Origin of the sequence: Nostoc spongiaeforme FACHB-130 (assembly GCF_014698475.1) — a bacterium.
Taxonomy (GTDB): Bacteria; Cyanobacteriota; Cyanobacteriia; order Cyanobacteriales; family Nostocaceae; genus Nostoc_B; species Nostoc_B spongiaeforme.
This window is the reverse complement of sequence record NZ_JACJTB010000039.1, coordinates 1-57,671: the sequence shown is the minus strand read 5'-3', so window position 1 is coordinate 57,671 and position 57,671 is coordinate 1. Positions and strand designations below refer to the sequence as shown.

The following is a 57,671-nucleotide window of genomic DNA, read 5'->3' as shown; positions in this document are numbered from 1 at the left end:
CGATTAAACGTCCATCTTTGGTCGCTACTAAGTCAGGTTCGATGAAATCTGCACCTTGAGCGATCGCTAGTCTGTATGCTTCTAAAGTATGTTCTGGTCTTTCACCACTCGCGCCACGATGTCCAATAACTAATGGTGCATCACCACTTAAGGTATTAAAATCTTGCAGGTTGCGGACATCGGGGTTTTGCGGCGATCGGACAAACTGTCCGGTCAACTGGTCACGGACAAAATCACCAGTACGAGGAAAGTCGGTAAAGTAACCATCCACACCCAAGTTAATAAACTGGCGAAACTCCGCTTGGGGATCACCGTTGTAGTCGATTGCAAGATAACGTCCTTCGTTGCGGAATGTATAAGGATGGACTAACAAGCCTGCATTATGGGCATCACTCACTAAAGAGGTTGGTGTAGTTAAGGTTTTATCTGCGTCATTAACTAATCCATCACCGTTGACATCATCCGCTTGACCATCGCCGTTAGCATCCACACCGCGAACTGATACAATCATCCGCTTCCAAGGGCCGATTCCTTCGGCGTAGGTGGCAATTTCTCGCAAACCTTCGGGTGTTCTTAAGTCGCCGTAGGTGCGAGTATCGCCGCTAACCTGGAAGTCAAAAGGTCGATACTCAATCAGCGAACCATCAAGTCTGGTATCAATCGCATCCAATAACTGAATTAGAGGTAAATCAATCCCAGCCGCAGGTAAAATTACATCATTGAGTTGCCTGAGATTACCGACCTCAAAAGATTGAATAAATACGCGAGTGGGGTCAGTAAAGTCATTCTCAACTAAGAGGTCTACTAATTTTTGACTGATATCTTGATTGATTGGTGTACCATCAAGTTTTGTCCCGACAGATGCAAAGTATGTGGGGTGCTTAGTTTCGGGATAAATGCCGATTTTCTTACCTGTATCTGCTTCTACCTGCTTCACTAAATCAATGATTTCTTGCAAGGTAGGAATTTCGTACAAGTCGTTAAAGGCTTGAGTACGGAAACTCGGCTGGATTCTGGCGCGGAGGGTTTTAATTTCTGCGAGGGTAAAGTCTTCAACAAAGAAACCATCCTCAGCGATACCATCTACAATTTTAGTTCTACGGCGATCGGCAAATTCAGGATGATCTAAAACGTTGGTGGTGTTGATAATATTCGGTTCGTGACGGGCAATCAATACACCATCTTTTGTCACCACTAAGTCCGGTTCAATGAAGTCTGCACCCTGTTGAATTGCCAACATATAAGAACCAAGGGTGTGTTCTGGTAGTTCACCGCTTGCGCCTCGGTGTCCAATCACAATTGGTGCTTGACCATCTAAAGTATTGAGATTGGTAATGTTGGGTGTAGGAATCGGTGCATCTAAAAGTTTGCCGGTTGCATCAAAGTGCAGTAAGTAAGGGCCAAACTCATCGCCAATCCAGAAAGTACCATCTTCCGCAATTACAAAAGATTCAATATCAAAATCTGCACCAGTGAGTAAGCGATCGCTAGTACCTTCATTCACAATCTGGAAAGGAACTTTATTATCTGGGTCAGATAGCTGAATAAAGTTCAAAATATTGACGCTACCGTTACCGCCTGGTTCAGCACCCCGGAAACTGGGATCAGCACGATAAATCCGCAATAGGTAGTCTGCGCTGTTATTCTGACTGCCAAAACCGTTGTCAGAGAGGAAATAGAAGGAATTATCATCAGCCCTTTGGACACCACTAAAACCTTGTATTGGTTGGGCGGCGAAGGGGACATTCCGGCCGTTGGTTCCGGTAATTGCACTACCAGACCTTGGCCCTTCAGCAAAGGTATCAGCAGGAAGTGAAGCAAAGCCTTTGAGGGTGACTCTGGGAACAAACTGGGAAGTATCAGGATTGCGGGGATCGTAACCTGTGGTATCGATGGTTAAAGCCTCTGGGAAAGCGTTGGCGATGTTTTGCCAAGGAACAAATTTAAAGTTAGTGCTGATGTTTTCAATTTCCCCGTCATCTTCTACAAGTACGGCGGGATCATTAGAACCATCTTGAGTAATAAACACGCCTGATGGGAAGTTAGCGCCTAAAGGCACATTGATTACATCTGCGCCATCAGACTCTTGCACACTATCAATTGACCCGTTATTCCCGATCGCAAAACTACCTATATACTCGTTATTACCAGCACGGTTGTAAGCCACAAAGGTGTTATCGCCTTGGCTAGAAGCTAACAGATAGCCTTGACCATCACTACCGTAGTAAATTGTTAATCCTTCGACATCATCAGAGAGGTTACTACCACCCAAATCTCGGACGCGATCAATCAGTGTACCTGTACTGCTTCCGTAGGGTTCTGCATCAAATTTCCAGATACCGACATCTTCTTGACCGATGTATAGATAGCCTGTTTCTTGGTCAACTACCATCCCTTCGGTTTGCGGCGATCGCCCTGCTGTAGTCGGAATGGTAAACTGTCTGACTAGTTCTGCACCAATTTGACCATTACCTTTGTCTATTAGTCTCAACTGGGCTACGTCTCCAGTTTCCCGACGGCTAACAAAGGCATAGTAATCATTGCTTTGGGGACTGCGGTATAAGGCTAAACCGTAAGCACTGCGTTCGTCGGATGAATAAGGTGGTTCAAAAGGTGCTGCTTGGAAAATAGTACTGATACTGCTATCGGTAATGTCTTCTAAATATTCACCGGGGGTTGTGGGGTTGGGATTAATTTGGAAGATTGCCAGTTTATCATTTTCGCGATCGCTGGCTACGGCAATATCAATTGTGGTGTCACCCAACTTAAAGCCATATTGCAAATCAATATTGTTGTAGCGAATATCGCCAGGATTGAAGGTTTGCAACAATTCCCCAGATAAGTTGTAAACTCGCAACCCGCCATTTTTCACCGATGTCAATACCAAACTGTTAGCAGAATTAGTGGCGTTGACATAAATCGCTGGATCATCTGCATCAGCATTTTGAATATCATCATCCAACAAAGCAGGGCTGGTTTCGACAGTCGGCGCAACTGTGGGAATTAAATCTGCACTTAAAGTTAGAATCTGGGTAAATTGGGTGGCGCTGAAGTTATTGTCACTCACCAGAACAATTGATTGACGACCATCTGGTAAGGTGGGGCCAAACTCTATCCCTTCGATGTTATCCAAGCCAGTGGGTAAATCCAAATCATTCAAATTCAACACCAATCGTTTTTGGGCTGGTTGAATTGCAGCTAATTCTGCCGCAGTCAAACTACTAAGTGAGTTGATGCTGCTGATATCAGTTGCACCTTGGAGAGAGATTTCGTAGATTTTGATTGTATTGCCTGTACCGGGAACGCCTGTAGAAAAAGAACGTTCTACAGCGAGTATTGTCCCGCGATTATCAATAGCTAGTAAATCTACTAAGCCATTGGTACTAAATGCAGTGTTTGGTACTGCTGTTTCTGCTACTGGGTCAGTGACATACAGATATTCTTTAGTTGGCTGTCCTGTAGCTAAGTCATATTGCAGGATGCGCGAAGGTGTACCCGCAGTTAGAGAAGCCACCGCCCCATCTTGGAATAAGGCGTTTTCGGTGGCGGTGAATAAAGTTGTTTGGTCTGGGGTGATAGTGAGACTTTCAAAGGCTAAGTTATTTCTGACACCAGATGTTTGGCTATTATCTGCTTGAACTACTGGTAAGAATTTAGTCGGGATAGTTAGCGATCGCAATTCCTGACCTGTAGTCAGAGAAAATTCCCTGACAAACGGATTTGTTACCCGACCAGCATTAATATTGACTTCTCCTTCCGAAGAAATGAAAACTGTATTGTTGGTAGTCAAGACAATATCTTCTGGGTCTAAACTCAACGCCGCAAATAAATTACCATTGGTATCTCTCAGGGGAGTGACATTAGTAAAAGTCACATTATTAGTAGCAGGATCACCAGTGAAAGTATAAAAGCGGGCGGGGCCAATTTGGGAGCGATCATCCGAAATGACATAGTAACGATTATTAGCAGCATCGTAAGCAAGACCAGATAAACCACCTACTTGAGTTGGCGTACCATTGACAATTCCTGCTACACCAGAAGGAACAAAACCTGTAGCAAAAATCTGTTGTCCTAAAAATTCTATGTTGGTGATAGTTTTACCAGCTTGCATATTTTTGGGTATCGATAAATCAGGATTCAGAGAAGCGATTTCCGCTTTTACTCACTAAAAACTTGTGAGTTTATATGATGTGCAACTTATTTTTTTAACCCCTCTCCAAACCTCTCCCCGAAGCGGAGAGAGGCTTTGAATATTGCTCCCCTTCCCTACAAGGGAAGGGGTTGGGGGTTAGGTTGGTTTGAGATAAAGTTGCACACGGTGTGAGTTTGTAAACAGGCGATGCCCCTGGCAAGCCGCTTGCGTCTACGCAAATTTGCCATGAAAATATAAACTGCAAAGATGCACTTTACAGCTTGGGCGATCGCACCATGAAATAACTGTGATATTCAGTGCTTCACGCTATCCCAGGTAGGTTAAGAAATGCCTAGCAAAAGGTTAATTAAAGTTCCTTGTCTGAACTTTGGAAAAGTCAGCTTGTTAGTGTAGCGACTGTTTGAAGAGACGAGGGAAATTCCGAATTTCTCACGTATATGTGGGGAGTGTGGGGAGACGAGGGGGACAAGGTAGAAAGATGTTTAATCATGAAAAAACGTAGACGTGAAAGCGGTGAAGCAGTGCGTCTACGTTTTTCCTTAACCTGTGCATAAGTCATATATATAAGTAGTAGATTACCGAAATTAATCGGCGTTCATCCGCGTCCATCTGCGGTTAATTTTCTTCTTTTCAGTCCAGTAGAGTCACGAATCAATTTTCTGATTGCAGCGATCGCACAAACCAAACAAGGTCTGTGTCAGATAATTTTTCTCTTAAAATCGGAATTTGCAGATAAAATTTTACCACAGATTGAGACAAAATCACGAAAGTATGCTTTAAATATAAAGTTAATCTCTCACAACGGTTTTGACCTCGACATTGTACCGTTTTTCAGCGTTCAGGGTCAGACAACGGAGTTTCTTCGGCAAAGATAGCAATTTGCAGCAGAAAAAACAGTTGTCTGGAGTGATTCAGGTAATGATATTGCATTGTTCGCTGTGGGCAATCAACGGGGAATCATGTTTAGTAATGCTCAATGGCATACTAAAAATCCGACTGACTATCGGTACTCAGTACAAAACCCTTGTGTTGAGGGAATTCTAAAAGTTTTGTAATATTGTGGATTCTTATGATTAGCTATCTCAAAGGTCTTGTTGCGGGTGTTCAGACAATTGGCGGTAATCGCGTCATTTTGACGATCGAAGTCAATGGTATTGGTTACGATTTGCAAGTTCCCCAAAGGTTAGCACAGCAGTTACCAGAATCAGGCGGAGTGGCGCAAATTTTCACTCATTACCAAATTCGGGAAGAAGTGCCTTTACTGTATGGCTTTGCTTCACCAGCAGAACGAGATTTATTTCGCCACCTGCTAACGGTTAGCGGTATTGGTGCAGCATTGGCGATCGCCCTCTTAGATACCTTGGAATTACCAGATTTAGTCCAAGCCATCATTGCAGGTAACACCCAAATCTTAATTCAAGCCCCTGGAGTGGGCAAAAAAACCGCAGAACGCATCTGTTTAGAACTGAAAAGCAAATTGATTGAATGGCGCAAATCAGCAGGGTTCTTCGTCGCTACAGGCGGCCCAGCACCAGGGATTTTAGAAGAAGTGCAGATGACTTTGTTCGCTTTGGGTTACACAGCCCACGAAGTTAGCCACGCCTTACACGTTGTGAGTGAAGACATTGGACTACCAAAAGATGCTTATGTGGAAGATTGGATTAAACAAGCGATCGCCCACCTCAGCAGCGAACAAGTACAGTAATATAGGAATCCGGTTTGATTTCCGAATCTACTTGTGTAGACAGGGAGTAGGGAATAGGGAGTCGGGAGTAGGAAAGAAACTGTATCTAAGTGTATTGATTTTTTTCCTAAATCAAATATGAGTTCTGTCTCAATTCATAATGGTGATGCGTCTGCCATATAAAAAAATTAACGCAGCGACAGAGCAGGGTAATAGCTATGACACCAGAAGAAGAATGTCTCAAGATTTATCTAGTTGTAGCTAGAATCACATGGACTGAGGAATGAAGGAATAGCTGCTAAAATCCCTTCAATTTCATGAAGCTGTACATTATTCGCCTTAAAACTTCCTCAGTTACTCGCTCTAGTTTTTTCTCTCCTTGTATGAAACCACCCTGGCTTTTTAACGAGGGTTAGGGGGGATCGAAATGCTACTAGGCAACTTTATCAGACTTGTGTGTACACTGTAGCTTTAATCAAACCAGAACCCTATATACCTTCATCGGCGTTGAGAAATTTTAAATATCCATTACTCAGTTCTTTCACCGCCAAGTCATAAAATTGCTTACCATGTTCTGGTGTGGCTAAGGCGGGATTTGAACCCATACGTCCATCTGGGTAACGGTTGCGAAAGTCGGCGGCGCTATAAATGTTATGTCCCCGCGCCACTTCTGGAGAAAGGGGTGCTTGCTTAATGGCTTCGGGATAAACATATTGAGTCACAGCTACTTCACTGGGGGTAGCATGAGAACCTTCTTGATCAGCGTATAATTCTTTAGCCAACTCAAATACAGATTTACACATAAACCAGTTAGCTACTTGACATTGCACTTGATGAGCATGAGCGATTTGTAAATCTTCTAGGTAAGCATAAGTTTCTGAAAAAGCTGCTTTGAGGGTAGCAATATTACCACCATGACCGTTAATAAAGTAGAACTTTTTAAAACCAACTTTGACTAAACTGGTTACATAGTCTCGCACGACTTGAATTAAAGTGCTAGGACGGAGACTAATTGTACCGGGAAAGGCGGTGTGGTGTAATGCCATACCTACATTGATTGTAGGGCCAACGATCGCTCCAGTCACATCACCCACACCACGGGCGATCGCTTCTGCACAAATCGCATCAGTCCCAATTAACCCCGTCGGCCCATGTTGTTCTGTAGAACCAATGGGGAAAATTATCCCCTGAGATTGCTGTAAATAAGCTTCAACTTCTTGCCAAGTACTTAAATGCAGTAACATTCTTAATCTACGTCCTTGTGATAATTGCTGTAGCTGTCTAATTTCTCGACTTGATAATTAACTCGCCACTAACTCGACTTTAGCCAAATTCAGCAATTTCTACCGCAGTTTTTCATAGATGGATATGGGGGGAGCAATACGGTTCGGTTAAGATATCTCTTCATTCAAGCAGCAGGGGAACGGAGGAGCAGAGGAGCAGGAGAGAGGTTACTGTCAATTCTCCCTTGCTCCCTTGCTCCCTGCTCCCTTCCCCCCTGCTTCTTTTGTCAGTCCTAGATGATTAATTCTTGGCTTGTGATGGTGAACCAGGAATTGTCACATCGATGGGTGTGACTTGTTTGGCTAAACCTGTTAACGGTGGTTTAATTGCGGTTTGATTTCCCACAACTAAAGTTATCAGGTTTTCTGGTTTGAGATATTGCTTGGCTACCCGTTGCACATCGGCGGCGGTAGTGGCGGCGACGGCTTTTTGATAACGGAACAAAAAGTCTGATGGATAGCCGTAATATTCATAGCGCATCAGCCGTGATAAGGTTTGACCGGGGTCTTGAAAATTAAACACAAAAGAATTGAGAGTCGATTCTTTGGCAAAGGCTAGTTCTTGGGCTGTTACTGGTTGTGCTTGAATACGTTTAATTTCGGTTTGTAAGGATTTCACAAACTGGACGGTAGCCTCAGAACGGGTTTGTCCGCCAGCCAAGAAAATACCGGGATAATCAAACCGGGGACTCCAGTAACCATATACAGAGTAAGCTAAACCTTGGCGCGATCGCACTTCATTAAATAAGCGTCCACCAAAACCATTTAACACCCCATTCAAAACATCCAGTGCGGCATAGTCGGGGCTGTCGAATTGTCCGCCTAAATGCCCTAAAAGTACACTACTTTGAGTTAACTGGGGCTGATTAACAAAAAATACTCCGCCTTTGTTAGCTGGGGAAACCTTTGGTAACTGGGGTTTAGTGATTTTGGGGTTACGTCGCCAATTACCTAATTTAGCTTGAATGAGCGATCGCATTTTTTTACTATCAAAATCGCCCACAATCCCCAAAATTATATTATTGGGATGAAAGTATTGCTGGTAAAACTGGACTAAATCTTCCCGGCGAATTTTATCCAATGTGGCATATTCCACAGTCCGAGAATATGGACTTTCCTTGCCATAAACCAATTTTCTAAATTCTCGGCTGGCAATACTATTAGGATCATCATTGCGGCGGGCAATTCCCCCTTTAGTTTGGTTCTTGGCTAAATCCAGTTTATCTTGGGCAAATACTGGTTCCCGCAGTACTTCCGCAAATAAACCAAACACCGTGTCCACATCTTCAGTTAGCGCCTCAAAACTTGCACTCCCGGAACCCTCACCAATACTTGTTTCTACCGATGCAGCCCGTTGTTCTAAGATTTCATTGAGTTCATCTGGCGAATGCTGCTTAGTTCCCCCAGTCCGCATGACTGCACCTGTTAAACCAGCTAACCCAACTTTATCACCTGGTTCCCAACGGCTACCAGTCCGCACCAAAGCCGAACCACTCACTAACGGCAGTTCATGATCTTCTACTAAGTACACAACTAAGCCATTTTGTAAAGCAAAGCGTTCATATTTGGGTAACTTGACCGCAGGTAAAGGTGGTAATTTTAACTCTGTGTAATGTTTGGCTGTTGTTGTCGCTGCTAAAGAAAAGTCAAAAGTCAAAAGTAAAAAGGCAAAGGCAAACATGACAACATAAATCAACCTTTTACCATGCAATAGTTTGAATTTCATCGACCTCTTACCCTTCACCTGATGTTTATATCTGTCCATATTTCTTCGCGCCCTACCCTTCGGGAAGCCACTTCGTGTCTATGCGTTCTTTGTGGTTCGTTTTCATCCTTGCTTCGACAACAACTTACCAATAGTGCGATTTTCGGGTGTAAACGCTGCTTTGGCGACTCGTTGAATATTCGCCGGAGTTACCGCCGCAATTTCATCCAATTGCTTGAACAAGTTTTGCCAATCACCTGTTTTTACTTCATATTCCAACAACAACTGCGCCATCCCTGTATTAGAATCAAGGCTGCGGAGTAAATCGGCTCTGGCTTGAGTTTTCACACGCTGTAATTCGGTGGCTGTGACTGGTTGAGTTTTTAAGTTCTCAATTTCTTGGCGTAAACCCGTGGCTAACTCATCCACAGTGTGACCGGGAGCCGTCAGGGCATAAAATAGCAGCAAATTGGGATATTTGTCGCCAGGAAAACCGCTATAACCTTGGGCTGTCAGGGCGAGTTGTTGTTTTTCCACCAAAGATTTATACAATCTGGAAGTGCGCCCTTCACTCAACAGTCGGCTGATAATTTCATACACAGCGTTATCGGGATGGGTAACTGCCGGACGGTGATAACCTTCTAAATACCAAGGTTGGGAAGGTAATTCTAAAGTGACTTCTTGTGTTTTAGTTTGCTTGGGTTCTACAGGAATTTTCGATTGGGGTTTGGGTTTGCTGGGAAAACGCCCAAAGTAAATTTGTGCGAGTCGTTTGACTTCATTGGGGTTAACATCACCAACAATTGCGATCGCTAAATTATTTGGTGCATAGTAAGTATCAAAAAACTGCTGCACATCTGCTGGTGTGAGGTTACGGATATCTTCGTCATAACCAATCACAGGCCGCCTGTACGGATGAACTTTATACGCTGCATCGATAAATTTCTCAATCATCAACCCAATCGGCGAATTCTCCACCCGTAAGCGCCGTTCTTCTAAAATTACATCTTTTTCTTTATAAAACTCTCGACTGAGTACAGGTTCTAAAAATCGCTCCGACTCCAGCGACATCCAAAGTTCTAATTTATTAGATGGAAAGCTGTAAAAATAACGAGTGGCTTCGGTGGAAGTATTCGCATTTAAGCCTACACCTCCCGCTTGTTCCACAATTTGCCCCATCTCGTTTTGCTTGACTAGCTTGGCGGCTTGGGCTTCTACTTGCTTAAATTCGGCCTGTAACCGCGCCACATCAGCTTTGTTATTCTCTGCTTTAGCTGTTCTAATTTGACTATCTAACTGTTCTAGGCGTTCTAAAAGCGGTTTTTCAGCTTTGTAATCTGTAGTACCAATCCGTTGCGTACCTTTAAAAGCTAAATGTTCTAGAAAGTGTGCTACACCTGTTTTCTTATCCGGCTCATCCACACCACCAACATCAGCATAGGTTAAAAATGAAACAACAGGCGCTTGGTGGCGTTCTAAAACAATGAACTTCATCCCATTGTCCAGTTGAAACTTCGTCAATTGCTTGACTACCCGATCTAAATAAGGCTGAATCGAGCTTTTATCTGGTGCTTTGCTGGGTTGAACTGTGCGTGGTGGCGGTGGTGCAGTTTGAGTTTGCGCCACCGCCATTTCTGGAATCGTTCCCCACGAGAATATCGTTAATGCCAAAAAAGCAATTAACAGACGAGATAATCTGCTCAACACTTGATTTACACCATTTACAACTACTTGTCGGCTACTAATCTGATTCATAAGCAACCATGAATTTTACGAGTAAGATAATCATTTTATTAGTAGCATCCAACATTAGTGTATGGTGAAGAGCCAGTTAGCTGCTTTGCCAATAACTCAGAATTTTTAGATTGCTCAATTTGGAGAATCCAACTTCTTTTGTAAAGTTTCACTACCTGAGAAACAGGTCAATATTTGGGCAGGGCGTTAATCTTGTATTAAGCTTTCCGTGCTTTTTGTAATCGATGTTAGACAATAATGCTACCTATCTCGTCCCGGAAATCACACCGTAACTGTTATGCGAGTTTTTAATTCTCCCCCACCTTCAGAAGCACAAACACGCAACCGCATTTTACAAGCGGCGCGGCGACTATTTGCCTCGCAAGGATTTGATGGTACAACTACCCGCGATTTAGCCCAAGCTGCGGGTGTGGCTGAGGGTACGTTATTTCGGCATTTTCCGAATAAAAAAGCCATTTTGGTGGAAGTGGCGACGGGTGGCTGGGTGGAGATATTAACGGATTTGCTAACAGAATTGAGTGAAATGGGCAGTTATAAGGCTGTAGCCCAGGTGATGCGCCGGAGGATGTGGAATTTCCAGAAAAATGCTGATTTGATGCGGGTGTGTTTTATGGAAGTGCAGTTTCACCCTGATTTACGCGATCGCATTCAAATAGAAGTTATCAATAAAATGACAGATGTCGCTGAAGCCTTTTTTCAAACGGCGATGGATAAAGGCATTTACCGCCAAATCGATGCCAAACTTGTTGCTAAAGTATTTTTAGGGATGTTTGCGATCGCAGGTTTCTCTAATAACACCCTCATGGAACCAGACGCTTCTCCCCAAGAAATGCAGCACATGGCTGAAGGATTGGCGGATATTTTTCTCAATGGAGTATTGGTGAAGGAGTAGGAGGCAGGGAGCAGGGAGACAAGGGAGCAGGGGAGACAAGGGAGACATATTTATTCAGCACTCAGCACTCAGCACTCAACACTCAGCACTCAACACTCAGCACTCAGCACTCAGCACTGTCTTAGCTTGTTGACTCCATTGCTGGACTAACTCAATTGATGGACACAAGTCTCGTCGTTGCAAGGTTGCTACTTGCAAACGCATAATTTGTCTGTGCAATCTATGGCTGGGAGTTTGGACTAATTGGGCGACAGAACCGATTCCTGCATGAAGCAATAAGCCACAATATTGTGTGCCAACACTGGGAATGCGGGATAAATCAGCTAGTGCTACCCATTTATTGACATACTGAAGATGAACTTGTAGTTTACTAGCTAACGCTAATCTAGCTTCTAGAGTTTTGCCTTGATTGAAGAGACTGCGGGTAGTTTTAATGCCGCAAATTTGTAGTTGCGATCGCTCTTCTTGACTCAATCCCGGTAATTGTTCAATCGGCCAGTCACCAGATTGAATCAAACTTCGGCTTTTATCTTGAGGTTTAGCAGACATTTTTGAAAAATCAAATATAGATTTACTCTAAATATTGTGACTTTAAGAGAGGATGCAGAAGTCAGCAGTTAAGAGAATAGTAGGTTGGGTGTAGCGATAGCGTAACCCAACATTCTCAAGTCCTGTTGGATTCCGTTCCTCCACCCAACCTACAACTCGACGTTCTCGCAGGATACGGAAGTTCTACCCTACACCCCTAAGATTTTCACTTCTTGCCTAAATTTCGCTTCATTGCTTCTAATTCGTCTTCTGTTTCCCAACGACGGAATTTTTCTTCTAAATCATCGAAACTTCTCGAAGTACTTGTAGAAGAATTCCACCAACCGTTAGTGTCTATGCGTTGTTGTTGGGCTTGGGTTTGAGCGCGTACTGTTTGGGCTTCTGCGGCTTTGGCTTGTACTTCCTGTCTGCGTACCTGGATTTTTCGCAATAATTCTTGAGATTGATTCAGGCGTTCTTTTAGCCCTTGCATGTGTCCCCATTTTTGATTTCCTTCCCGCAATAGGGCAGCTTCTCGTTCTTGGGCGGCGGCGGCTAAGTCTTGTCTACCCGCATCTTTGGCTTTCTGCACACGGATGTGCCAACGCTGAATTTCTTGGGCGGTGGAGAGAATATCGTCTTGCGATCGCTTTTCTTGGATTTGTAAATCTGCTATTAGCTTTAAAGTATCTTCTTCTTGCTGACGCAGTTGCTCTAACAGCGCCTCTAACTCCAAATGTGGATTATTACGCAAGAATTCTTCTAAACGGTTTTCTAAAAACCGACTGAAATCATCAAATAAGCCCACTGCCAGAACTCCAGGGTTGGGTGCGTGACTATTTTATTGTAGTCAATTATTCCCAATTCACAATTCGTCTTTTGGTCGAAGTGAATTGTTAAGTAACCGTTATATAGCCGAAATATTATGAATACTTTACACAATCTTCTCAATATTTCTTGATATTATCCCCTCTGCTGACTTTTTATTTTCAAGTTAAATATATCTGTGATTATCAATGATGAATTGAGCAATCTAAAAATAACTTTCTAATTCTTACCAAATTGTAGTTAACAATCATCATGGCAAATTATATTATAATTCCAAGAGAGGTGAAGGTTTAGAGTTTGTAATTGAACTACCTATTAGATAAATTCTGGTGCTATAAATGCTGCTGTAATAAACTAATTATGACTTCTGGTAATTCTAAATGAGAGAGGACTCCAGCATCTGTGATCGCATAAAATTTAGAAACAGCATTGGGATTTAAATTCGCCAACCTCCGCCCTAATTTGATACTCGTAAATTGTGCTTCTTCACCCCAAAAAAACACAGTTGGGATAGTTAACTGTTGCAGATATAAACTCAAATCAAAATATAAATCACCCCGCAAAAATGCCAAAGCTGCAAACCTAGCGTTAGGTTGTTGTGCTGAAGTTAAATAAGCGGCGACCATTTCTGACGAAACACGTCCGGGTTTAGCAAACAAAAAACTTTGTAAAAAATTTCGCACTGCTAATTCATTCTCTGCACCCAAAGCATAGATTAAACTATCTACTAGCGGTGTATTGATAACAGAAAGTGGTAGCCTACGTCCAGCACCTTGACCAAAATCATCAAACCCCGAAGGACAAACTAAATATAATGATTGAAATAATTGCAGTTGATTAATAGCCAAACGAATAGTTAAAGCAGCCGTCAGAGATGAGGCGATAACTGTTACAGGTTGGCGACAAGTTTGAGTAATAAATTCAGCCAGCGTCGTCAAATAGTCCTTAATTTGATAATCGCGTACCGGGTGTGCAGAATCTCCCCAACCAATTAAATCAGGCGCTAAAATACGATATTTGTCTGCGAACGCTGGGTACACCTTCGACCATTCATAAGCCGAAGCGCCACCCCCAAAATTATGTAGAAATAATAGTGGAGGTAAATCTTCAATATCAGCATTCAACCAAGGTGCAGATGTCTGAGTATAATACGCCATCGTTCCCAAGGAAGTATGAATCACTTTCTGCCCAAAGCCAGGAGGTTGAAATTGAAGCATAAAAAGTATGAAGTATGAAGTGTGAAGTCAAGATATTCCTAGATACTTTACAAACATCTCTCTCCCTTGTCTTCCTTCCCTCCCTTGTCTCCCTCGTCTTCTAACAAAATAATCAAAAACCTAGCGATTATCCCTCGTAATATGAGTTAATTCATTTAAATTGTCGCCACTAATTTTATAAGCATTACCAAAACCAAGGACAAAACGGCCAGAACTGGGAATTAGTTGAAAAATCCGAAAATCACCCAAGCTTTTTAAGACTTCAATCATTTCACCAAAGCGTTCTTGCAGTTGGTCAACAATTTTATTCCAAGTCTCTGTATCTCGTTCGATTAACGTCGCAGTACAATCAAAACTTAGACGACGACGAGCAAAAATGTTATTACTTTTTGTTTCATCTTCAATAAATAAAATACTCACACGGGGATTAGCATAAATATTTTGGGTGTGGGCTGCCAAGTCGCTGATATAAATATAAATATTTTTGGCTGCATCACTGACGAAAGGTGCATAACTACTATTAGGTATGCCCTCTGGATTAACAGTGCTAATAATGACACTCTGAAACTCTTGCAGAAAATTTGCATATTCAGTTTGAGCGTTTTCTAGTTGGCTCATAAGTAAGTTTTTGTATGATTAACAACATTTAGGTAAGTATTTTAGCGTTTTGGGCGATCGCCAAAACACCAATTTATTGTACCTACTTCCTCATCTTGAAGACTAAATCGGAATTAGCTACAGACATCGCCAAAATCCTATCAGTGATTGGCGAGATCAAGAAAACCATTATTTCTTAGATGTGCCTACACTATATCCATCCTAAACTATAGTACTTAGTGCTATAGTTTAACCAAAGAGACTATAAAATGGAAATTTACAAAAACCGTACTTTTGACCGTTGGGCGCGGAAGGAAGGCTTAAACAATCTTAGTCTCTGTAACGCTGTAAACGAAATGGCAGCAGGGCTTTATGATGCTGACCTGGGAGGTGGATTGTTTAAAAAACGCATAGCAAAACCAGGGAAAGGTAAGAGTGGTGGATTTCGGACACTAGTAGCTACTAATAATGAAGATCGTTGGTTTTTTATTTTTGGATTTTCAAAAAACGAACGCAGTAACATTGACAAAGATGAAGAAGAAGCTCTGAAAATGTTATCCAAGCAATTACTTGCTTATACACATGATGAGCTTGAGCAGGCAAAAAATAGTAATGCGTTAATAGAGGTGATTTGTAATGCGGAAGAAAAAATCAGCAATTCTTGAAGCAGTTCATGAGACAGCAAAAGACCTACACAAAGCTGGGCTAATGAATCAAACTACATTGCGCGACTTTGAACACCTATGTCTACCTCCTATTGAGCCACTAGAACCTAATCAAATTAAAGAAATACGGGAAGCATCTCAAGTCAGTCAAGCTGTTTTTGCACGTATTTTGAATATAAGTCCTTCAACAGTTCAAAAATGGGAAATAGGACAAAAAAAGCCTAGTGGAGCATCTCTTAAGCTACTGCACTTAGTAAAAAACCGTGGATTAAACAGTGTTTTGTATTAAAATTTTTGGCTCGTAAAACTTCCTTACGGGTTATTTCTATAATTTAACTTGTAAACTATTATTCACCTCTAGTCACTCAAAAAAATTTTAATGAGGACGTAATTGTGAATGACAAAAATCGTTATCAATGGGACTTAGGCAGGTTTATCAATACCTTGTCTTACTTCGAGGTTATTCCTTTTCTCAACTGCATACACAAACTTATCCAAGGTCGTTCCCAAGACACACAACATAGACCTAATGGAGAAAAAAGCGTGGGTGTAATACTAGTAGCGGGTGCAACAGGTGGACTTGGTAAGCGAGTCGTCAGACGACTTAGAGAACAAGGTTATCAAGTGCGCGGTTTAGTACGTGATATTGACAAAGCAAGGTCAATTTTAGGTAACGATGTTGACTTAGTAGTTGCAGACATCACCAAACCCGAAACTTTAACCGCATTAGTCATGGCGAATATTCAAGCCGTGATTTGTTGCACAGCAGTACGTGTCCAACCAGTGGAAGGCGACACCGCCAATAGAGACAAATATTATCAAGGCGTGAAATTTTACCAGCCGGAAATTGTCGGTGACACTCCCGAAAACGTCGAATATCAAGGTGTAAAAAACTTAGTCGAAGCAGCAGCCAAATATCTCCCCGCAGCTAATGAAAAACTGATTTTTGATTTTACCCATCCCTCTGCTGAATTAAGAAATATTTGGGGTGCATTAGATGATGTGGTCATGGGTGGAGTGAGTTCTAGTAATATTCAACTCATAGACAATGCTGCTTTGTTTGCTGGTAATGTTTCTACCGCTAACTCCGGTGGTTTTGCATCTGTGAGAACCAAAAACTTTGACCCACCTTTTAATTTATCTGGTTACACAGGTGTAGAACTACGAGTTAAAGGTGATGGACAACGTTATAAACTCTTTCTCCGCCCTGATGCAACGTGGGATGGCTTGGGTTATAGCTATTCTTTTGATACCGTAGCTAATACTTGGACAAATATTCGCATTCCTTTTGCAGAATTAACACCTGTATTTCGGGCAAAAACGGTTAAAGATGCTCCACCATTAAATACTAGTAGAATTAGCTCATTTCAACTGATGTTGAGCAAATTTGAATATGATGGGGCGTTAAATCCCAAATTTACCCCTGGTGGTTTTTGTTTGCAGGTGGAATCTATTAAAGCCTACGGAGAGAAAACTTTACCAAAATTTATTCTTGTTAGTTCCGCAGGTGTCACCCGTCCCGGAAGACCAGGAATTAATTTAGATGAAGAACCTCCCGCAGTCAAATTAAATGACCAGTTAGGTGGTATTTTAACCTGGAAATTAAAAGGCGAGGATAGTTTAAGAGCTAGTGGCATTCCTTACACAATTATTAGACCTTGCGCCTTAACTGAAGAAAGTGGTGGACAGGAGTTAATTTTAGAACAAGGTGATAACATTCGGGGCAAAATCAGCCGCGAGGATGTGGCAGAAGTTTGCGTACAAGCGTTAGAAGAAAGTCAAGTGCATAATGTCATTTTTGAAATCAAAGCAACAGAAAATAAAGTAAAATTTCGCAATTGGGAGACGCTATTTTCTGGTTTACAACCTGATAAATAAATCAATACTCTATAGATTGATTAATATATATCAGCATACTTTGTTGGATGGTGCGATCGCACTACCCAACCTTGTTTAACTTTGCTGTATCTTATTCCTTCGCGCCCTTAGAGTTCTTTGCGGTTTGGACAATGAAAAGCATTCAAGCATTAGGAATTGTAGTGGCTTTAGTGATCATTATCTGGGCTGGGTTATTCTCTAACACCGCATCATCACAGCAAATTGAATCTCGTCTGAATAACTTACAAGCCGATTTTAATCGTATGGAGTCGCGGTTAAATCAAATAGAATCTCAACTCGGAAACACGCGTCAATCTCCTAACTCGCGCACACGAATTACCGTACCACAATCAACTCGACGGAATTTATCACAAGCACAACGGGATCAAATGTTTGACCGTTTAGCAACTTTAGTGGTTGAATTAAAACAACAAGTTAATACTTTAGAGCAACGCATTACTAAATTAGAATCTCGTTAATTAATATGGCAGCAAATATTTCAGATGCAATGACATACGAGGGTGGTTGTCATTGCGGCGCGGTACGTTTTCGAGTTGTTGTTAACAACCACAAAGTTGATGATTGTAACTGTTCTATTTGTCGAAAAAAGGGATTTTTGCATTTGATAGTCCCACGGGAACAATTTACTTTATTACAAGGTGAAGCCGAGTTAATAACTTACAAATTTAATACAGGCGTTGCTCAACATAAATTTTGTAAGACTTGCGGGATACATTCTTTTTATATTCCCCGCAGCCATCCTGATTGTATTGATGTCAATGTACGCTGTTTAGATGGCGATGTCATCTCCAATTTTAAAATTGTGCCTTTTGATGGGATGAATTGGGAAGAAAATATTCACAAGTTGATTAATTAACATGATTGTCAATAAAGAGAATAGGCAAAAAATTTATTTGGATAACTTACAAATCTCTCTCTACCTTGTCTCCCTCATCTCCCTTGTCTCTATTATTCACATATCAATAAGTAATTACATTGGTGTTTATAATTTAAATTAGCTTCCTTAATAACTCGCAGAAACAAAAAAGGTGAAATAGGAAATAAAAATCTACTGAATTGTTGCGAAACGTAAACAATAATCAGCTTAAATTCCTGATTTATTCAAAAGTTGGGAGCTATTTTTCACAAATTATTTATAACTGCTATAGTGTTAATGTATGCTCTAGGGTGAGGGCAGAAAAGTTATCTGCGATTTATTGTTATTTGAAGAAAAAACACAAAATATATATTTTTGTAGAGCAATTGCTAAAGAAAGATGATGAAACTCCAAACACAGGCGATTGAGATTATATAAAAGTTGTACTAGGAGTGAATGGATATCTGATTAGCCTGTTTTACAAGCTGATATATCTGAATAAAGGGAATCTCTTCAGTCAAGCAAGTATAGGAAAATTATTCAGTTTGTATCAGTAATTAACCCTTTGAAATTAGGGAAAATTTCTATGAATCAACCATATCTCTCTCCCGATGATTTACCTTCTCATAAAACAACACTAATTAGTGAAGTATTACTTAGTCAGTTAGAAGAGACAGTCAAACAAAGGTTTTTCGCCGTTTGCGATCGCTCCGTCCGCCTTTTATTATCTAGTTGTCATTGGTATTTCAAGATCAATAGCGGTATTCTCATATTAATTATGGTTTGCCATGATATCGAAAGTTATCAGAATATTATGATGACTGTGCCGCATTTAGCGGAAAAGTTAAAGCAATTTGCCAACCAAGCCAAAATTAGTATTAGTTCTCCAGTTAACCAAGGCATTCCTTGGGTAATCAGTGTCAATGATATCTTTTTCGGAGAAGAATCATCTGAACGTTGACTCCTAATAAATCAAGGGGTGTATCAACTCAAATCTTGCATTAGCAGACTGAAGTTACAGGCCAGTTGCTAAAAAAAATACTGGCTTGGCTACACAGGCAAAACCCACTAAGCCGCTAGTAAGTCGCTGTTTGTGTAGCCTTAAACTCCAGTCTAAGAGGTACAAATTTAACAATGAACAGTGAACAGTCATCAATAAAACACTGATAACTGATTTAAAAATCTAAACTCGGCCAGTCTGGTTCACGATAATAACGTGTCATATCATCAAACTTCCGCAATTCAACCCGGTTAACCAGAAATTCTGGTGAATTTTCTAGCCACTGTTGATTTAATTGTGCAAGTAAATCACTGAATTTATTACGGTCTAAATCTGGCACAATATCACCAAAATAGCCCAATGTAATGTGGGCTGTGAGGTGATAATGTTGTTCAATCCCCAATGCAATCAATTTGGGATTTTGATAAATTGTGCGGCGAAATTGAATAATCTGTTCATAAGAACTTTCATCTTTGGGAACTAAACAAACAGCCAAGGCTCTTGGCATGAGAACTAATCCCAACATTTGCCAGTAAATTGGCTTACTTCCTGGTGTTATGGTTTGTTGATATTGTTGAAAAATTTCTTCACAGTAATGGCGTAATTCTTCCTCAAACTTAGGATTTTTCTCACAAGCATCAAGATAAGCATGATCCCAAATCAAATCTGCCAAAGTTAAATGAAAGCTGGCAGGTGGTACAGGGACAATCAAATCCTGGTTTACAGGTAACTGTAAAAGTTGCTGTTGGTAAGTTGTTAAGGTTGCATAGAAAGCAGCGTTTTCAGCTGCTTCCTCCGCAGTTGGGGTAATTAATGTATAACCAGGAAAAGGCGCTGCTTGTCTTGTTCCAGAAGTAGGTAAAAATTTAGAAGACTCCTGGATATGCTGAACTTGGGTTTTGTATGATTCTGGTAGCATCATTCTTGCTACCCGGTTCAGGTAAGTTTGGTAGTTGTCGTCCAATCTTCAATAGCCTCACGTTCTTACTTGATAGATTTTAGGGAAAATTATCCAGTTGTGACTAAGTTGACTTAAAAAGTATTGAGGATTTGGGAAAGGGAGTGGGAAGTGTGGGAGGGGTGGGAGGCGTGGGAGGATAGTGAAGAAATCTTTCCCCCCACACTCCCCACACTCCCTACACTTCCCACACTCCCCACACTCCCCATTCCCTTCACAGACACGAGGTTTATATATATGCCGGTTTTGGTTTACTGGGGTGAAGATGACTTTGCTATGGAAAAAGCGGTTAATTCGTTGCGCGATCGCATTTTAGATCCCCTGTGGACAGATTTTAACTATTCTTATTTTGCGCCTGATCAATCTGATGCGGCGATTTCGGCTTTAAATCAAGCGATGACACCGGCTTTTGGTGCTGGTGGACGTTTGGTTTGGCTGATGAACACTAACCTCTGTCAACAATGTCCTGAAAATGTATTGGCGGAGTTGACACGCACCTTACCAGTCATTCCCGAAAATTCCTATTTATTGCTTACCAGTCGCAATAAACCAGATGAACGGCTGAAATCTACCAAATTGCTGAAACAAGTCGCCACAGAGTTTCGGGAATTTTCGCTGATTCCCCCGTGGAAGACGGAATTAATTGTGCAAGCTGTTCAGCAAGCGGCGCAAACAGTAGGAGTGCAACTCGCGCCGAAAACTGCGGAACTGTTAGCCGAAGCTGTGGGTAATGATACAAGGCTGCTTTACAACGAGTTAGAGAAATTGCGGCTGTATCATCTGGATAGTAAAAAGCCTTTAGATGTTGAGACAGTTAGTAAATTAGTCAGAAATACTACGCAAAATAGTTTACAATTAGCAGCAGCAATTAGAACAGGCGATACAGGCAAAGCTTTAACTGTGTTGACTGACTTGCTAAATGCGGCCGAACCAGGATTGCGGATAGTGGCAACATTAATTGGTCAATTTCGCACTTGGTTATGGGTCAAAATTGTCACAGATAGCGGTGAGCGTAACCCGCAAGCGATCGCTCAAGCTGCTGATGTCAGCAACCCTAAACGTATCTACTTTTTACAACAAGAAGTCAAATTCTTGTCTGTGCAGCAACTAATTTCGTGTTTACCGTTACTGTTGGAGTTAGAAGTCAGCCTTAAGCAAGGATCTGCGGAAATATCCACACTCCAAACCAAAGTAATTGAACTTTGTCAAATATGTAAAGGCAACGGAAAATACATATAAAATTTCGGTACACTGAAATTTCGATTGGAACTTCTCACTCCCAAAATAATTCACAATCAATAAAGCACCCCTACAATTGAGTCCTGTGTCACAGACATGATTAACAAAATTACTAACTTGTTTTTCCGAGATGCGCTGGAAAATTTATTACCTAAAAATTTTTTTTTCGGAGTGATGGCTAGTGTAAGTTTGTTAGCCAGCACATTAACATTTACAGCCAAAGCTGATGCTCAAACTCCCACCGTCAATAATAATGAAATTGTCAGCTACGCCCAAGCTGTCTTAGCAATGGAACCATCGCGTCAACAAGCCTTTAGCGAAATCAAAAAGTTAATCGGTGGCGGAGAAATTCCCCAGATTGTTTGTAACGATCCTAAAAGCATTAACAATCTACCACGCAAAGCCAGAGATATTGCCGTCAACTACTGTAATCGCTCCCAAAAAATTGTGGAGGAAAATGGTTTAAGCATTGAGCGGTTTAATAAGATTACTATGGAAATTCAAAATGACAATAACTTAAAAAGGCAAATTTACAACACCTTGATTCGTCTGCAAAAAAAATAATTTTGATTTTTGCAGTTATTCAGAATTTAGCGCATTGGAATTGTAATCACAAATTCTGTACCTGTTCCTGGTAATGAAATACATTGTAATGACCCACGATGCTTTTCGGTCACTATCTGGTAACTAATCGACAAGCCTAAACCAGTTCCCTTACCAATTGCTTTAGTAGTAAAAAAGGGATCAAATAAACGACTTTGTACTTCCTGGGGAATTCCTGTCCCATTATCAGCAATATGAATACTAATATTTTCTTGGTCACATTCAGAAGAAATGCGAATTATTGGTTGTAAACAGAGATTTTTTTCCCAAGCTTCTTCTAAAGCATCAATGGCATTGGCTAAAATGTTCATAAATACCTGATTTAATTGCCCAGCAAAACATTTAATATCAGGCATTTCACAATAATCTTTAATGACTTGAATTTCGGGGCGATGAGGTTGGGCTTTCAAGCGATGGCGCAAAATTAACAAAGTGCTATCTATACCATCATGCACATTTGCACTTTTAAATTCAGCTTCATCTAAACGTGAGAAAATTCGCAAAGAAAGAACAATTTGATGAATACGTTCTGCACCTACCTTCATGGAAGTTAAGATTTTGGGTAAGTCTTGGAGGATGTATTCAATATCAAAATCTTCCATGACATCTTGAATATGAGCCTCTGGATGGGGATAGGATTGCTGATAAAGTTGAATTAAGTGCAGTATATCTTTAACATAATTTTCTGCGTGTCCCACATTACCATAAATAAAAGTCACGGGATTGTTAATTTCATGGGCAACACCAGCAACTAATTGTCCCAAAGACGACATTTTTTCAGTTTGAATGAGTTGAGCTTGAGTTTGCTTTAAAGCATTTAAAGTATGTTTTAGATCACGATTTTTGCGTTCAACTTCTTGTGTCCGTTCTTTGATTTTTTCCTCTAAATTTTGACTATATGCCTCTAATTTATCCTTGGCAGCATACTGTTCTGTTAAAAGTTGTTTGACTTGTTGAATTAGCTGATTTAAAGAAATCGCTAGAACACCCACTTCATCTTGAGTAGTTACTGGTGCTTGTAAGTCAAAATTGGCATCTTCTGTAGCTTTTTTGGCAATTTTAGTCACAATTTGTAAAGGACGAGTGATTTTTTGACTAATTAAATAGCCGATAAATGTAACAAGTGTTGCTCCTAATAAAAACAAAATTTCTAAGCGTATCCAAAGAGCATCTTGGTTTGTTTCTAGTTTCAAGGTTGGATAAAGTACAGTGGTGATTAAAGACTGACTAGCTCCTTTAAATAAGATGCTTTTGGCGAAATATCCTTGTTGATTAATAACTACTTTGATGGTAGATAAATTAGGAGCAGGCGGTTGCCATGTCGCCAGCTTAATTTCTGGTATAGTTGATGCAATAATTGTGTCATTTTTTAGGCTGACTATTTGTTTGGTAGAACCAATAGCAATTTGTTCTAAAAATGACTCATCTACTAAATTACCAATCATAATTCCGCCAATAATTTTTTCAGCAGATTTAATTGGTAAAGTTGCTACTTGCATTACTTGTGAATTGCCTTCTACGTCCACAAAATCATTTAAAATAGATCCACTAATAACAAGGTTAGTAATATCTTTATCTAGTAATTTATAATTATTCAAATTTGCATGTTTTATTTCAACTAAGGTATTAGCACTAGTATCAACTACTTTGATCCAATCAAGCTCTAAGGTGGTTCTGATTGGTAGTAAGTCCTGTAATAGCTTTGTTCTATCTTGTTGTTCAATAGCTAAGTGAATTATTTTACGTCCAGCTATTAAATTTACTTGAGTTTCCAAATCTTCCTGTTCATGCTCAAAATCTGTATGAACTCTGGCTGCAAAACTCGCAACTTCTTGACGAATATTCTGTTCTAGACTATTAGTAAACCAATGTCCAATAATCAATAAACATAATATAAATATGCTCAAAAATACAGCCAGAAATGAGAAAACTATTTTCTGGCTGAGATTAAGGCAAAAGCGAAAATTTCTTCGCATAGCAGTTATAAATCTATTTAATTCTTGGTAATAAAGCCTTTATCTTGCAGTAGTTTAGTACCCTCTGGACTAAAGACAAAATCGATAAACTTTTGGGTATTAGATGTAGGTGTTTTCTGCCAAATGAGTCCCAGATGACGTACCATTTGGTATTTACCGCTAGTGAAATTTTCCTTGTTTGGTGCATTACCATTCAGGTTGAGGTGATTGACTGGTAATTGATTAATTAAGGAATACGCTAGAGAAAAAGCACCAATGGAATAAGGAGTGCTTTGGATAGTATCAATTAACTCTCCTTCTTTATTGAGAATCACAGCTTGAGTTGTAGTTTTATCTTGACCTAGATAGTATTTTCGCAGTAGTTTTTTCGCAGACTCATCTTCAGGCCTATCCAACACCACAATTTTAGCATTTGGCCCGCCTAATTCTTTCCAGTTAGTAATTTTGCCAGCGTAAATGGATTTCAACTGATCAGTTGTTAAATTTGTTACACTTTTAACGCTGTTGTGGGTAGCAACGACAAGCAAATCTTGTGCAATTTCTCGATATTGAATTTTACCGTCATCTTCTTCTGGCTTGAGTTTGTGGCTACTACCAGCAATATCGACAATACCATTTTTCAGTGCAGCGATCGCACCTTCGGATTGACTTTGAGAAACAAACTCAAATGTGGCTGTTTTGTGGTTGGCTTGATAAGCCTCTGTGAGTACTTTTAAAAGGGTGACAGATGAACTAGAACTAGCAAGTTTGATCGGTAGCTGGGTTTGGGGATTATTTTGACTGGTAATTGGACTGTTATTTGTCGGACTAGTTGATTTGACAGAGTTACAACTACACAGTCCGAACAAGACTAATCCTAAGAGAATTCGAGTAGTAATAATTTTCACGGTGAGTCAGCCAATACTTTGTTCAGAATAATTCTCATTTTAGATTACCCAATTATTTAGGTAGAGTAACAGTCAATAATCGTGAAATTACGGTGTAGACAATTTGTGATTGCAACGGTAATACTTACAAATATTGATAAGTTTTGTATCATACTCAATACTCAGATTTTGCTAATGTATTTTTGCAGGCGATCGCTCTTTCGTAGTTCATCCAACTCTCAGAAAGAATACCCGCAAACTGCAAAATTTTTATACTAATAAATAAAATTAAAAAGTTTGAATTTAGTGGCGCATTCTCCAAACCCACTATAAAATCAGACTCAATCTTTATGTTGATGCCAATATTGCTATTTAATAGCAGGAAATTTGCTATGAGAAAAATTCATAAGTCAGTATTTTTAACTTTGGCTACTGTTGGTTTATCTGTCAGTTATTCAAGTTTATTCGCCACTGAAAATCACCTTCAGCAAGCGGCTAATTCACCAAAGCAGTTATTAGCACAGTCCCAAACTATTCCTTATGTATATGAATATATAAATAAAAATAAACCGGCAAGTTACAACTTTTTGAAAAAGCAACTAGACGCATCTATTCAAGATGCCAAACAGCCAAATCAAAATAAAGTTATCAATAACCTTTGGGCATTATCCACCACTAACCCCAAAATTAAAACACGAGAACGCGACGGTAAAACAGAATTTTTGATGGTGAGTTGGCTATATACATCAAATCCCAGTACAGACTGGCCTACAGGGACAAAACAAATCAGCCGCCAAACTTGGTTAACAGCGTTTCCCCAAGTCCAAGAATTTTGTCAACACTGCAAAGGAACGGGCATTGATTTGCCTGGGAATGTAATGTTAGCTTTGAGATTACAGCAGTATTTAGGCTTAATTTTAAATAAAAGTGCTAATAAAACCCACTTTGTAGAAATGTGGGTAAAAGCAGAAGACTTAAGCAGACCATGTATTGACCCAGAAATTAACGATTCTACTTGCAATGTTTTACCTGTTCCTGTACCTAAAAGTAATTCTCTACTGCACGACATCTATCAAAACTCTTTCGAGAATGAGAAAAAAGAATACTATCCTTGGACTGGTTTAGGTTATACATACGATTGGGGAAATCCGAACAAGCCTCATGTTGGTGCTAGTGAATTTCTCATCAACGGTACTAACGATAAACCAGTTACAGTAGAAGTTGTTGCTGTTAAAGAAACTCTAGAATATTGTAATAACCAGTATTTAAAGTAAAAGCTGATTTTTAATAAGTAAAAATAGAGAGCCTCAGATCCCCGACTTCTTAAAGAAGTCGGGGATCTTTTTATTCACAAATAATTTAGGATTACCACATCACCTTCTGGCGTAACAATCGTAAAATATTACATTATATACTCTTGTAAGATGAGCTTCTAGCTCGTCCAATAATTATATAAACTTAGATTTAGATCCTATGACAGGAATGGAACCTTGGGCAATATCTGTTGTTAGTGGTGTAGCTGTACCGATTTTTCAAATTTTTTGGGAAGGTGGCAGTAGAGGTTTAAGATTTTTTGGCAAAACCCTAGACGAAAAAACTAAAGAACTAATTTTTGCAGCATCAAAACAATATGTTCAAAATTACCAAGAACGACACGGTATTCTCAAAGTATTGGGAATGCGTGAACCTGTAGCACTAGAATCTGTTTATACAGCAGTGCAATTTTTAAATGATAATGCTATTCAAAGTTTTGAATCTATTGAGAACTTAGAAAAATTTTATCGAGAAGCTAACAGGCGCATCTTTAGCTTCAAATCTATGCCTAAACAAGCAGGGATTAAAGTGGCAAATGAAAAGCAATATTTGATGGTACTTGGTGGCCCTGGTGCTGGCAAATCTACATTTTTGCGGAAGATGGGACTAGAAGCACTAAAAGGAAAAAGAGGAGGATTTCAACATAACTGTATTCCTGTATTTATCGAGTTAAAAAGATTTACCTCTAGTGATGTAGATATTGAAAAGTTCATTACAGAAGAATTTAGTATTTGTGGATTTCCATCAGCGGATAAATTTACAGCTAAGGCTTTAGAAGCAGGTAAATTACTAATTTTATTAGATGGATTGGATGAAATACCAACTAAAAATTTAACTAAAGCAATTAACCAAATACAAAATTTTGTTGACAAGTATGATGGTAATCGATTTATAGCTTCTTGTCGGACTGCTGCTCATCGTAACTGTTTCCGTCGCTTTAGCGATGTAATTATGGCAGACTTTGATGATGAACAGATGCAACAATTTATTGCTAATTGGTTTCAATCAGCAGCAGATAAGCAAACGAAGACAAGTGAAAAATGTTGGGAATTATTACAAAAACCAGAAAACTCTGCGGCTAAAGAGTTAGCACACACACCTTTATTGCTGACATTTCTGTGTTTAGTATATGACCGTTCCCAAAACTTTCCTGATAATCGCAGTGTGCTTTATAAAAAAGCTTTGCGGATATTGTTAGAAGAATGGGCATCGGAAAAGCGGATTTTGCAAGATGAAATATATCAAGGACTGCATACAGAATTAGAAGAAATATTATTATCAGAAATAGCTTATATAGGTTTTGAATCTGACAGACTATTTTTTTCTCAGCGTGATATTGTTCAGCAAATTAAAACTTTTCTGGCTAGTAATTTAAATGCACCGCAACATTTAGATGGTGAAGCTGTGCTGAATGCTATTGCTGTGCAGCAGGGAATTTTAGTAGAACGCGCCGAAGATATCTTTTCTTTTTCTCACTTAACACTACAAGAATATTTAACAGCACAATATATTGATGATCATCGTTTAGTTGAAAAGTTAGTTACTGCACACTTGACAGATGAACGCTGGAAAGAAGTGTTTTTACTTGTTGCTGGTTTGATGCGTGGTGGTGCAGATGAGTTGCTGTTGTTGATGGAAAAGGAAGCGCAGAAGTATATTAACTCACCCAAGTTACAAGATTTATTCAACTGGGTGGAACAAATGACAACTGGTTCAGCAGGAGATTATAAACCAGTTGGTAAACGTGCGATAGCGTTGGCGATCGCCAACGCCAACGCCAACGCCATTGCCAAAGCCATCGCCAAAGCCATTGCCTATGCCTATAACTACGCCTACGTTAAAGCCATCGCCTACGCCTACGACTACGCCAACGCCAACGCCAACGCCAACGTCTACGCCTACGACTACGCCATCGCCATTACCAATGCTATTGAATATACTAGTGAACTTGAAAAACTAAAAATATTGAATAATGCCAATTTTACCTTACTAATTACCCAACTAGAAGCACTGAAAACTCAAATCCCTAATAAGCAACAGCCAAAGCAAGTAAAAATTGCATTTGCTCAAAATCTGCAACAAACTTTACTTGATGCGTTCAATCTTACCCCAGGCATGATCAATCTATCAAAGAAAGAACAGAAGGCATTAGTAAATTATCTTTATGCCAATTACCTTATCATCCAATGCAAACAAGCAGCCGTGCGCGTGTCTCCCCAAACATGGGAAGCAATTGAAGCGCGGATGTTGTTAGCTCAAAATATTAGTTAGCCGCATCAAAAATCTGTTGTGCAGTTAAATTTAATTGCGGAAAAGTAGGCGACACAATATTAGCATTACCTTGAAACGGAGTCATTTGATATTCACCATCAACTAACTCACACACAAAAATAGTCGGTTGTTTAGGATTTCCGATAAACTTTCTACCACCTAATCCAGCATAATCAGCAATCCAGTATTCAGGAATTCCCATTTCCTCATAATCTCTAAACTTATTATAATAATCGTCACGCCAATTGCTCGATACAATCTCAACCACTAAAGGAACAGATGCGGCTTGACTGACTGTCGAGTACTTTTGAAAAAGCGGTTCATTGTCGAGATTATCAAGATTGAGTAGCAACACATCAGGTAAATATGCAGATTCAGCAGATGGAGTTTTAACAAATGTAGTTTTAGGTATAGTGTAGGGACGATTCAGGCGAAAAAACTCGACAGTTAGCTGACACGCTATAAATCCTAAAACTTTTTCATGCGTTCCACTTGGAGGTGGCATTTCAAAAATTACTCCCCTGTGTAATTCGTAGAGTTTACCATCGTTGGGATACCATTCAATAAATTCATTGAAGGTAAATAATTTAGGCAAAGCTTGAGTCATAATCTCACCTCCACAAGTATTTTATGCCAATGCGTAATTAACTATTATGAGAAAACCGAGACAAAAATCAAATTTAAACCCATAATATTAACTCATTTTTGTTTGATAAACCTTGACTAATCTATCAATACCTTTAAACCGATGATCGCCCATTTCTTGAAAATCTGAAGCATCTGTCAGCATTTGATAGGTTGCTTCACTAATTACACATTCACCAGGGGGACAAACAGCTTCCATTCGCGCGGCTAAGTTGATGGTAGCGCCTAGGGCAGTGTAATCTACCCGTTGGGAACTACCCACATCACCAACAACGGCTTTACCACTGTTAATTGCAATGCGTAATTGTAGAGGTTCTTCCCAAAAACCTTTGGCGTTCAATCTTTGCAGACGAGTTAGCATTCCTTTGGCGGCGGCGGTGGCGCGGTCTGCATGGTCTAAAAGTGGTTCGGGAGCGCCAAAAAATGCCATGATACAATCGCCGATATATTTATCTAAAGTGCCACCGTAGGCGAATACTTCTTGCAGCATTTCTTCAAATAAATTATTTAATAGTTGGGCGATCGCTTTTGGTGTTAATCTTTCCGAAAGTGCTGTAAACCCCACTAAATCTGCAAAGACAATACTAATTTCGCTTTCTGTTGTTGGTAAACGTCCATCTGGTAAACCACCCACAGAAATTAACTGCTGCACAACGGCGGGAGAATGGTAACGTTCTAAGCGGTGACGAATTACTTCTTCTGTTTTTAACTTTTCTACTAATAGCCAACGCTGCACACTCGAAGCAACCAAATTTGCTAAAGCTGAAAAGAAGCTGAGTTCTTCTTCACCATTTTTTTCCCAATGATAAGAAGAAAGATGGGCATCAGCATAGAGAACACCAACAACTTTATTTTCATCCCACAAAGGTACAGCCATTGCACTACGAATACCTTTGACTAAAATACTATGTTCGCCCGCAAATCGTTCATCTTTGTGAGTATCAGCAGTTTGAATTGCGACTTCTTCTTCAAATACTTTTTGACAAATACTCCGACTAATCCAACTACCATCAGCGGCTAAGTATTTTTGTTCCGCAGCATTTCTCGTCCCAGCATTAACTAATTCTAGATGATTGCACCCATTCACATCAATTAATAAAGCCAAGCGGTCAATACTGTCGAGATAACGAAAAACTACTTGTTGGACTTGGGAGAAAATTTCTTCTATTGATGCTGCTGCACAAAGATTTTTGGCAATATCTACTAAGTCTTTGAGGCGGGCAATGCTTTTGTTTTTAGTAGTAATATCATCATCGTGACTTTCGGCTGCTATCCACTGCTGTTGTAATTGTTTGACGTTGCGTAATATGGTTCTTTGTTCATTATTATCAGCAATTGGTGGTGGAGGTTTTATTGGTATGACTGGATTGACCAACACTACTACTAAGCTGATATTTCCTAACCAAATAATATCGCCATTTTGTAAATCTCGTGTGGCAGTCACAAAACTCTGATTAACTTGTGTGCCATTTTTACTACCCAAATCTTCAATAGCCCATGCACCGTTAGCTTTTTTTCGTAACAGCGCGTGTTTTCGGGAGATGCCACCAAAAGGTAAGTAAAGGTCACATTCTGGTAAACGACCAATGGTGAATTCATTTTGATTCACTGTTATCGTTGTTTCTGTTTCTCCTTGTTGTAGGCGCAGTGTAAGTTCAGTCATGAGTATGGTTTATTTATCCTGGAAGCAAGGGAACCATAATTAACGTAAAGGATACCAGGATAAATCCTTTACCTTATCTTTATGGCACTGTTAATGGCATTCCGACAACTGTCTACCTTAAATTAAGTATCCACGCAGATACAGATGTTGTCGTTGGCATGAAGTACAAATTTACACATTTGGGTACTGCAATACGATATTTGGGTACTCCGATACGATATTCAATACCGATTTTATGTGAAGCTGCACAGTATTTTACCCCTTCCTAACCCTCACGCCACATGCTTCAAGTCGTCACAGCCGCCCAACGCAGTGGCACTCCTTGTAAAGCTACGGTGTACACACAAGTTATGGAATTATTACCAGCCCTTGAATTACCCCACCCTACCCTACCCTTGAAAGAGGATAAAGGGGGGTAATTTGACTTGTATGTACACGACAGCTTAAAAAAAGAGAAAATCATCTCAAAGCCTCCTTTTAAAAAACTAGCTAGCGGCGCAGTGATATCATGCTCTGTAAAAGACTTATCATCAAGACCGCAGGGGGCAGGGAGCAGGGGGAGAAAGAGTTTTGTCTTTCTGCACAGATTTGTTGAATCATCACTGATTTGCCGGACATGATATGATATATGATTTTTTGCGTAATTCCTGTTACAAATAAGCTAGAACTTTAATGACAATTTCCTATACGCTCGTAGTGCAGAGTTACATGGTAATTGCTACTAAATCTCGTAACAAGCGACAATTAGGTTGAATTAACTTACCTGAACGCAGCACTGCAACAGGAATGAGTCTTTGTTTAACTTTTAATGGTTGTTCTAAAGCATCAAAAAGTAAACAATCATCTTCTACTAACTTGAGAATTGTGATATCTGCAATAGAACCAACTTTTAAAGTTCCAAGTTCTGCATCGGCTTTTAAAACGCGGGCTGGGTTGGTGGTGACAGCAGCGATCGCATCTGTTAAATTTAGTCCCAACGCCATTAATTTAGAAATTCCGCCACACAAACTATAATTCAGCGTTGAATCATCATGCAGTTTCTTGAAATTACCGTGAGCGTCACTGCTAATAGTGTGAGGAAATACACCTTGTGCCATCATCCGCTTTGCAGTACCAAAGCTGAATTTTAATCCATGTCCTACATCTAATAATATGCCGCGATCAATGGCTGCAAACAACCATTCTGGAACTTGAGTGCGCTTTCCCATTAACCCATCTGGCTGACAACTGTAGCAGTGACCTAAAATGTCTCCAGGTTTCATGTATGACAGTGCATTTTCTACTACCTTTTCGGGGTTTGGGCGATTAGCTTCGTCTACCGGAAACAATTCTCCAGTATGAACATATAAGGGTAAATTAGTGCGATCGCCTACTTCTCTTGCTAATTTTAGTACGTCCATTCCCCAGCGTGATATTGAGCCGGAATCAGCGTGGACTTTAAAGCCGCGCACAATTTTAGGATTTGCTTGCGCTACTTTAATTAAGGTTTCTATATCTATTTTTTCAGGACTCTCTAACCCGGAAACTGTGTCACCAATAGTTTGGGCTATGGCATGGTTAACTAACAGAAAACTACGGACATCTGTTTGTGATTTCTCGACAATATCTGATTTAAAGCCAGTAAATGTGAACGGACTACTACTACCTTGATCAACAATTGTGGTTACACCAGCATTAATCCCAACATCATCGGACGGCACACCAAATGTTGTTACCCACTCATAAACATGAACATGTAAATCAATAAATCCAGGACAAATTAAATAATTACCTGCTGCAAATGTTAGCTGGGATTTATAAGTTTTTAGTTGTTTGGTAATTGCGGCAATTTTACCATCCCGGATAGCAATATCAAAACGACCATTCAGTGATTGACTGGGGTCAATTACCCAGCCGTTCAGTAATACTAAATCGTAATATTTTAGGTGATTTTCCATAAAACCTCACGGGGTTAAGATAACCCCGTATCTTGAAAAAGAGAAATTAATCATCAGGAAGCTCTGCTATTTCTTGCAACACATACAATAACTGATGAATTTCTTCGATGGTGTTGTAGTGTGCTAATCCAATTCGCAGTAAACCACCACTATTTTCTACACCTAACCTCTCTATTAAACCTAGGGCATAAAAATGACCATGCCATGTAAAAATACCGCGATCACCTAATGCTTTGGCGATAGTTTCAGGGGTTTTATTAGCTAGTCTTACACCTACTGTTGGTGTCCGCCAAGCTAAACGAGTCGAGTCGGTGATGCCATAGCAGCTTAACCCAGGAATTTCTAAGAGTCCAGCAATTAATTTGTGACTCAGTTCCCGTTCGTATTGTTGGATAGCGGACATGGCTGCAACTAAAGCCGCACGGCGACTGTGATAGGCCGATGTAATACTTGCTGGTTCTGATGATTTGAGAAAGCGGGGACAACTAAAGGTTTGTAACCCTTCTTTATCGGCTGCAATTAAAGCTGTAACTAGTTCGTTATCAATTGCAGGCGCAACATGACAACCAAGTTTAGTTAAATAGTTAATTGCTGCAATTACCCCAGCTAAACCTTCATGATTCAAAGTCCCTGTTTCCCAGCGTGAGGGAACTTCGTCGGGTGCAGGTTTGACTTTATATGGTTGCAAACGTTCTAGATGTTCTCGTTTACCGTACAAAACTCCAACATGAGGGCCAAAGAATTTATAAGCAGAACAAGCTAAAAAGTCGCAATCTAAGTGATGGACATTAATTGGTGCGTGGGGCGCATAGTGGACTGCATCGACGAATACCCAAGCACCAACACTATGGGCTAAATTTGCGATCGCCGCAATATCATTAATCGTACCCACAGCGTTGGAAGCATAACTGACGGCGACTAATTTTGTTTTTGGGTTAATCAGCCGTTCTAGTTCATTCATGTCTAAGGTGCAGTCATCAACATTAATATCGACAACGCGGATAATTACACCTTTTTCTTCTAACCCATACCAAGAAGAAACATTGGCATAGTGATCTAGCCGTGTCACAATAATTTCATCACCTGGCTGCAATTCTCGACCAATCGCCCGACTCAAACTAAAAGTGAGAGTGGTCATATTTGCACCAAATACCACCTCATCACTATCACATCCAAGAAAATCTGCGATCGCTGCACGGGCAGAGTTAATAGTAGCATCTGTACGCGCACTGGTGGCAAAATACCCATGAGCATTAGCATTTGACCTCACCAGATAGTCATTCATCGCATCTAATACCGCCCCTGGTACTTGAGTCCCACCCGGCCCATCGAAAAAAATAGCAGGTTGATTATTGATTTTTTGTGTTAGTGCTGGAAACTGGCTACGTATCCATTTCAAGTCAAGCGGTTCCATCGCAGACTCCTAAGTTAATAATGTTTTACTTATATCTAGTTAGCGCCGCAGTTTATTCAAGTTAATGGCCAGTAATTTTATAGCAGTACTATTTGATACAGGAATCATATTTGATTTCTCAAAACAATCAGGACACCTAGACAAGCTTTCTTTCCTACTCCCTACTCCCTATCTGCACAAATAAATTTAGAAATCAAACCGGATGCCTATATTTCTCCTGACTTTGATTAGGCTAGAATATCTCAGCAGAAAATATACTTGACCATCAGGTTCAAGATAACTATTAATTCCGTAAAAAGTGTTTCTGCTTAAATGTAGTTAATAATATTTAATTATTGGTAAGAATACAAAATACAGCAATAGTACTTGTCAGAGTTTAATAGCTACTACTCCTAAAATATTAAAATTTATATCCCAGAAAAGCTTGATTTATTCTTCAAAATTCAGACTTATGACTCTTGAATTCTTTATTTTTCTAGGCGCAAAGAACATTTATATGGAATTTTAATAGCAAAATTACCTATTAATTTATTTCGCTACAATTATTATAGTTCTTGTTGAAAATTACTGAATCAGTCTAATAGTTGATATGGTTATGCGTTTTCCCATAATTGCAGCTACATTCATGGCTGCTAGTATTAGCATCGGTACACTTTTAGGCGCTGCCACCCCGGCTTCAGCCCAAGAGATTATAACTTGTTCTAGCCGAGATAATCAGAGAAATACTTGTTCTGTTCCCGGTAGAGGTAGAGTAAGGTTTGTTAGACAATTATCTAACGCTAGTTGTCGAGACAATTGGGGCTACCGAGGAAATCGGATCTGGGTACGAAATGGTTGTCGCGCTGAGTTTGCAGTTGGTAATGGCAGAAATGGCAGGTATGACAGAAATGACAGGTATGACAGAAATGACAGATATAACAGAAATGACAGGTATGACAGAAATGATAGATATGACAGAAATGATAGATATGACAGAAATGATAGATATGACAGAGACGATAGGTATTACAGATAGTTAACTGTGAGTGGGAAATATTCACTACTATCTGAAAAATACTACTTTTAGCAGATGGCGATCGCTCTAGAAAATAAATCACTCAATTTAGGCGATCGCTTTTATTGTTATGTTTTAATTCGGTCACCCCACTACAGATTGTCATCAAGATTGATTTTTACCCGCTATTAAACCTGATTTACTCCATCGTTAACAAAGAAGCTGGTACATTAAATACGAGAATTTACAGGTATTCAGGTATCTCAGGAATGATGCTGTCAGAGGGAGAGTATCTGACTGATAGCGTATTATTGGAGAGAAACTCCAGTACGTATATTAGGTCAGATTCGATGCAATCAAGCCAGGTGAAACAAAAATTTCAGGCTTTGTGGACTGCCTTAGTTTTACTCAGTGTATTTTTTTGTGTGGAATTGAGTGCAGGAATTTGGAGTCACAGCCTGTCTCTATTAGCCGATGCTGAACACATTCTCTCGGATGTTGCAGCGTTGGGTTTAGCACTAGTAGCTTCCTGGCTATCTCAATCTATATCGAAGCACAATGTATTGGGACGCTACCGATTAGATATTTTGGCAGCCTTGGTAAACGGGATTAGTTTAGCTTGTATTGCGGGCTGGATAGTCAAAGAAGCTTTGGAAAGGTTGCAATCTCCAGATGTTGAGATTCTCGGTATCCCAATGTTAACCACAGCCTTAATTGGCTTGGGCATTAACAGTTTTAATGCTTTATATCTACATGGATGCAGTCATCAAGACTTGAATATCCGGGGTGCTTTTCTGCATCTCTTGGCGGATGTCGCTAGTTCAGTGGGGGCGGTGTTGGCTGCGATCGCAGTTATTTGGCTAAATTGGACATGGGCAGATGGAGTCATTAGTTTATTAGTAGCTACACTAATAGCTATTTTTGCAGCGTATTTAGTCATTCAGAGTATAAAATGCTTGCGCGGTCAAATTACCGATATTACCAATGCTGCTTGTATGTGCAGTTTACCAGCCGAAGAATGTAGCGATCGCGCCCAAGCAGAGAAAATCTTATTTCCATCTCTAGAAGAGATGATTCGATAGACTTGTATGAAGTAATATTTCAGAATCACTTGGGAAAAAATCAGGAGAACATAGAAATAATTACAGCAGTTGATTCTGCAAGAAGTCTAAAAAACATAGCCGATTCTGGCTTCTGATTCTGCCGTAATTGTGCGCTTCATCTCAACCACCGGCAAAGAAGAAATGTATATTGACAAGAGTATAGTTGATTAAGAGGCAGTCATGGCAGTTTTTGAGGGAACTTTTACTCAAACTGAACCCTTGCGTTTCGCACTGGTTATTGGTCGATTTAATGACCTTGTTACTGCAAAGCTGCTGGAAGGATGTCAAGATTGCTTAAAACGTCATGGTGTAGACCCCAACCCCCACGGTAATCAAGTCGATTATGTTTGGGTTCCGGGAAGTTTTGAAGTGCCAATTGTTGCACGTCAACTAGCACTTTCCCAGCGTTATGACGCGATCATTTGTTTGGGTGCAGTTATTCGCGGACAAACGCCCCACTTTGATTATGTGTCTTCGGAAGTAGCCAAAGGCATTGCCGCCGCCAGCTTTCAAACCGGAGTTCCGGTAATTTTTGGCATTTTGACAGTAGATACAATGCAGCAAGCCCTAGAACGGGCAGGAATTAAAGCGAATCATGGCTGGGATTATGCCATGAACGCTCTAGAAATGGCCAGCCTGATGCGGAAGTTACGCTCTAACCTCACAGAGACGTACACTTTAAATCCCCAGCCTTTACCTGCTGCTCCAGGTCAAGAGTCAATCGTTAACAGTCAGTAGTCAGTGGTCAATGGTCAATGGTCTAATCACAAAGCACAAAGGACAAATGACTATTGACTATTGACTATTGACTAAAACTTAGGGGTTGACAAATCAAAAAATATCTGACAATATAGTAAATGTGAAGTTTGCGGGTATAGCTCAGTGGTAGAGCGCAACCTTGCCAAGGTTGATGTCGCGCGTTCGAATCGCGTTACCCGCTCTGAAAAAAGCTAAATTAAAACTTATCAATCGGTTGAAGATAATAAGCTTCAGCCGATTACGATTTTGATTAAGTGAACAAAAATCAGGAAAAAAATATCCTGCTTTCTGTTTCATGCTCGGTAGAATTTAAAAAGTGTTCCTAAAAAAATTACTAGATTGTCAAAGTAGCCTTGTGCAACAGTTGGTTTTCCTAGTAGTTGCGGCGTAAGCTTAGAATTGTATTAGATATGTAAGCACAATAAATGCCCCAAAAGTTGGACGATATTACTTTGAAAGCCACAGATGAACAGCCGGAAATCTTGCAACAAGATTGCCAGCTACCGCACCAGACAACAGATATATATACCTATTTTTTTAAAATTGGGAATCAACGCTGTTGTTAATCATGGCAGTATTTACCTGGCTTCGCTATTTATATAAACAGTTGCTTGTGAGATTCGCCAATTCCCAAGGCATTCAGCCGGGAAAGGAAATCTCCAACTTATGAAAAACACGCTCAAGTTAGTAGAACGCTTGTGCATCATCAAAAACCCGAAAAAATTGACTTTAACCAGGAATATCCCTGTCCCTGCCGCCGTCGGGGACGGTTAGTTCCGATTACCCTTACAGAAGCATTTGGCTGCGATCGCTGTCAACAAATCTTTGTTGTCCAAGATAATGGGCATATCCTTGAACAACTTTCGACCACTTATCCCTACAAGCGGTCTTGGCGCTGGACGGGAAATGCCTGGCATGTTGTTCATCCCCGCTTGGGAGAAAGCTATCTACCAATCGCCCTGGGCATTATTTTTGTGCTAGTGATTATTTGGCTACCATTAGCATTGAAACTAGCCAAAGGTTCCAGCATTGTTGCTTGGGCAATAGTGGCAGTGATATTAGCTATTCTGCCAGCACTCATGGTCTGGCTTACCTACCGACGTTAACCCAATGACCGTTGAAGTTATACAAGATTACCCTGAACCAATGAAAAGCGCCAAACGCGCTTTTCAGGCTTCCTTGAAGTTGGGTTTGACCAAGGGAGTAGACCGCAGTCGAGCTGTGTTGGCAATGGCGCAGGCTCTAGAAACGTCTTTTGATGATATTTTAGAAGCCAATACTCTGGATTTAGAAGCTAGTAAAGAAATGGCTGTACCAGAGTTGATTTTAGATTGGCTGAAACTCACCCCCAAACGACTAGAAACCACCGTCGAAATACTGCGGCGCTTGGGTGAACTATCAGATCCCCTGCGGCGGGTGAGGAATGCTGACTATCAACCAGAAGACTCTCAAAGTTACTCGCAATTGATGGCTTTAGGAGTGATTGCTTTTGTTTATGAGGCATTTCCCGATTTAGGTGCGATCGCCGCAGGTTTGTGTATTAAAACTGGCAATAGTATCATTCTTAAAGGTAGTACAGAAGCCAGTCATTCTAACGCTGCGATCGCCGAGGTACTGCAAAATGCTGTGGAAGAAGTGGGACTACCACCTGGTTGCATAGAACTAGTCACCGCCGAACATGGTGCTTCTGTACGGGATTTAGTTACCCAAGACCAGTATCTCAATTTAGTCATTCCCTACGGACGTTCCAGCTTGGCGCAACAGGTAATGCGACAAGCAACCTGCCCAGTGTTAAAATCCGCAATGGGCAACTGTTACCTGTACTGGTCACTCAATGGCAGCTTAGAGATGGTACGCTGGATGATTCTCGATAGCCATCAAAGCGAACCAGACCCGGTAAATGCGATCGAAAAAGTCTTAATTCATCGCCAAGCTATGCCATCATCGCTGTCTGTGCTGTGGAATAGTTTGAAAGAAAAAGGCTTTGAAATCAAAGGTGATGCAGAGTTAGTCGAAGCTTTTCCCCAATTGCAACTAGCCAAGGAAACCGAATGGGGCAATCCTTACTTAACTAAGACTGTTGCTTTTAAACTAGTGGATAGCTTAGAAGGTGCGATCGCTTGGATTAATCAATACAGTAGCGGTCATGCTGACTGTATTGTGACTGAATCTTATCAAGAAAGCCGACAGTTTGCCCTAGGTGTGAATAGCGCCTCTACCTACATCAACACTTCCCCTCGATTCTCACGCAACCCTTCACGGGGAGACTCAGTATTCTTAGGAATGTCTAACCAAAAAGGCCACCGTCGCGGATTTATTAGCTTGGAAACCTTGACTACCGTCAAGCATATTATTCAAGGAAATGGTAGGTTTTAAAATGCTAGGCGATCGCTTGGTTAACTCAGTATTTTAAGCTACCTACTCGTATCATAAACCTTTGGATCAACACTCACTGCCAAAATCCGCAAAATTCTGTTTTGTCAAAACCGTAAGCATATAATTAGCCTGCGAAGGTGGTCACTGAGCTTGTCGAAGTGCAGGCTTTGTTTGTATAGCCTTAGACTTCCAGTCTGCGGGGTTTATTGATTTACTAATACAAACTATAATAGCGTTAGTTCTAAGTAAACTAACGCTATTATTTTTCAAATAAATTCAGGGATAAAATAATAACAAAAGCTCCCTGATGCTTAATATAAATTACAGTCAATTAAATTAAACAGCACTGCGACGAGTTAACAAGTTCCACAAGAAGACAGCGACAATTGCTCCTAAAACTGCCACTAAAATACCAGGGATGCTAAGAGTAGGAGCTGCTAGAGCAAAATTTCCCGTACTGAAGAATACTCCTAAGCTACCACCGACAAATGCACCGATAATACCTAACAAAATTGTTCCCAGAATGCCGCCGCCTTGATGACCAGGGTAGATAGCTTTAGCAATAGCACCAGCGATTAAGCCTAAGATAATCCAAGCAAGAATGTTCATGTGTTTGTTGTTTTTAGTTAATGTTTTTTCTGACAATTACAGATTAACAAGTTCGATATGTGCAGCCAATCTATCATCAGCATTAATTATTCATAGCCTGAAGTAGTAGTTGGATTGTTGCCATTTCTTTTGGTATATGCCGAAATCAAGATAGGTAAAAACTGAAGAAACAGCCCATAGCTGCTGTGAAACTACGGGCTGATTAATTCATTGCTTGGTAATTGCAGTATAGGCATTTATCATTAGCTCTATCCTCTACTAGAAGAATTAAGCTGAAATGACAATTGTGAACATTCTTAACAAGAAAAATGGGAATTTATTTCAACTTGTGGTAGATTACAACCCTCAATTAACTAGATAGGATCAATACAGTAAAACTCAAGCACAATTGTAGTGCATTGGAATTTATGACATTTAATTACAGATGGAAAAATGGATCTCGCCCAAATCGAGATGAAGCCATCAGACACAAATATTTATTAGATGAAAGCCAGTTTGATAACGAGCAAGACCGGCAATTAGCAGAAGAATCTGCAAGGCGAATGTTAGGTGTACCTGTACCAACCTTAGATGAAGATAAATCGATATTGCCCCAAGCAGACCCAGACAGGAAAATATAACAGAGAATGCGATCGCCACTGTTGAAGCCAGCTAATTTTAATCTGCACAATGAAACTTGTAAGCGATCGCCGCTCATTTTACACTTTGAACACGAGACATCGCCTTCCGAACACGAAACTTCGAGTCAAAAGGTCAGGCGATCGCCTTCACAACACCATCATTGCACCTGCGAACACAAAACTTCGAGTAAAAAAGTAGAGCGATCGCCTTCCGAACACGAAACTTCGAGTAAAAAGGTGGAGCGATCGCCCTCACAACATCATCATTGTACTTGCGAACAGGAAACTTCGAGTAAAAAAGTAGAGCGATCGCTGATATTTGTTATCATAATGCCAAGAAAAAGTCTATATGAGGAACGTGTGTAATGGTTAGCACTATCATCACCACTACAGGACAAGTAACTATTCCTAAAGAAATTAGGGATTATCTTAATCTTGATGCAGGCAGTAAAGTTGATTTTGTTATTGATGAAAATGGTACAGTCAAGTTAATTCCACTCAATGTTCCTGTGCAAACTTTATCTGGAATTTTACATCGTCCGGGAACCAAAAGTGTAACTTTAGAAGAAATGGAAACAGCAATTCAAGAAGGTGCTAGTGATTGCAGTTGATACAAATATTTTAGTGCGCTATTTAACAAAGGATGATGAAAGGCAATGGCAACAGGCCACTGAAATTATCGAAAGTGGAGAGCAATGTTTTGTAGCGAATATAGTTCTTTGCGAATTGGTTTGGGTTTTACGAGGAAAGCCTTATCAATTTAGTAGAGAAGAAATTAGCAATGCTATAAATTTGATGTTGCAATGTTCGACGTTTGAGTTTGAAAATCTCTCTGTAGTTTATCAAGCATTGCAGCGATTTCAACAAGGAAAGGCTGATTTTTCTGATTATTTAATTGGTGCGATCGCTCAACATTTTGGTTGTAGTATTACAGCAACTTTTGACAGAAAATTGCAAAATGAGAAGGGGTTTGATGTTTTTGAGTAATGCTTTTTTGCCAAGTGATCGCCTTCAGAACACAAAACTTCGAGTAAAAAGGTAAAGCGATCGCCCTCAGAACACCATCATTGTACCTACGAACACGAAACTTCGAGTAAATAAGTAGAGCGATCGCCCTCACAACACCATCATTGCACTTGAAAACACGAAACTTTGACTTCAGAACACAAAACTCCGACTTCGGAACATGAAACTTCCACTTCAGAACATAAAACTCCGAGTTCAGAACATGGAATTTCGAGTTCGGAACACGAAACTTGGAGATAAAAGCTTGATTGATGAAGTTGGGAACTTGAATTTTACTGTTGTGAGTTGAGGCGATCGCGCAAACTGGCTAAATTGTTACGAATAGTCATAGTGTAAGGGTGATTTAGTCCCAAATGTCGCTCGAAAATATTCAACGCTCTCAGAAATAGAGGTTTTGCTTCGCTATATCTTCGTTGGGAAATGTAGACTCCTGCCAGATTGGCAAGGTTAATGGCAAAATCAGGATGTTCTTCTCTGTGTAAGCGTTGTCCTATTGCCAAAGCTTGCAAAATTAGAGATTCAGCTTCGCGGTACCTTCCTTGAGAACTGTAGAGATTTGCCAGATTATTGAGACTGGTCACAAAATCAGGATGTTCTTCTCCAAAGAGATATCGCGTTAATGCTAAAGCTTGTATTAATAGTGGTTCAGCTATTGTGTATTGGCCTTGCGCGTAGTAAGAAGTTGCCAGACCGATGAGGCTAATTGCAAAATCAGGATGTTCTTCTCCAAAGAAGCGTCGCCTTAGTTCCAAAGCTTGTAGATATAGTGGTTCAGCTTCGCTATATTTTCCTTGTAAAAAGTAGAGATTTGCCAGATTATGAAGGCTAAGTGCAATTTCTGGATGTTCATCTCCCAATAAGCGTTTCTTTAGCTTTAAAGTTTGTATTAAAAAGGATTCAGCTTCGCTGTATCTTCCTTGAGAACCGTAGAGTTCCCCTAGGTTGTTTAAGCTTTGAGCAACATAAAAATGTTCTTCTCCTAGAACACGCAGGCATAGTTCTAAAGCTTTTATGTAGGTGGATTCAGCTTCGCTGTACCTTCCTTGAGAATCGTATAGTAATGCCAAATTGTTGAGGCTAAGTGCAACATCAGGATTTTCCTCTCCTAGCAAGCCTCGCGTTAGTTCTAAAGCCTGTAGTAACAGGGGTTCAGCTTCACTGTATCTTCCTTGAACACGATAGAGATTTCCCAAGTCCTTGAGACTAAGTGCAACATTAGGATGTTTTTCTCCAGGTAAGTGCCGTTTTATTTCTAAAGCCTGTAGTAACAGGTGTTCGGCTTCAACGTATTTTCCTTGCGATGTGTAAAGATTTCCCAAGTCGTGGAGACTAGTTGCAATATCAGGATGATCATCTCGTAACAAGCTTCGTTTTAGTTCTAAAGCCTTTAGTAACAGGTGTTCGGCTTCACTGTATTTTCCTTGGAAACTGTAGATATTTCCCAAAGAAGCAAGGCTAGTAGCAACATCAGGATGATCTTCTCCTAACAAAGATAGCCTGAGTTCTAAAGCTTGTGAGTAGAAAGTTTCGGCTTTGCTATATTTGCCTTGAAATAAGTAAAGATTCCCCAGATTGTAGACAGCAGTAGCAACATTAGGATGTTCATCTCCCAATAAGCGTCTCGTTAGTTCCAAACCTTGCAGTAATGGAAGTTCAGCTTTGCTGTATTTTCCTTGGAATGAGTAGCAACTCCCTAGATTGCCGAGATTAGCGGCAACATTAGGATGTTCATCTCCTAATAAGCGTCTCGTTAGTTCCAAACTTTGCAGTAATGTAAGTTCGGCTTTGCTGTATTTTCCTTGCAAGAAGTAGAGACTCCCTAGATTGCTGAGACTAGCAGCAAAATATTCACTTTCTTCTCCTAAACGTTCTTTAGTGATTTCTCGACACTGCTCAAACCAAGGTTCTGCTTTATCATATAGTCCCTGACCTCTGTAAAATAAGGCAATACCATCAAATGGACAAAATGAGTCTTCATCATTGGCATACTCAATGAGATTGTTTGCTACTTCTGCTAAGTGAGGTATTGCGGGAGAGATATCTTTAATTTGCTGAAGTGTAGGTTCTTGAGGAATATCTTTCGCAACCTCTACCATTACACCGCAAAACGATCGCTTAAATTCCTCTTTCTGCTCTAAACCTTCAAGCTTATCTTTAAAAAACTCTCGCAACAGGGGATGCAGTTGATAAGTTCCCTCACCTTTGAACTGAAGTAAATGTAACTGCAATAAATCACGTCTAGCTTGTTTCCAATTTTGAGCTTCATCATTTATTGTTATCCCATCCACCAACTCCCAAGGAATCGGAGCTAAGGCAAATAAACTCAAAACGCAGCCTAAATGTTGAGCTAGGATTTGACCCTTTTCTCGCAACCGTTTCCAACTCAACTCAAACGCAGCTGCAACACCCAATTCAGCCGTCATTTCCGGTTGAGCTTCATCTAAAGCCGGATTCTTCAAACGCTCATTTTCCAAGTCTTGCAGCATTTCTGTTAGGGATAACTCCTCATCACCCAACAAATAACGCCCGACTAATTCTAAACCCAGTGGCAAATATCCCAACCACTTACAAAGCTTTCTCGCTATTAACGGTTCACGCCGCAGTCGTTCTCTACCAATTATGGATTTTAATAACTGCATCGCTGCCAGTGGTGTCAGCACATCTAAATCTAAACGCACTATCGGCGGTTGTAATCTCTCCCGCGTGGTAATTAACTGCTTAAACCGCGCAGGAACAGAATCTAAATAACACCTAACTTCATCCCGATAGTTAGTGACGTTATCAATTATCAGTAAAACCTCACCCTCATACCATTTTGTCAGACAGTATTGGACTCTCGCAGCTAAATCTAAATCATCTGGGATATTCAATAGCAGCTTATTACGAGCAAAATCCACCAGTTGCACTCCTACATCCTGCAATGCAGACAACCAGCAAATTCCGCCTTGGTAGGTGACGCGGTGCGAATTGGCATATTGCAAAGCTAATTCTGTTTTCCCGACTCCACCCATCCCCGCAATAGCAGCAATAGCTACCTGTTGATTATCCCGCAACAAACGATGGAGGTTTTGCAATTCCCTTTCTCGTCCGACAAATTCCACCACCCCACTGAAGGGAAGATTTTCGTAACGGGTAGGTGAGGATTGAGTTTTTTTAGCCTTCTCACGCTGCACGCCTGGTAATTCTTCTCTTCGGCTTTGCCATTCTGCATCAAATTTCTGCAAATTCGCGTGTTTGTCGCTTTTATCATGCCAAAGTTTCAGCCGGAAATACCACTCTTCTGAGCCTCGCTTTTGTACGCGCAAATCTTCGAGAATACCTAGAAAATCTTCGAGTCGTTTTAATGCTTCCCTGACTTCTTCTTTAGTTAAACCGCCGAGTTCCGCCAGCACTCTTAGCTGTGTCCTCACTATTACTTGCTGCGGCGTTTCCCAATTCAGGGCAATTTTATAAAGTTCACCGTCTTCTAACTCGTTATTGGCATAAGCCAAAAATCTTTCTAAAAGTTTCCTTACCCGCGCTGCGACTTCATCACCATAGCTAACACGCGCCATAGGTTATTCTTGCCCAAATTTGCGACAAAGTTTCGGGATTCCCCAAGCCTAATCTAGCATCCACAAACTCAAATCTCAGCATATTCACGCATCACCGCCCACAGACAGCCGCTTTTGCTTCCTCGCACTACCCCAAATTTACTGTTGCTTCAGCGTTTGAGGCAAAGTAAATGAAAGCTAAGAAGCTGATGGCGATCGCATTTTTTCTGATTCCCCTAATTGCTGACTTGTTCATCCCAGGTTCAGGAATTGTGATGGAGTTTGCCTTCCTGATGTGGGAATTACTGAAAAAAGAAGAGGATGATTTGGAGCGATCGCCCCACTAAAATTTATAATTTGGTATTAGATCCCCGACTTTTTCAAAAAGTCGGGGATCTGCACTTCGTTCTAGAGTCAATTAACTAGCTAATTCCCGATACCGTTGTTGAACTTCTTCAATTCCAAACAACGCTTCAAACTTTAAACCAACAGACTGGTAAAGTTCTGCGCCTCCTTGCTTGCGGTCTACCAGTCCAATTACTTGCTCGACAGTATATCCTGCATCTTTCAGCCGATTTACCGCTTTTAAAGCAGACTGACCAGTTGTCACCACATCTTCCAAAACGACGATTTTTGCACCTTCAGGCAAAGTCGGCCCTTCAATATAAGCTTTCGTTCCGTAACCTTTGGCTTCTTTGCGAATAATTAGTGCTGGTATGGGTCGGTTTTCATAAACAGAAACCACACTCACTGCTGTCACAATGGGATCAGCGCCTAGTGTTAAACCTGCCACAGCTTCAGTATCCGCAGGTAGTAAGGGAAATAGTAAACGCCCAACGGCTAAAGCGCCTTGGGGATGGAGTGTTACCTGGGTTTTATTAATGTAGTAGGTGCTACGTAGTCCTGAAGCCAGCACAAAATCACCTTCTTGATAGGCGAGTTGGCAAAACAAGTCTAGTAGCTTGTGGCGCAGAGTGGCTAAGTCAGCAGTGGTCGCCCAAATATTAGCCTGGGTAAGGGTTTCAGTAGAATGCGTCATTACAAATGATAATCAGTTGTGCTACACCAAAGGTTGAACTCATCAGAGTTCTGCAATTAAGCATAAGTTAAGATTCGCTCAAAATTGAGGAGTTAAGGGAATGGGTATAAAGTTTAAATCCTTTGGTGGTCTTTTGGTACTTTTAGCGACTGGTTTAATTTTTCCGGCTGTGGCATCTGCTGAAACAGATACACCTAATTATGAAACAGCTAATGAAGCATTTGAGCGAGCCTATTTCCGTCACGATCGCAATTTTTATGAAAATAACACAGCCAAACGTCAGTTACACAATTTTCTCGGTAATGGTTCCGGTTTTCGCAATACTTTTCCAGAAAATGAAATAGCCCGTGATGCTGAGTTAATGAATACCCTCTATCGAGATGTTATGACTCAGCAAGCCGGTAATGACCCTTATCTACGCACACCAGATTTACCCAATCCTTATGATAGTTCCTTACTGTCATCTCCTCGCTTAAATAGTGACAAACTCAAAGTCGGTACAGAATTCCGCTTTTAGAGTGCTGAGTACTGAGTAATGAGTGTTGAGTGCTGAGTGCTGAGTGCTGAGTGGTTAAAGGGGGTTATGGAGTTAAATTAACTTTGGCATACAACGGCTAGAGTCATCACTTAAAAGAACTTATTACTCAGCACTTTCAACTCAGCACTCAGCACTTAAAAAAAATCCAGGGTGCAGGAGTTGAACCTGCCTTGGGCGAATTATGAGTTCGCTGCCTCAACCGCTCGGCCAACCCTGGTCGAATATTAATTTTATCTCAAGTTTGCCATTTGTCTACCCTTCTACCACAGTTTATCAGATTTTTATACTACATAATTTAATTATGAAATTATGCACACTATGATTGATGAAGTTCATTTAAGGATTGAGGTACATAACTTCAATGCTCTTAATATAGACCAGCATTCTTCAGCAACAGCTTGTCAGCGATGAAAATAAATTCTACTGTAATACTGACTTTGGTTTTGTTAATCCTGATGTTGGGCGCAGGGTCTGTTAGCGCGTTTTTAGGGTTCAATTTGGGCAGTTTAGCTCTCAAAGGAGTATCAACTCCAGATGGTCGCCCAACAACTAAATTCGCCAGTGCTAAGACAAATAACTCCCAACAGCCAGGAGTAACTTTATTAAAAGAAGAAGAAATATTAAAAATTGTTAAATCTCGGATTGACGGTAAGGCGAAAGCTAACCAATCAGAAAAATTAGACGACGAAGACGAAGAAATCAATAAAAAACAGAAGCCCCAAGAAAAGCCAAAGGAAGCAGTTGAAGAAAAACTCCAACCAGGATTTCCGGTGAGTGCAGAAAGTGAAGGTGTGAGTTTTGCAGTGCAATCGGCGCGTTACTCTGGAGGCGATTTACTTTTGAAAGTGAAAATGCAGAACAAAGGTAAGGATTCTGTGCGCTTTTTGTATAGTTTCTTAGATGTGACCGATGACAAAGGCAGAACCTTGAGTGCTAGTACAGAAGGTTTACCCGCAGAATTACCTGCTAATGGGCCGACATTTTCCGGTACAGTGATTATTCCTACAGCTTTACTGGATGATGTGAACAAAGTCTCTTTGTCTTTGACAGATTATCCTGCACAAAAACTCAAGTTAGATGTCGCTGACATCCCTGTAGCAAGGTAAAGACGGGAAAGTAAAAAGTAAAAAGTAAAAAGGCAAAAGATTCTTTTTACTTTTACCTTTTACCTTTTTACTTTAAGAGAGTTTACACGAGTTTAGGCAGTGATTGGTTTTCCTGGTTTAACTTGGGCAGATGTAGGGTTGCGATTATTATCAGTACTACTGCTGATTGCCATCAATGCCTTTTTTGTTACAGCAGAGTTTTCGATGGTAACAGTGCGGCGATCGCGGATTCATCAGTTAGTCAAGGCTGGCGATGTACAAGCGATCGCAGTTGAAACACTACAACGCAGTATTGATCGGCTGCTATCAACAACACAGTTAGGCATTACCCTTTCGAGTTTGGCACTGGGCTGGATTGGCGAAAGTACAATTGTGGTGCTGATAAACGCATGGCTGAAATCTTGGCCTTTACCAGCAACTACCACTAAGTTTATTTCCCATTCGCTATCAATTCCCCTAGCCTTTTTTTTGGTAGCTTATCTGCAAATTGTCTTAGGGGAATTATGCCCAAAATCACTAGCTTTGCTCTATTCTGAACAATTAGCGCGATTTTTAGGCCCTTCTGTTAAAGCGATCGTCCGTTTTTTCAGTCCCTTCATCTGGATTCTCAACCAATCAACTCTTTGTTTGTTACGCATTTTTGGCATTGAATATACAGGTCAAAGTTGGAGACCGCCTGTAACATCGGAAGAATTGCAGATGATCATTGCCACAGAACGAGAATCTACAGGTTTAGAACATTCTGAACGCCAATTGCTGAATAATGTCTTTGAATTTGGTGATGTTACCGCCCAAGATGTAATGATTCCTCGCAATGGCATTATTGCTTTACCTAAAGATGCAACCTTCCAGCATTTACTCCAGGAAATGACCACTACTGGTCACTCCCGCTACCCCATTATTGGCGAATCTTTAGATGACATTCGTGGGATTGTGTACTTTCGAGATTTAGCCCAACCCTTAGCAATAGAGAAACTCTCTTTAACATCCCATCTCCAACCGTGGATGCGTCCCGCCCGATTTGTCCCAGAAAACACACCCTTGAGTGAACTCTTGCCCATGATGCAGCAAGAAAAGCCAGCTATGGTCATTGTCGTCGATGAGTTTGGTGGGACTGTAGGGCTAGTGACCATTCAAGACGTGATTGGTGAAATTATTGGCAATACAGGGGAACGAGAAAACAACGAAGACTTGTTAATTGAAATTGTGGATCAAGACACATTTTTAGTACAAGCACAAATTAACCTCGAAGACCTCAACGAAGTCTTAAATCTCAGTTTGCCTCTAGCCAGGGAATATCAAACTTTAGGCGGTTTTGTGCTTTATCAATTACAGAAAATGCCAACTAAAAGTGAAATCTTTTTATACGAAAATCTTCAGTTCACCATAGTCTCAATTATCGGACCAAGGCTGCATCAAATTCAGGTGAAACGCTTGTTTTAGGAGGAGGAAGGGAGACAAGGAGGATAAGGGAGACCAGGGGGACAAGGGAGAAAAGGAAGCAAGATTTATACCTTACCTCTCAACCTTGTCTACCCCCTCACTCACTCCCTACTCCCTACTCCCCACTCCCGCCGCATAAGCCAGTGGATCTTGTAATCCGAGTTCTTCAAAAGCTGCCAGTCGCAAGCGGCAAGAATCACAGACTCCACAGGCAATATCACCACCGCTATAGCAAGACCAAGTTAAGTGCCAAGGAACGCCTAATTTGTTACCAAGCTGGATGATTTCGGTTTTTTTGAGATGAATTAAAGGGGCAATGATCGCAGTTGCATTACCTTCTCGTCCTTGCTTGGTTCCCAAGCGAAAAACTTCTTGCATTGCCTGGATGTAGTCGGGACGACAATCAGGATAGCCGGAATAATCCAAGGCATTCACACCAATGTACACACGTTCAGCTGCGATCGCTTCCGCATAGCCCAAAGCAAAACTTAAAAATATCGTGTTCCGTGCAGGTACGTAGGTTATAGGAATATTTTGTGACATTTCCTCCAGGGAACGTGCTTGGGGAACATCGATTTTTTCATCTGTCAGTGCTGAACCACCCCACTTGCGTAAGTCAAAATTCACCACTTGGTGTTCTTCTACACCAGCAGTTTGCGCCACCAGCATGGCTGAGTTTAACTCTCGGCGATGTCGCTGTTGATAATCAAAAGAAATTGCGTAGCACTCACAACCATCTGCTTTGGCTTGATAAAGTACAGTAGAAGAGTCTAATCCTCCAGACAACAAAATTACGGCTTTCATCTTAGCTGCCAATTTTTAAGATTTCTCATTGCCAAAACATCATAATTAAAAAAACTGTCAGCCAGCCCAACCACTCGATTTTTTTCCATACTGTACCAGTTTATAAACTGGACTATTCTTGAAGTGCGATGGTAGCTATTTTTGTAATTTTACTGACAGGAAAATTATTTATTTACAACGTTATTAAGATGGTAAATTTCCTGGTATCCAATACTCTGACTAAGATTGAGAAATTTTCACTAAAAATTGATTTTGTGTTTAAAGTTAATAAAAAAACACATTAGCTATTGTGTTAAGAGCAAAAACCTGATTGATTTAGAACTGAACAGAAAAAAGACAGCCAGATTGCGGGAACTATCGCAAACTTTGAAATTCTTCATAAACAGAGCCTCTATGTTACCATCTGGATGGTTTTAGACGGATCATAACTGGCTGTTCAGTATAATTGCCAACGGCCGCAGCGTCTCTAAATTTGGTGGTTGAGGAGAGAACAATAGTGCAAAATAGCATGTCAGTGGCAGAATCAAATTCATACACACAGCGCAATCAGCCACGACCGATTCGCGTGGGTGTAGTCGGGGTGGGTAACATGGGACAACATCATGCCCGCGTCTTGAGTTCAATGAAAGATGTTGAACTAGTCGGTGTGGCAGATATCAATGTTGAACGAGGCTTAGAAACCGCCAGCAAATACAAGGTGCGTTTTTTTGAAGATTATTGCGACTTGCTACCCCATGTGGAAGCAGTTTGCATCGCCGTACCGACTCGCCTGCATTATGCCGTGGGGATTAATTGCCTATTAGCAGGAATTCACGTTTTAATTGAAAAGCCGATCGCTGCTAGTATTTCGGAAGCAGAATCCCTAGTCAATGCAGCCGCAGAATCAGGGTGCATTTTACAAGTAGGTCATATCGAGCGATTCAATCCTGCATTTCAAGAACTTAGCAAAGTCCTGAAAACCGAAGAATTGCTGGCGCTGGAAGCTCACCGCATGAGTCCTTACTCCCATCGTGCCAATGATGTTTCCGTCGTGCTGGATTTAATGATCCACGACATTGACTTAATGCTAGAACTAGCCGCCTCTCCGGTTGTCAAACTGACAGCCAGTGGTACTCGTGCTTTAGATTCTGGTTATTTAGATTACGTAACAGCTACCTTGGGATTTGCCAATGGCATTGTTGCTACGCTGACAGCCAGTAAAGTCACTCACAAAAAAATTCGGCGCATTGTTGCTCATTGCAAAAACTCCTTCACAGAAGCAGATTTTCTCAAGAACGAAATTCTGGTTCATCGCCAAACAACCACCAATTTAACCGACAGTCGTCAGTTACTTTACAGACAAGATGGTTTGATCGAAAAAGTCTCTACCACCAATATTCAACCTTTGAGTGCAGAACTAGAGCATTTTGTCAACTGTGTTCACGGTGGTAATCAACCTTCCGTTGGTGGTGAGCAAGCTTTAAAAGCTCTGAGACTAGCTAGTTTAATTGAGCAAATGGCTTTAGAAGATAGAGTATTCAACCCATTAGACTGGCAATCGGAATCGAGAGTTCAATCCTTAACGTCCACAATCTAATAGTTCTGTTCAATTGAATACATAAAATACTTAGGGGCGTAATCTTTACGCCCCTAAAATTTGGCTAATCATCTCCCCAGAGATTACGGATCATTAGTAAAGTTTTAAGAAGATTAACGCTAGATTAGGCAAACAAACCAGTGCCGCAATTTTAGGAATATATTCAATGCTCGAATGGATTACTAATACAATCAATTCCTTGGGATACGTAGGAATTGCGCTGTTAATGTTCGTAGAGAACCTGTTTCCCCCGATTCCCTCAGAATTAATTATGCCACTGGCAGGATTTACCGCTAGGGCAACACCAGACCGATTAAATATTATTGGAGTCTTTTTTGCCGGACTTGTAGGTTCTGTAGCTGGCGCACTTGTGTGGTACTATCCTGGTAAGTTTTTGGGCGAACAACGCCTAAAACGATGGGCGGATCAGTACGGTAAGTGGTTAACCATATCCAGCAAAGATATTACCAAAGCAAAGCATTGGTTTGATTCTCAAGGTAGCAAAGCAGTGTTAATTGGTCGTCTTGTACCAGGAATCCGTACATTGATTTCCGTACCAGCAGGCATTAGCAATATGCCTCTGCTACCATTTTTATTTTATACAACCTTGGGTAGTGCTGCCTGGGTAGGTTTGTTAACATACTCAGGGTATATTTTGGGTAGCCAGTATGAACTTGTGGACAAGTACCTTGCCCCAGTATCAAAAATTGTGCTTGGGACTTTGGTTTTGGCATTTGTGGTCTGGATACTCAAGCGTAGGCAAAAACGGACTAGACACTAAAATACACCACCCTGATTTAAAGTTTATTTAAAGTTGGGGGGTTACATCTGGTAAAAATTCGCCTACACTATGCCAAATAATGCTGAATTTGCGATCGCCTAAATCAGCATTAGGCGTATTTTTAGCTACACTTGACGAAACCTAGAATTTTTGGTATCTCGCATGTTTGTATGTAAGATGAGCAAGTTAAATTTTGACAGTTAAGAAAGGACTAGGAGCTTTCATGACAGACCAACCTTCCGCCGCTACCCCAATGAATGCTGCTGCTATCCCGCTCAACCGGGTTTCAGCCGCTACCCCAATTAATGCTGCTCCTGCTGTTAAACCAAATGGCAGTTCTGGCAAGGCTATTCTCAGTGTGGACTTAGGCAGAACATCAACCAAGACTTCTGTCAGCCGCGAACCCGGTAATGTGGTTTTCATCCCCGCCAATGTCAAACAAATGTCAATGGAAGAAGTCCGGGGAGGTATTTTTGAAGCCCGTGCGACAGATCCTTTAATGGATTTGTGGCTGGAGTATCAAGGCAGTGGCTATGCAGTCGGTCAACTCGCCGCCGATTTTGGCGCAAACCTCGGAGTTGGTAAATCTAAGGTAGAAGACGCATTGGCTAAAGTTTTAGCTTGTGCTGGCTACTTCAAGCTAAAAGACGAAATTTCCATCGTCCTGGGTCTACCCTTCCTCTCTTTAGAGCAGTTTGAAAAAGAAAAAGCCCAGATCATCAGTCAGCTGACTGGCCCTCACGTAATGAATTTTAGAGGCGAAAGTGTCTCTCTCAACATCAATAAAGTTTGGGTAATGCCTGAAGGTTACGGTAGTCTTCTTTGGTGTGAAGCTCAACCCAAAAAAGGTGCAGGCAGCCCTGACTTTACCAAAGTATCAGCCGCTATTGTCGATATTGGACATCAAACCATCGATTTGTTGATGGTAGATAACTTCCGCTTTGCTCGTGGTGCTTCTAAGAGTGAAGATTTTGGGATGAGCAAATTCTACGAAATGGTAGCGAAAGAAATTGAAGGCGCAGACAGCCAATCTCTAGCACTCATTTCTGCGGTCAACAAACCTAGAGGAGAACGTTTCTATCGTCCTAAAGGCTCTAGCAAGCCTGCCAACCTGGATGATTTTCTCCCCAACTTGATTGAGATGTTTTCCCGTGATATTTGCAGCCGTGTCCTCGCTTGGCTACCTGAGCGTGTGACTGATGTGATTATCACAGGCGGCGGCGGCGAATTCTTCTGGGAAGATGTGCAACGTCTGTTAAAAGATGCTCAAATCAACGCCCATCTAGCTGCACCATCTCGCCAAGCTAACGCCTTGGGGCAGTATATTTATGGAGAGGCGCAATTATCCGCCGTTCGCGCTGCTAGGTCTTAAAGTCAATGTTCCAATGGTCAAAAAAAGTAGTTAAATCGGTGACGTTCAACCCAGAAGTTGCAGATGAAAGCTTGTTGTCGCTGGTAGAAAGCCATTTAGAGCCTCAACCAGACAAGACTTTTAGCGACCTCTGTAAAGAAGCCCTATGGCAATTTTTATGTGTCCCGGAATCTGTTAAACCTGCTTCCAAACCAATAGCCGCAGAGTCGGTTGAACAGAAAATCGATGAACTGCAACGCCAAGTGGCTGACCTAGAGGAACGTTTTTTCGCTAAAGAATCGAATCGTTTGGAGGCGATGGAACGCCATATTGTGCAACTCACGCAACAAATGGCGCATCTAGCAATTTTGGTGACAGAGCGACCGCAGATTATCCACCATCAGCCTCCAACTTCACCAGCGCCAGCGCCTGTAGTGTCAACAGTCCCAGCAATGGAAATGGTTAACACTACCTACGCTACTACACCTCCTGAAGATGTTGACCCTGTGATTAGTCGTCTCAGTCAGTTTCTAGATGATTTTTAAGAGACGGTTTGAATTGTGAGTATTTTCATTTTTGAGAAATCCTTAGTAGTGCAGACTATTAAGGATTATTAATTTTTCTTATGATTATAGCAGTTCTTACTTGCTTGTATTAAAGTCAGAACTCCACCCCGCATTTGCTTACGTAAACGCTTCCCTCGCCGCTTGCGGCGCATATTGTTTCACTTTAAATTTGATACAAATAGACCGCAGGGGAGCAGGAGGCAAGGGGAAAGAATAAAAAACATTTTTTTCATGAAATGGTATCAGGCAAGAACTGCCATAGTCCTAAACTTGATAAGTCGCCAACAAAAAACCCCGCCTAGAGGCGGGGTGAACTATTTGAAAGCTATCTCAAGATTTTCAACTTCTTCTTAGAATGTGAAGGTTGTTCTGAGAGTACCGATGAATGCGTCGTCATTGTTGTCGTTCTGGCCAGGAGAAGACAACCAGATTACACCAGGAGTGATGGAAATGTTGTCAGACACGCGATATTTGTAGAAGCCTTCAACTTGGAATGGCAGATCGTTATTACCCTGTGAGACTGAGAATCGGCCAATAGAATAAGGTTGAACGCCTCCAAAAATACCCAGAACGTTACCTCTCTTACCAAAGTCAGGCAGTGCTATACCACCACCGTAGCTCCAAACTTCTCTATCATCACCTACACCAAAGCCAGTGACATCACTGTAAGAAATGAAACCACTGATAGATAGTTTGTCGCTAGGTCTGAATGCTGCTGACAAACCATAGGAATTTGATGAAGATGCGTTGGGAAGTGTATTGGCGAAACTAGTACCTACTACACCTGTGGGTATGTTATTTTGCTCACCATTGTCAAATAAAGCACTACCTGCGCCATTATAACTGTGGACGTAGGTAGCAGCGACTGCAAGGCGATCGCCAATACCAAAGTTCAATTGTCCTAAAGCTGCATAGTTACCATTGAACAAACCTTGACCAGAGGTTGGGCTGTCAGCTTCTGAGGCTAAGTAACCTACAGTAATAGAACTTGGTTTGATAATGCTGCCACCTTGGCCAAAAGGTATGTTGAAGGCGATACCTGCACCACCACCGATGCGGTAAATTGGGTTCTCGGAGGAGAAGGTGGATAATGCACCATTACCACCATCAGTTTTGTCAAAGAAGTAGGGGTTGTTAACAGCAGTGTAGTGGCTGTGTTTACCGCCAGCAGCAGCTAAGTAAACTTGCACTGGACCCAGGGGCGCTTCGTAGGTCAATCTGTCTACTACAACGCTGTTACCACCACTGCCACCAACGTTATAAGTTTGCAATGGCTCTGCGCTATCAATAGCAGCATTATTGTTGTCAGCTAAAGTAAAAGCTGTTGCATTGCTAGCTGTCAAACGAGTTGTCAATACGTCTCTACCAGTGAAGCTGGTTTGTAAGCCTAGACGTACTCTGTCTTGAAAGACAGTATTGTTTTGTTCACCACTGTTACTGCCAAATACATCGCTAACAGCGAAAATTGCTTCACCAACGAGTTTGGTAGTGGTAGAAAATTGATTAGCTTCTAATTCAGCAGTGCGTGCTTCTAAAGCATCTACACGACCACGTAAGGTTGCTAATTCAGCAGAAAATTCTTCTTGTAACCTTTGTAAAGTTGCTAAATCTTGCTTGGTTACTAAATCTGCTGTGGCTGTAGCAATTAATTCGTTAACGCGGTCTAAACAAGCGTTTAAACCAGCTGCAAATTCATAACGGGTAAGAGCGCGATTACCACGATAAGTACCGTTAGGATAACCAGCAATACAACCGTAACGTTCTACCAAAGACTGTAGTGCTTGGAATGCCCAGTCAGTGGGTTGTACGTCAGAGAATTGAGATACTGAAGTTACTTGAGACAACGAATTGTTGGTTTTACCTTCGTTGCTGTAACGGTTAACTTGGTCTAAAACTTTGCTGTCGTTGTTGGTAGGTGCTGCTTGAGCCACAATTTCTGGCTGTGCAACTTCTACTGCAACTGGTTGTTCAGTTGTTGAAACTTCTGTGCTGGCATTAGGAGCTGCAATCGCTGTTGCCGAAACGAGTAGGGTTGCTCCTAAAACTGCGGGGCTAACCACGAGTGATTTCCACAAGAGATTAGACATTTTTACTTTTCTCCTCACACCTTGTATAGAGAATTGTTTCGTTGCACTACTTCTCAAAAATACGATATTTTTGGGAATTTCGTTAATGAGGTATGGTGCCACTATTACAATTTTAGTTTTTGAAAAGCTAACATCTGATTAACTTAATGTTAAAAATTGATGTAATTAACTTATACAAAAACATACCTTTATAGCTTATTATTATAGAGCATTTGCAGCAGATGACAAGCTTGATGCGATCGCCTGCTAAACTGTCACAATCTAACCTGTGTCTTTTCTAGACAAGAGTAAGGTTTAGGGTATTTCAATTTTCCCTGCACCGCTAATTCCACAATTTGCCTTCCCTAGATGTCGCCGGACAAAGGGTTTTAACTGATTTGAGAAATTACAGCCGCTAAGTCAAAGTCTTTTTGGGTTAATCCACCTACATCATGTGTGGTGAGCGTCACTTTGACTTTGTTATAGGAAATTTCTATGTCTGGATGATGTCCAGCTAATTCTGCTGGTTCGACTAATTTGTTCACAAATTCAATTGCTGTCACAAAATCTTTAAATGTACGTCTGATCTGTAACTGATTACCTGCAACAGTCCAACCTGACAAACCGTTGGCACATTCTCGAATTTCTGCTTCAGTCAGTAGTTGTGACATACCAAAAAGTCCTAGTTGATATCTTTGTCAGCACACTTTGAAATACTTGATTTCGATCAGCCAGTACAACGCAGCGGAAATAAAGATACCATTTAAAGCTTGTGAAAAGCTTTTGATATAAGCTTTTTTACTTTTGACTTCCGCGTAGCGGTACTAGTCTGTATTCCGACAAGCTGCAATAAAAATTACTTATAAAAAACTATCCGCTCTGATATTAGGTCTGTTGACCTAATGTCAGAGCGGTCTAGCGGGTCTTCAGGTTGCAACCAGACTGCCGGGAGGAACTCCCAGGCTTACCTAGTTAACTGAGCTAACTGAGTTGCTCAATATAACTAAGGCTAACTTTAGAGAACAGCCCCGGCGCACAGCCGGCTAACTGCAACCTGATGACCCATGCGTTTACTACTTTCTATCATGGGCATCACCTCCTTGTTGCCTAAGCGGACTTAGTTTCAAAAAGGCAGAGTAATTACTCTGGGCTTTTACCTTGAATCAATATAACACATTAATTTTAGAAAGATAGTGGTGGTTTGAAGAAGAAAGAATTTATATAAAAAATCCCCCGCCCAAGAGCGGAGGAGAAATGAAAAGTCAGATAGTGATGAATTTCTTCAAATCTTACAGAGCATTACCGCGAGGTAACACTTCTTCAGGGAATATAAATTGTTCGTGGGGCTGGTCTTGAGGAGCCATCCAAGCGCGGATACCCTCGTTCAGCAAAATGTTTTTGGTATAGAAAGTTTCAAATTCTGGGTCTTCGGC

The 57,671-nt window shown here is 40.8% G+C and carries 52 protein-coding genes, 2 tRNA genes and 3 pseudogenes (1 of these 57 running past the window's edge); 34 read left to right on the top strand and 23 right to left on the bottom strand.

The window, feature by feature from the left end:
• Window positions 1-4,111 carry the 5' portion of a phytase gene (locus H6G74_RS23475; protein ID WP_190969946.1) on the bottom strand. 2,900 nt of this gene lie to the left of the window's left edge, so the window shows 4,111 of its 7,011 coding nt (coding positions 1-4,111); its start codon is at window positions 4,109-4,111; its stop codon lies beyond the left edge, outside the window.
• Between the two features lie 779 nt (window positions 4,112-4,890).
• On the opposite strand from H6G74_RS23475, the pseudogene H6G74_RS31365 reads away from it, so the two are divergent.
• Both H6G74_RS31365 and ruvA read left to right on the top strand, forming a co-directional pair.
• Window positions 4,891-5,208: pseudogene (locus H6G74_RS31365) on the top strand (HAD family hydrolase).
• A gap of 14 nt (window positions 5,209-5,222) precedes the next feature.
• Window positions 5,223-5,858 (top strand): Holliday junction branch migration protein RuvA, encoded by a 636-nt coding sequence (gene ruvA, locus H6G74_RS23460; RefSeq protein WP_190594631.1) that lies wholly within the window; start codon window positions 5,223-5,225, stop codon window positions 5,856-5,858.
• A 467-nt stretch (window positions 5,859-6,325) separates the two neighbouring features.
• Here ruvA and H6G74_RS23455 read toward each other — a convergent pair whose 3' ends face one another.
• From H6G74_RS23455 to H6G74_RS23445, 3 genes are all read right to left on the bottom strand, one after another.
• Window positions 6,326-7,081, bottom strand: coding sequence for a creatininase family protein (locus tag H6G74_RS23455; protein WP_190969945.1), 756 nt, complete (start codon window positions 7,079-7,081; stop codon window positions 6,326-6,328).
• A gap of 280 nt (window positions 7,082-7,361) precedes the next feature.
• Window positions 7,362-8,846, bottom strand: coding sequence for a M16 family metallopeptidase (locus tag H6G74_RS23450; RefSeq protein WP_190969944.1), 1,485 nt, complete (start codon window positions 8,844-8,846; stop codon window positions 7,362-7,364).
• Between the two features lie 102 nt (window positions 8,847-8,948).
• On the bottom strand, window positions 8,949-10,580 hold the full coding sequence (locus H6G74_RS23445) for a M16 family metallopeptidase (RefSeq protein WP_190969943.1): 1,632 nt from the start codon (window positions 10,578-10,580) through the stop codon (window positions 8,949-8,951).
• A gap of 277 nt (window positions 10,581-10,857) precedes the next feature.
• Between H6G74_RS23445 and H6G74_RS23440 the strand changes: the two genes are divergently transcribed.
• On the top strand, window positions 10,858-11,472 hold the full coding sequence (locus H6G74_RS23440; RefSeq protein WP_190969942.1) for a TetR/AcrR family transcriptional regulator: 615 nt from the start codon (window positions 10,858-10,860) through the stop codon (window positions 11,470-11,472).
• A gap of 96 nt (window positions 11,473-11,568) precedes the next feature.
• Here H6G74_RS23440 and H6G74_RS23435 read toward each other — a convergent pair whose 3' ends face one another.
• The 4 genes from H6G74_RS23435 to H6G74_RS23420 all read right to left on the bottom strand — a co-directional run bounded on the left by H6G74_RS23435 (window position 11,569) and on the right by H6G74_RS23420 (window position 14,663).
• Window positions 11,569-12,021, bottom strand: coding sequence for a DUF4332 domain-containing protein (locus tag H6G74_RS23435; protein WP_190969941.1), 453 nt, complete (start codon window positions 12,019-12,021; stop codon window positions 11,569-11,571).
• A gap of 205 nt (window positions 12,022-12,226) precedes the next feature.
• Window positions 12,227-12,808, bottom strand: a complete 582-nt coding sequence (locus tag H6G74_RS23430; RefSeq protein ID WP_190969940.1) for a TIGR04376 family protein — start codon at window positions 12,806-12,808, stop codon at window positions 12,227-12,229.
• A gap of 352 nt (window positions 12,809-13,160) precedes the next feature.
• Window positions 13,161-14,045 carry an alpha/beta fold hydrolase gene (locus H6G74_RS23425; protein WP_190969939.1) on the bottom strand — a complete coding sequence of 295 codons (885 nt, stop codon included), beginning with the start codon at window positions 14,043-14,045 and terminating at the stop codon, window positions 13,161-13,163.
• 120 nt (window positions 14,046-14,165) lie between these two features.
• Window positions 14,166-14,663 (bottom strand): HugZ family pyridoxamine 5'-phosphate oxidase, encoded by a 498-nt coding sequence (locus H6G74_RS23420; protein WP_190969938.1) that lies wholly within the window; start codon window positions 14,661-14,663, stop codon window positions 14,166-14,168.
• A 248-nt stretch (window positions 14,664-14,911) separates the two neighbouring features.
• Between H6G74_RS23420 and H6G74_RS23415 the strand changes: the two genes are divergently transcribed.
• The 6 genes from H6G74_RS23415 (at window position 14,912) to H6G74_RS23390 (ending at window position 19,023) form a co-directional block, all read left to right on the top strand.
• Window positions 14,912-15,307, top strand: coding sequence for a type II toxin-antitoxin system RelE/ParE family toxin (locus tag H6G74_RS23415; protein ID WP_190969937.1), 396 nt, complete (start codon window positions 14,912-14,914; stop codon window positions 15,305-15,307).
• Window positions 15,279-15,596, top strand: a complete 318-nt coding sequence (locus H6G74_RS23410; protein WP_190969936.1) for a helix-turn-helix domain-containing protein — start codon at window positions 15,279-15,281, stop codon at window positions 15,594-15,596. The genes H6G74_RS23415 and H6G74_RS23410 overlap by 29 nt, the downstream gene beginning before the upstream one ends.
• 104 nt (window positions 15,597-15,700) lie before the next feature.
• Window positions 15,701-17,185, top strand: a complete 1,485-nt coding sequence (locus H6G74_RS23405; RefSeq protein ID WP_190969935.1) for a CIA30 family protein — start codon at window positions 15,701-15,703, stop codon at window positions 17,183-17,185.
• A gap of 131 nt (window positions 17,186-17,316) precedes the next feature.
• The gene (locus H6G74_RS23400; protein WP_190969934.1) at window positions 17,317-17,664 is read left to right on the top strand and encodes a hypothetical protein; all 348 of its coding nucleotides are present in this window, start codon (window positions 17,317-17,319) and stop codon (window positions 17,662-17,664) included.
• 5 nt (window positions 17,665-17,669) lie between these two features.
• Window positions 17,670-18,062 carry a GFA family protein gene (locus H6G74_RS23395; RefSeq protein ID WP_190969933.1) on the top strand — a complete coding sequence of 131 codons (393 nt, stop codon included), beginning with the start codon at window positions 17,670-17,672 and terminating at the stop codon, window positions 18,060-18,062.
• A gap of 586 nt (window positions 18,063-18,648) precedes the next feature.
• The gene (locus H6G74_RS23390; protein ID WP_190969932.1) at window positions 18,649-19,023 is read left to right on the top strand and encodes a hypothetical protein; all 375 of its coding nucleotides are present in this window, start codon (window positions 18,649-18,651) and stop codon (window positions 19,021-19,023) included.
• Between the two features lie 214 nt (window positions 19,024-19,237).
• Here the strand turns inward: H6G74_RS23390 and H6G74_RS23385 are convergent, their stop codons facing one another.
• Window positions 19,238-20,026, bottom strand: a complete 789-nt coding sequence (locus tag H6G74_RS23385; RefSeq protein WP_190969931.1) for a DUF1868 domain-containing protein — start codon at window positions 20,024-20,026, stop codon at window positions 19,238-19,240.
• A 231-nt stretch (window positions 20,027-20,257) separates the two neighbouring features.
• On the opposite strand from H6G74_RS23385, the gene holA reads away from it, so the two are divergent.
• Together holA and H6G74_RS23375 are read left to right on the top strand one after the other, a co-directional pair.
• Complete coding sequence (gene holA / locus H6G74_RS23380; protein ID WP_190969952.1) at window positions 20,258-21,259, top strand: DNA polymerase III subunit delta; 1,002 nt, start codon at window positions 20,258-20,260, stop codon at window positions 21,257-21,259.
• Between the two features lie 99 nt (window positions 21,260-21,358).
• Complete coding sequence (locus H6G74_RS23375; RefSeq protein WP_190969951.1) at window positions 21,359-21,823, top strand: DUF4168 domain-containing protein; 465 nt, start codon at window positions 21,359-21,361, stop codon at window positions 21,821-21,823.
• A gap of 26 nt (window positions 21,824-21,849) precedes the next feature.
• On the opposite strand, the gene H6G74_RS23370 is transcribed toward H6G74_RS23375, so the two are convergent.
• Both H6G74_RS23370 and H6G74_RS23365 read right to left on the bottom strand, forming a co-directional pair.
• Complete coding sequence (locus tag H6G74_RS23370) at window positions 21,850-23,769, bottom strand: sensor histidine kinase (RefSeq protein WP_242051328.1); 1,920 nt, start codon at window positions 23,767-23,769, stop codon at window positions 21,850-21,852.
• 86 nt (window positions 23,770-23,855) lie between these two features.
• Window positions 23,856-24,725 carry a phosphate ABC transporter substrate-binding protein gene (locus H6G74_RS23365; protein WP_190969929.1) on the bottom strand — a complete coding sequence of 290 codons (870 nt, stop codon included), beginning with the start codon at window positions 24,723-24,725 and terminating at the stop codon, window positions 23,856-23,858.
• 371 nt (window positions 24,726-25,096) lie between these two features.
• Here H6G74_RS23365 and H6G74_RS23360 point away from each other — a divergent pair, with 371 nt between their 5' ends.
• Together H6G74_RS23360 and H6G74_RS23355 are read left to right on the top strand one after the other, a co-directional pair.
• Entirely contained in the window at window positions 25,097-25,978 is an 882-nt protein-coding gene (locus tag H6G74_RS23360) for a hypothetical protein (protein ID WP_190969928.1), read from the top strand.
• 199 nt (window positions 25,979-26,177) lie between these two features.
• Window positions 26,178-28,289, top strand: a complete 2,112-nt coding sequence (locus H6G74_RS23355; protein WP_190969927.1) for an NACHT domain-containing protein — start codon at window positions 26,178-26,180, stop codon at window positions 28,287-28,289.
• On the opposite strand, the gene H6G74_RS23350 is transcribed toward H6G74_RS23355, so the two are convergent.
• Both H6G74_RS23350 and H6G74_RS23345 read right to left on the bottom strand, forming a co-directional pair.
• The gene (locus tag H6G74_RS23350) at window positions 28,282-28,896 is read right to left on the bottom strand and encodes a Uma2 family endonuclease (protein WP_190969926.1); all 615 of its coding nucleotides are present in this window, start codon (window positions 28,894-28,896) and stop codon (window positions 28,282-28,284) included. The two genes, H6G74_RS23355 and H6G74_RS23350, sit on opposite strands and share 8 nt — an antisense overlap.
• An 87-nt stretch (window positions 28,897-28,983) precedes the next feature.
• Window positions 28,984-30,597 carry an adenylate/guanylate cyclase domain-containing protein gene (locus tag H6G74_RS23345; RefSeq protein ID WP_190969925.1) on the bottom strand — a complete coding sequence of 538 codons (1,614 nt, stop codon included), beginning with the start codon at window positions 30,595-30,597 and terminating at the stop codon, window positions 28,984-28,986.
• A gap of 281 nt (window positions 30,598-30,878) precedes the next feature.
• Between H6G74_RS23345 and H6G74_RS23340 the strand changes: the two genes are divergently transcribed.
• A complete protein-coding gene (locus H6G74_RS23340) occupies window positions 30,879-31,016 on the top strand; it encodes a hypothetical protein (protein ID WP_190969924.1) in 138 nt (45 codons plus the stop codon).
• A gap of 285 nt (window positions 31,017-31,301) precedes the next feature.
• On the opposite strand, the gene H6G74_RS23335 is transcribed toward H6G74_RS23340, so the two are convergent.
• Entirely contained in the window at window positions 31,302-32,534 is a 1,233-nt protein-coding gene (locus H6G74_RS23335) for an amidohydrolase/deacetylase family metallohydrolase (RefSeq protein WP_190969923.1), read from the bottom strand.
• 46 nt (window positions 32,535-32,580) lie between these two features.
• Entirely contained in the window at window positions 32,581-33,948 is a 1,368-nt protein-coding gene (locus H6G74_RS23330; protein WP_190969922.1) for a cysteine desulfurase-like protein, read from the bottom strand.
• Window positions 33,949-34,537: 589 nt separating this feature from the next.
• Between H6G74_RS23330 and H6G74_RS31855 the strand changes: the two are divergent.
• From H6G74_RS31855 to H6G74_RS23295, 8 genes and pseudogenes are all read left to right on the top strand, one after another.
• A pseudogene (locus H6G74_RS31855) lies at window positions 34,538-34,780 on the top strand (DUF3011 domain-containing protein); the annotation flags it as partial.
• A 28-nt stretch (window positions 34,781-34,808) separates the two neighbouring features.
• Entirely contained in the window at window positions 34,809-34,967 is a 159-nt protein-coding gene (locus tag H6G74_RS31360; RefSeq protein WP_242051327.1) for a hypothetical protein, read from the top strand.
• A gap of 325 nt (window positions 34,968-35,292) precedes the next feature.
• The gene (locus H6G74_RS23320; RefSeq protein WP_242051326.1) at window positions 35,293-36,024 is read left to right on the top strand and encodes a cation diffusion facilitator family transporter; all 732 of its coding nucleotides are present in this window, start codon (window positions 35,293-35,295) and stop codon (window positions 36,022-36,024) included.
• Between the two features lie 201 nt (window positions 36,025-36,225).
• Window positions 36,226-36,783, top strand: coding sequence for a 6,7-dimethyl-8-ribityllumazine synthase (gene ribH, locus H6G74_RS23315; RefSeq protein WP_062298150.1), 558 nt, complete (start codon window positions 36,226-36,228; stop codon window positions 36,781-36,783).
• 130 nt (window positions 36,784-36,913) lie between these two features.
• Window positions 36,914-36,985 (top strand) — tRNA-Gly (locus H6G74_RS23310).
• 244 nt (window positions 36,986-37,229) lie between these two features.
• Window positions 37,230-37,370 carry a hypothetical protein gene (locus tag H6G74_RS23305; RefSeq protein ID WP_190969919.1) on the top strand — a complete coding sequence of 47 codons (141 nt, stop codon included), beginning with the start codon at window positions 37,230-37,232 and terminating at the stop codon, window positions 37,368-37,370.
• A gap of 132 nt (window positions 37,371-37,502) precedes the next feature.
• A complete protein-coding gene (locus H6G74_RS23300) occupies window positions 37,503-37,910 on the top strand; it encodes a hypothetical protein (protein ID WP_190589919.1) in 408 nt (135 codons plus the stop codon).
• Window positions 37,911-37,914: 4 nt separating this feature from the next.
• A complete protein-coding gene (locus tag H6G74_RS23295) occupies window positions 37,915-39,180 on the top strand; it encodes a glutamate-5-semialdehyde dehydrogenase (protein ID WP_190969918.1) in 1,266 nt (421 codons plus the stop codon).
• Window positions 39,181-39,516: 336 nt separating this feature from the next.
• On the opposite strand, the gene H6G74_RS23290 is transcribed toward H6G74_RS23295, so the two are convergent.
• A complete protein-coding gene (locus H6G74_RS23290) occupies window positions 39,517-39,789 on the bottom strand; it encodes a GlsB/YeaQ/YmgE family stress response membrane protein (RefSeq protein ID WP_062289220.1) in 273 nt (90 codons plus the stop codon).
• A gap of 407 nt (window positions 39,790-40,196) precedes the next feature.
• Here H6G74_RS23290 and H6G74_RS23285 point away from each other — a divergent pair, with 407 nt between their 5' ends.
• Genes H6G74_RS23285 through H6G74_RS23270 form a run of 4 tightly spaced genes read left to right on the top strand, consistent with a single transcriptional unit; the run spans window position 40,197 to window position 41,396 of the window.
• Window positions 40,197-40,409, top strand: a complete 213-nt coding sequence (locus H6G74_RS23285; RefSeq protein WP_190969917.1) for a bromodomain-containing protein — start codon at window positions 40,197-40,199, stop codon at window positions 40,407-40,409.
• Between the two features lie 6 nt (window positions 40,410-40,415).
• Window positions 40,416-40,775 (top strand): hypothetical protein, encoded by a 360-nt coding sequence (locus H6G74_RS23280; RefSeq protein ID WP_190969916.1) that lies wholly within the window; start codon window positions 40,416-40,418, stop codon window positions 40,773-40,775.
• Entirely contained in the window at window positions 40,775-41,020 is a 246-nt protein-coding gene (locus tag H6G74_RS23275) for an AbrB/MazE/SpoVT family DNA-binding domain-containing protein (RefSeq protein ID WP_190969915.1), read from the top strand. The genes H6G74_RS23280 and H6G74_RS23275 overlap by 1 nt, the downstream gene beginning before the upstream one ends.
• A complete protein-coding gene (locus H6G74_RS23270; protein ID WP_190969950.1) occupies window positions 41,007-41,396 on the top strand; it encodes a PIN domain-containing protein in 390 nt (129 codons plus the stop codon). The genes H6G74_RS23275 and H6G74_RS23270 overlap by 14 nt, the downstream gene beginning before the upstream one ends.
• Before the next feature lie 311 nt (window positions 41,397-41,707).
• On the opposite strand, the gene H6G74_RS23265 is transcribed toward H6G74_RS23270, so the two are convergent.
• Complete coding sequence (locus H6G74_RS23265; RefSeq protein WP_190969914.1) at window positions 41,708-44,989, bottom strand: tetratricopeptide repeat protein; 3,282 nt, start codon at window positions 44,987-44,989, stop codon at window positions 41,708-41,710.
• A gap of 170 nt (window positions 44,990-45,159) precedes the next feature.
• Between H6G74_RS23265 and H6G74_RS23260 the strand changes: the two genes are divergently transcribed.
• Window positions 45,160-45,315: a hypothetical protein gene (locus H6G74_RS23260; protein WP_190969913.1), complete on the top strand. Its 156-nt coding sequence runs from the start codon at window positions 45,160-45,162 to the stop codon at window positions 45,313-45,315.
• A 71-nt stretch (window positions 45,316-45,386) separates the two neighbouring features.
• On the opposite strand, the gene pyrE is transcribed toward H6G74_RS23260, so the two are convergent.
• Entirely contained in the window at window positions 45,387-46,007 is a 621-nt protein-coding gene (gene pyrE / locus H6G74_RS23255; protein WP_190969912.1) for an orotate phosphoribosyltransferase, read from the bottom strand.
• Between the two features lie 100 nt (window positions 46,008-46,107).
• Here pyrE and H6G74_RS23250 point away from each other — a divergent pair, with 100 nt between their 5' ends.
• A complete protein-coding gene (locus H6G74_RS23250; RefSeq protein WP_190969911.1) occupies window positions 46,108-46,524 on the top strand; it encodes a hypothetical protein in 417 nt (138 codons plus the stop codon).
• A gap of 165 nt (window positions 46,525-46,689) precedes the next feature.
• On the opposite strand, the gene H6G74_RS23245 is transcribed toward H6G74_RS23250, so the two are convergent.
• Window positions 46,690-46,762, bottom strand: a tRNA-Ile gene (locus H6G74_RS23245).
• A 190-nt stretch (window positions 46,763-46,952) separates the two neighbouring features.
• Here H6G74_RS23245 and H6G74_RS23240 point away from each other — a divergent pair.
• Both H6G74_RS23240 and H6G74_RS23235 read left to right on the top strand, forming a co-directional pair.
• Window positions 46,953-47,651: a hypothetical protein gene (locus H6G74_RS23240; RefSeq protein WP_190969910.1), complete on the top strand. Its 699-nt coding sequence runs from the start codon at window positions 46,953-46,955 to the stop codon at window positions 47,649-47,651.
• Between the two features lie 99 nt (window positions 47,652-47,750).
• Window positions 47,751-49,094 carry a hemolysin family protein gene (locus H6G74_RS23235; RefSeq protein WP_190969909.1) on the top strand — a complete coding sequence of 448 codons (1,344 nt, stop codon included), beginning with the start codon at window positions 47,751-47,753 and terminating at the stop codon, window positions 49,092-49,094.
• Window positions 49,095-49,202: 108 nt separating this feature from the next.
• Here H6G74_RS23235 and queC read toward each other — a convergent pair whose 3' ends face one another.
• Complete coding sequence (queC, locus tag H6G74_RS23230) at window positions 49,203-49,898, bottom strand: 7-cyano-7-deazaguanine synthase QueC (protein WP_190969908.1); 696 nt, start codon at window positions 49,896-49,898, stop codon at window positions 49,203-49,205.
• 496 nt (window positions 49,899-50,394) lie between these two features.
• Between queC and H6G74_RS23225 the strand changes: the two genes are divergently transcribed.
• The 4 genes from H6G74_RS23225 to H6G74_RS23210 all read left to right on the top strand — a co-directional run bounded on the left by H6G74_RS23225 (window position 50,395) and on the right by H6G74_RS23210 (window position 54,151).
• Entirely contained in the window at window positions 50,395-51,474 is a 1,080-nt protein-coding gene (locus tag H6G74_RS23225; RefSeq protein ID WP_190969907.1) for a Gfo/Idh/MocA family protein, read from the top strand.
• A 166-nt stretch (window positions 51,475-51,640) separates the two neighbouring features.
• The gene (locus H6G74_RS23220; RefSeq protein ID WP_190969906.1) at window positions 51,641-52,255 is read left to right on the top strand and encodes a DedA family protein; all 615 of its coding nucleotides are present in this window, start codon (window positions 51,641-51,643) and stop codon (window positions 52,253-52,255) included.
• 223 nt (window positions 52,256-52,478) lie between these two features.
• Window positions 52,479-53,627: a ParM/StbA family protein gene (locus H6G74_RS23215; protein WP_190969905.1), complete on the top strand. Its 1,149-nt coding sequence runs from the start codon at window positions 52,479-52,481 to the stop codon at window positions 53,625-53,627.
• A 5-nt stretch (window positions 53,628-53,632) separates the two neighbouring features.
• On the top strand, window positions 53,633-54,151 hold the full coding sequence (locus tag H6G74_RS23210) for a plasmid segregation centromere-binding protein ParR (RefSeq protein WP_190969904.1): 519 nt from the start codon (window positions 53,633-53,635) through the stop codon (window positions 54,149-54,151).
• A gap of 371 nt (window positions 54,152-54,522) precedes the next feature.
• On the opposite strand, the gene H6G74_RS23205 is transcribed toward H6G74_RS23210, so the two are convergent.
• The 3 genes and pseudogenes from H6G74_RS23205 to H6G74_RS23195 form a co-directional block, all read right to left on the bottom strand.
• Window positions 54,523-56,259, bottom strand: a complete 1,737-nt coding sequence (locus H6G74_RS23205; RefSeq protein ID WP_190969903.1) for an iron uptake porin — start codon at window positions 56,257-56,259, stop codon at window positions 54,523-54,525.
• Window positions 56,260-56,627: 368 nt separating this feature from the next.
• Window positions 56,628-56,909: a 4a-hydroxytetrahydrobiopterin dehydratase gene (locus H6G74_RS23200; RefSeq protein ID WP_190969902.1), complete on the bottom strand. Its 282-nt coding sequence runs from the start codon at window positions 56,907-56,909 to the stop codon at window positions 56,628-56,630.
• Window positions 56,910-57,527: 618 nt separating this feature from the next.
• A pseudogene (locus H6G74_RS23195) lies at window positions 57,528-57,671 on the bottom strand (photosystem II D2 protein (photosystem q(a) protein)); the annotation flags it as partial.

What these genes read in the sequence shown, in the direction of transcription:
- ruvA (WP_190594631.1), top strand. Translation starts at nt 5,223, where the DNA reads ATGATTAGCTATCTCAAAGGTCTTGTTGCGGGTGTTCAGACAATTGGC.
- H6G74_RS23455 (WP_190969945.1), bottom strand. Translation starts at nt 7,081, where the DNA reads ATGTTACTGCATTTAAGTACTTGGCAAGAAGTTGAAGCTTATTTACAG.
- H6G74_RS23450 (WP_190969944.1), bottom strand. Translation starts at nt 8,846, where the DNA reads ATGAAATTCAAACTATTGCATGGTAAAAGGTTGATTTATGTTGTCATG.
- H6G74_RS23445 (WP_190969943.1), bottom strand. Translation starts at nt 10,580, where the DNA reads ATGAATCAGATTAGTAGCCGACAAGTAGTTGTAAATGGTGTAAATCAA.
- H6G74_RS23440 (WP_190969942.1), top strand. Translation starts at nt 10,858, where the DNA reads ATGCGAGTTTTTAATTCTCCCCCACCTTCAGAAGCACAAACACGCAAC.
- H6G74_RS23435 (WP_190969941.1), bottom strand. Translation starts at nt 12,021, where the DNA reads ATGTCTGCTAAACCTCAAGATAAAAGCCGAAGTTTGATTCAATCTGGT.
- H6G74_RS23425 (WP_190969939.1), bottom strand. Translation starts at nt 14,045, where the DNA reads ATGCTTCAATTTCAACCTCCTGGCTTTGGGCAGAAAGTGATTCATACT.
- H6G74_RS23420 (WP_190969938.1), bottom strand. Translation starts at nt 14,663, where the DNA reads ATGAGCCAACTAGAAAACGCTCAAACTGAATATGCAAATTTTCTGCAA.
- H6G74_RS23415 (WP_190969937.1), top strand. Translation starts at nt 14,912, where the DNA reads ATGGAAATTTACAAAAACCGTACTTTTGACCGTTGGGCGCGGAAGGAA.
- H6G74_RS23410 (WP_190969936.1), top strand. Translation starts at nt 15,279, where the DNA reads ATGCGGAAGAAAAAATCAGCAATTCTTGAAGCAGTTCATGAGACAGCA.
- H6G74_RS23400 (WP_190969934.1), top strand. Translation starts at nt 17,317, where the DNA reads ATGAAAAGCATTCAAGCATTAGGAATTGTAGTGGCTTTAGTGATCATT.
- H6G74_RS23395 (WP_190969933.1), top strand. Translation starts at nt 17,670, where the DNA reads ATGGCAGCAAATATTTCAGATGCAATGACATACGAGGGTGGTTGTCAT.
- H6G74_RS23390 (WP_190969932.1), top strand. Translation starts at nt 18,649, where the DNA reads ATGAATCAACCATATCTCTCTCCCGATGATTTACCTTCTCATAAAACA.
- holA (WP_190969952.1), top strand. Translation starts at nt 20,258, where the DNA reads ATGCCGGTTTTGGTTTACTGGGGTGAAGATGACTTTGCTATGGAAAAA.
- H6G74_RS23360 (WP_190969928.1), top strand. Translation starts at nt 25,097, where the DNA reads ATGAGAAAAATTCATAAGTCAGTATTTTTAACTTTGGCTACTGTTGGT.
- H6G74_RS23355 (WP_190969927.1), top strand. Translation starts at nt 26,178, where the DNA reads ATGACAGGAATGGAACCTTGGGCAATATCTGTTGTTAGTGGTGTAGCT.
- H6G74_RS23350 (WP_190969926.1), bottom strand. Translation starts at nt 28,896, where the DNA reads ATGACTCAAGCTTTGCCTAAATTATTTACCTTCAATGAATTTATTGAA.
- H6G74_RS23345 (WP_190969925.1), bottom strand. Translation starts at nt 30,597, where the DNA reads ATGACTGAACTTACACTGCGCCTACAACAAGGAGAAACAGAAACAACG.
- H6G74_RS23340 (WP_190969924.1), top strand. Translation starts at nt 30,879, where the DNA reads ATGCTTCAAGTCGTCACAGCCGCCCAACGCAGTGGCACTCCTTGTAAA.
- H6G74_RS23335 (WP_190969923.1), bottom strand. Translation starts at nt 32,534, where the DNA reads ATGGAAAATCACCTAAAATATTACGATTTAGTATTACTGAACGGCTGG.
- H6G74_RS23330 (WP_190969922.1), bottom strand. Translation starts at nt 33,948, where the DNA reads ATGGAACCGCTTGACTTGAAATGGATACGTAGCCAGTTTCCAGCACTA.
- H6G74_RS31360 (WP_242051327.1), top strand. Translation starts at nt 34,809, where the DNA reads ATGGCAGAAATGGCAGGTATGACAGAAATGACAGGTATGACAGAAATG.
- H6G74_RS23320 (WP_242051326.1), top strand. Translation starts at nt 35,293, where the DNA reads ATGCAATCAAGCCAGGTGAAACAAAAATTTCAGGCTTTGTGGACTGCC.
- ribH (WP_062298150.1), top strand. Translation starts at nt 36,226, where the DNA reads ATGGCAGTTTTTGAGGGAACTTTTACTCAAACTGAACCCTTGCGTTTC.
- H6G74_RS23305 (WP_190969919.1), top strand. Translation starts at nt 37,230, where the DNA reads ATGCCCCAAAAGTTGGACGATATTACTTTGAAAGCCACAGATGAACAG.
- H6G74_RS23295 (WP_190969918.1), top strand. Translation starts at nt 37,915, where the DNA reads ATGACCGTTGAAGTTATACAAGATTACCCTGAACCAATGAAAAGCGCC.
- H6G74_RS23290 (WP_062289220.1), bottom strand. Translation starts at nt 39,789, where the DNA reads ATGAACATTCTTGCTTGGATTATCTTAGGCTTAATCGCTGGTGCTATT.
- H6G74_RS23285 (WP_190969917.1), top strand. Translation starts at nt 40,197, where the DNA reads ATGACATTTAATTACAGATGGAAAAATGGATCTCGCCCAAATCGAGAT.
- H6G74_RS23280 (WP_190969916.1), top strand. Translation starts at nt 40,416, where the DNA reads ATGCGATCGCCACTGTTGAAGCCAGCTAATTTTAATCTGCACAATGAA.
- H6G74_RS23275 (WP_190969915.1), top strand. Translation starts at nt 40,775, where the DNA reads ATGGTTAGCACTATCATCACCACTACAGGACAAGTAACTATTCCTAAA.
- H6G74_RS23265 (WP_190969914.1), bottom strand. Translation starts at nt 44,989, where the DNA reads ATGGCGCGTGTTAGCTATGGTGATGAAGTCGCAGCGCGGGTAAGGAAA.
- H6G74_RS23260 (WP_190969913.1), top strand. Translation starts at nt 45,160, where the DNA reads ATGAAAGCTAAGAAGCTGATGGCGATCGCATTTTTTCTGATTCCCCTA.
- pyrE (WP_190969912.1), bottom strand. Translation starts at nt 46,007, where the DNA reads ATGACGCATTCTACTGAAACCCTTACCCAGGCTAATATTTGGGCGACC.
- H6G74_RS23250 (WP_190969911.1), top strand. Translation starts at nt 46,108, where the DNA reads ATGGGTATAAAGTTTAAATCCTTTGGTGGTCTTTTGGTACTTTTAGCG.
- H6G74_RS23240 (WP_190969910.1), top strand. Translation starts at nt 46,953, where the DNA reads ATGAAAATAAATTCTACTGTAATACTGACTTTGGTTTTGTTAATCCTG.
- queC (WP_190969908.1), bottom strand. Translation starts at nt 49,898, where the DNA reads ATGAAAGCCGTAATTTTGTTGTCTGGAGGATTAGACTCTTCTACTGTA.
- H6G74_RS23220 (WP_190969906.1), top strand. Translation starts at nt 51,641, where the DNA reads ATGCTCGAATGGATTACTAATACAATCAATTCCTTGGGATACGTAGGA.
- H6G74_RS23215 (WP_190969905.1), top strand. Translation starts at nt 52,479, where the DNA reads ATGACAGACCAACCTTCCGCCGCTACCCCAATGAATGCTGCTGCTATC.
- H6G74_RS23210 (WP_190969904.1), top strand. Translation starts at nt 53,633, where the DNA reads ATGTTCCAATGGTCAAAAAAAGTAGTTAAATCGGTGACGTTCAACCCA.
- H6G74_RS23205 (WP_190969903.1), bottom strand. Translation starts at nt 56,259, where the DNA reads ATGTCTAATCTCTTGTGGAAATCACTCGTGGTTAGCCCCGCAGTTTTA.
- H6G74_RS23200 (WP_190969902.1), bottom strand. Translation starts at nt 56,909, where the DNA reads ATGTCACAACTACTGACTGAAGCAGAAATTCGAGAATGTGCCAACGGT.